Origin of the sequence: Holzapfeliella floricola DSM 23037 = JCM 16512 (genome assembly GCF_001436605.1) — a bacterium.
GTDB lineage: Bacteria > Bacillota > Bacilli > Lactobacillales > Lactobacillaceae > Holzapfeliella > Holzapfeliella floricola.
In genome coordinates this window covers 1-57,671 of record NZ_AYZL01000020.1, presented here as the reverse complement: position 1 = coordinate 57,671, position 57,671 = coordinate 1, and the positions used below count along the sequence as shown (strand labels likewise).

Sequence of the window (57,671 nt, the reverse complement as noted above, 5' to 3'; positions counted from 1 at the left end):
ATAGTTCAGACGTTCACCTAATAAAAAAGCAATATCTTCTGGATAGCTCCCAGATTCTATTACTTGAGGAGTTATCGAGTCAATTGCTTCTTTGATTGTCGGATTAGTCATTTTGTAACTGCTCCAATTTTTCTGTTTGGTCATAAACGATTAAAGCATCAATAATTTCGCCTAAATCACCGTTCATAATGCGGTCAAGTTTGTTTAAAGATAATCCGATACGATGGTCAGTCACGCGATTTTGAGGGAAGTTATACGTTCTGATACGTTCTGAACGATCCCCTGTCCCAACAGCTGATTTTCTTTCAGCGTCGTATGCTTCTTGGTTTTGACTTTCATAATAGTCATAGATACGTGCTTTTAATATTTTCATTGCTTTTTCTCTATTTTGTTGTTGTGAACGCTGATCTTGCATAGCTACAACAATTCCCGTAGGCAAGTGAGTCAAACGAACAGCAGATGAAGTTTTGTTAATATGTTGTCCACCAGCACCACTGGCACGATAAACATCGGTACGAATATCTTTTGCTTCAATATCAATTTCAACTTCATCATATTCCGGCATAACCGCTACGGTTGAAGTCGAAGTGTGAACACGACCTTGAGACTCAGTTGATGGCACACGTTGTACACGATGAGCACCGTTTTCATATTTTAATTTAGAAAAAACATTTTCTCCGTTAATCATAAACGCAACCTGTTTATAACCACCCACTTCTGTTTCAACTTCATCAATTAATTCAATTGTCCACTTTTGACTTTCAGCATATTTTTGGTACATGTGGAAGAGATTTTTAGCAAATAATGATGCTTCATCTCCCCCAGCTGCCCCTCTGATTTCCATAATAATGTTTTTATCGTCATTTGGATCTTTGGGTAACATTAATATAGTTAGTTTTTCTTCAAGTTCTTTCTTTTCATCCGAAAGTTCGCTCAATTCAGCTTTAGCTAATTCCGTAATTTCAGCATCGCTGTCATCTTTGATTAATTCTTCGTTATCAGCAATAGCTTCTGTAACCTCTTGATAGCGTTTAAACTTAGCAACGATTTCCCGAAGACTTGCTTCCTCTTTCGTAATCTCCATATAACGCTTAGTATCATTAATAACTTCGGGGTCAGACATCATTTCTTGTAGTTCTTCATAACGACTAACAAAAACCATAATCTGTTCAATTATTTTATCCATAGATAGTTCCTTTCTTAAATCGGCATTTTTTGATAGTGTACACGACATACTGGATAGTAAGATTCGTTGCCACCAATTTTAATTTGTTGACCTTCATACACTGGCTTGCCATCCTCAACTCGAACAACCATTGTCGCTTTTTTACGACAAAACCAACAAATAGTTTTCATTTCTTCAATTTTATCAGCATATAGCAATAAATAATAGCTTCCTGTAAATAACTCATTTTGAAAATCATTTTTCAAACCAAAAGCCATCACGGGAATACCTAGCTCATCTACTATTTTAGCACACTGCAAAATATGATTTTTATCCAAAAATTGTGCTTCGTCAATCAAAACGCATGCCGCGTCAGGATTCGTGTTTTTTACTTTTTCATAAATATTCATATCCTCATCTATAGCAATCGCCGAACGGCTAATTCCAATACGTGATGAGATAATTCCAACGCCCGCACGATTATCCATCGCGCTCGTTAACAAAATCACAGATTTATTTTGTTCTTCATAATTATGAGCAACTTTTAATATTTCAATCGTTTTACCACTATTCATCGACCCATATTTAAAAAATAACTGTGCCACATTATCACCCTACTTTGTAGTTTTTCACAATTTAATAGTATAACGGAATTTTAGTAAAAAATCACAAAAAATTGCAATGTCATATCCACCTAGATTAAGATTATGGTATATTTAAACTTAACGTACGTTCAAAAGGGAGACTGATTATGAGCTTAAGATCACAACTTGCAGTAACTAGCGGAAAATTAAGTTACTGGTTTTTAAACAACTTTAGAAATGGTGGCACTTCTCTTCCAGGAAAGATTGCTTATAAGCTAGACCCCACAGTTCTAAAAAGTCTAGCTAAAAACTATCAGACCATTATTGTAACAGGAACCAATGGTAAAACAATGACCACTGCTTTAATTGTCAAAACATTTCAGCAACAATTTGATAATGTCTTAACCAATCAATCTGGTTCAAATATGATTCAAGGTATTACAAGTTCATTTTTATCTTACAAATCAAAAAAATCAAAGCAAAAGCCCATTGCTATTCTAGAAGTTGATGAAGCCAACGTGGCTGAAGTCACACGTTGGACTAACCCAAAAGCATTTGTTTTAACTAATATTTTTCGAGATCAAATGGATCGTTACGGTGAGATTTATACCACCTATGACAAGATACTTGAAGGAATTCGTTTAGCACCAGAAGCGACAGTTATTGCCAATGGTGATGCTAGCATTTTTAATTCAAAACCACTACCTAATAAATTTGTTTATTATGGTGTAGACTCTGATAAACAACAAACACCTTCAAAAGCACCAGTAAATACAGATGGTGTTTTATGTCCAAAATGCCAAAGCATTTTACTTTATCATTCAATGACTTATGCTAACTTAGGAGATTATTTTTGTCCTAACTGTGACTTTAAAAAACCAGAATTAAGTTATAAAGTAACTGAAATTAGCGACTTAACGACTCAAAGTTCAGACTTCAAAATTGAACAGACATCTTTCCACCTAAACATCGGTGGCCAGTATAATATATATAATGCGCTTGCTGCTTTTGCAACAGCCCGAGAATTTGGGATTCAAGAAACAGATATAAAAAAAGCTTTCGACTTGAATAAGCGTGTTTTTGGTCGACAAGAAATGATTCATATCAATGACAAAATAGCTAATCTAATTTTGGTGAAAAATCCAGTTGGTTTAAATGAAATTATTGAATTAATTCAACGAGAAAAGGAACCCTTTACATTAGTTACTATTCTAAACGCTAATTATGCTGATGGGATCGACACCAGTTGGATTTGGGATGGCGATTATGAAAAATTTGCTGACCAAAACATTGAGCAAGTCATTGTTAGCGGACATCGTCATCAAGACATGGCTTTTAGATTACAAGTGGCTAATTTGCCACTTGACAAAACAAAGATTGTACCTGACCTTTCAAACTTACTTGAATCCATCGAAAAAGCACCTACTAAAAAAACATATATTTTATCTACCTACACGGGTGTTTTGGAATTTCGAAAATATCTTTCTGACAAGGGAATAATAAAAGCAGGACTTAATTAATAGTCCTGCTTTTTTATGTGTTTTCTTTTAAAAACGTATCAATAATCGCTTCTCTTGCTGTTAAAAAGGCCTGATTATTAGATGTTGGATGTACACGATTTGTTAAAACTACTAATCCCGTCTGTTTTCGCCGATCAATTATCATAAAAGTTCCTGTAAATCCCGTATGGTATAACAGTGAGTAATGTTGTGTTGGGTCTTCTAATAAATCCCATCCGTAGCTTCTAGATTTTAAGTATTTCGCTGTTTTACTGTTAAACAAAAGGTTAATCGTTTGATTACTTAACAGTGGATTAGAAACTACACCTGTGAAGTATTTCATGAATTTTGTTAAATCATATAACGGTGAAAACAAACCGCTCGAGCCACATCTTTCTTGTAATATTCTCGCCTTTGGGTCGTGGACAACACCTTGAAGTAACCCTTCACCTGGAATATAGTTTGTCGGAACAGCTTTTTCTTTAGTTGGATTAAAACTAGTATAGTTCATTTTCAACGGCTCTATTACTTCAGTCATTATTACTTTTTGAACTGACTTTCGATAAATTTTTTCAATGATTAGTCCTAATAAAATAAAGTTAGTATCCGAGTACACTACTTTTTGATTGAAGTCTTCTGTCACAGGTAAATTCAAAATCGACTCAACTAACTCTTGTTTTGATAGTTGATTTCGATTTGGGATATAGCCTTTTATTCCTGAGGTGTGTGTCAGCAAATGAGAAATTCTAACAGGTGTCTCCTTAAACTCTTCTAGATAGTCACCAACAGGCTCTGTGAAATTGAGTCGACCTTCTTGATATAACCTCAAAAAAACAGTTGTTGTTCCGACAACCTTAGTTAAAGAAGCAATATCGTATTGCATTAAGGGGGTTAGCTGTCTTTTTTTTGGAATCCACTGCGAATATCCAAGAGTTCCCGCAGTGACTTTTTTTTGGTGTATAATTGCAAAGTTCAAACCAGGCACAAGCTTGTCGTGGTATAACTTTTCAATTTGAACCTGTGTATTATGAAACTTTTCCATTAATCTATTTTCAACTCTTTAGCATCAGCAATATTGACACTTTTAACTGACCAATTTCCATCTTGATAATCTAAAATAGAAACAGAACCATTCTTCAAAAAACCCTTAGGCAAAGCCGTGGCATCTACTAGGTAAATCAACATACTAAGAACTAGTGCATGAGCTAAAATTAAAACATTACCCTCATGATCAGCCATCTCTAAAATGATTTTTTTCATTTGTTCTGTTACTCGTTGTTTCAACAATTCAAAATCTTCAGCTTGTCTAGTTTGATCTAAGTTATATAGATTATTCAGCAAAGTAACTAAAAAATCCGGTTCTTGATGCATCCGATAAGTTTGGCGAAGGCCATGCTGTTTAATCACAGTCCAGTAGGCCTTTAGTGCTGAAGATCCTTCTAAGTTACCAAAATAAAATTCACGCAAGCCTGATCGATAAGTAACATCAAATTTCTGTCGATTATACTTCCTGATAATTTCGCCTGTTTGCTTTACTCGACCACTGTCACTACTATAAGCTTTTAAAAACTTAACATTCGCTATTAGTTGGCCTGCCTTAGCTGCTTGCCTTTTTCCTTTCTCGGTCAAGGCAGAATCCATCACACCTTGTAGTTTCCGTTCAGCATTTAATTGCGTTTGACCGTGTCTAATTAAATAAAAAGTCAAATGCGTCATTTATTTCACCGCTCTTTCACGTCACTTTCTTATACATTCAAGCCTAAACATACTATATCTAAAATGCAATCATTATTTTAAATATTAATTGTCTTTTATAATAAATAGAACCATTCACTTGATTTTATGAAACTATAGGAATACAATAAGCATTGTTGAAGAAGCTATTGCCCGTTGGTCAAATGGTTAAGACGCCACTTTCTCAAAGTGGAATTATGGGTTCAATTCCCATACGGGTGATTATTGGGATATAGCCAAATTGGTAAGGCACTGGACTCTGAATCCATAATCTGAAGGTTCGAACCCTTCTATCCCAATCAAAAAAAGACATCGATATCATTATCGATGTCTTTTTTATTTGATTAATCGTCTTTTGACTAATTCTTCGGCGATTTGAACCGTATTCCACGCTGCACCTTTAAGTAAATTATCTGACACAATCCACATATTAAAAGCACCAGGATTTTCTTTGTCGGGTCTAATACGACCAACAAAAGTTTCACGTTTGCCCTCTGCAGTTAAAGGTTGAGGATAAAGTTGTTCTGCTGGGTTATCTTCAACAATAACACCCGGACTGTGACTAAGTAGTTCTTTAATATCATCTGCTGTAACATCTTGGTTGTCCATTTCAAAGTAAACAGATTCACCATGTCCAATTACTACTGGTACACGAACACAAGTGGCGGTTACTTTTAACTCAGTGTCATTCATATCATTTTTCATAATTTTTTTAGTCTCATGAATCATTTTCCATTCTTCATGTGAATAGCCATCTTCTTCAAATACATCGATTTGTGGTAGTAAGTTAAAAGCTAAGGGGAAGTGTTTTTTGTCAGACTTAACTGGCATAATATCTGCTGACATTTCCTCACCTTTAACATAGGTTTTAACTTGTTCAATCAATTCATCAATTGCAGCTTGTCCTGATCCTGAAGCAGCTTGATAGGTTGATGTGATAATTTGTTTGAGTCCGTATTTTCTTCTAATTGGTTCTAAAGCAACCATCATTTGAATAGTTGAACAGTTAGGATTAGCGATAATGCCGTGATGATTTTTGAGTTGATCAGCATTCACTTCTGGCACCACTAATGGGACATTTTCGTCCATTCTAAAAGCACTCGTGTTATCAACACAAACTGCGCCACGTTTAACGGCTTCTGGTAATAATTCTTTAGAAACTGCACCGCCCGCAGAAGCCAATACAATATCGATTCCTTCAAATGATTCTGGTGTTGCTTCTTCAATTTCAACAGTTTGACCATTAAAAGTCACTGTCTTACCTGCGGAGTGTTTTGAAGCAAGTGGTTTTAATGAAGCTACATTAATGTTGCTATTTTCTAATTGTTCAATAATTCTTGTCCCAACGGCTCCTGTAGCACCTAAAATTGCGACATGATATCCTTGTTCACTCATCTTTAATTAATCCCCTTTAATTTTAAAAATTCTGCAATATTTTTAACGGCTTGTTTCAAGTCTGTTAAAGAAGCAGCATATGATAGACGAAGGTAACCTTGCCCACCTTCACCAAATACATAGCCTGGCATAGTCCCAACTTTAGCTTCATAAGCTAAGTCTAATCCAAACTGTTTATCATCATTTTGGTAGCTATCTGGTACTTTTACAAACAAGTAAAAAGCTCCTTGTGAATTAGTGACTTCAAATCCTAAATCTACTAGTGATTGATAAAGAAAATCTCGTCTTTCTTGATAGGCTTGCTTCATTTTTTTAGGTTCTGCTAACCCATTTTCTAAAGCCTCAAGTGCTGCATATTGTGCTGGATTAGACGTTGATGTCACCATCAATCCGTGTATTTTGGTTAATAATTTCATGAATTCTTGCGGTCCCGCAACATAACCAATTCGATAACCTGTCATAGCATGCGATTTTGAAACACCATTAATCAAAACGGTTCTTTCAGGCAATAATTCTGCAATTGATAGATGTGGTGTGGTGTACGTCAATTCATTGTAAATCTCATCTGAAATAACAAATAAATCATACTTTTCAATGATTTTAACTAATGCCTGTAATTCAGCTTTATTATAAGTAACACCTGTTGGATTTCCTGGATAATTCAACAAAATAGCTTTAATGCTATCATCGGATTTGACAACGGATTCCAGTAACTCTGGTGTTAGTTTAAAACCTTGCTGTGAAGTATCAACCATTACACATTCAGCTTGAGCTAATTCAGTGACTGGAAAATATAGCGGAAAAGTAGGTGTTGGAATAACCAGTTTATCCCCTTTATTTAACATTGTCATAATTGTTGCAAATATCGCTTCAGTTGCTCCCACGGTGACTACAATTTCTGATTCTGGATTGTAAGTTAAATTGTATTGTTTTAAATAATTAGCAATAGCTTTTCTTAAAGGAAAAATACCCGGTGTAGCTGAATAATGTGATTGGTTATTTTCAATACTAGTTATAGCAGCTTGCTTAACACTTTGGGGAACATCGAAATCAGGTTCACCAATCGTTAATTTGATTAATCCTTCAATAGTTGATATTTGCTGATTAAACTGGCCGATAGCAGGAGGTGCAATTTGTTCTAAGTGATGGTTCAATTGACTAGCTAAGCTAGCACTTAATTGTGGCATTATGTTTCCCTCCTACAAAATATTTTCTAATCCAACTGTTAACTCGGTCAAATTCATGACTTCTTTAACAGCTAATCTGACACCAGTCATAAAAGATTGACGATCAAACGAATCTTGACGAATAGTCAACGCCTCACCTGGTGCTCCAAATAAAACTTGTTCATGAGCAACATATCCCGGCAATCTAACGGAATGAATTTTCATTCCTTCATAATCACCACCACGAGAACCCGGTAACGTCTCTTTTTCCTGCTCAGCTCCTTGTGTATGAGGATGACGAACTTGACTAATCATTTCTGCCGTTTTAATTGCTGTCCCTGAAGGGGCATCTTTTTTATTAGGATGATGCATTTCAATAATTTCAGCATCTGGGAAATACGCTGCAGCTTCTTTTGCAAATTTCATTAATAAGACTGCTGACATCCCAAAGTTAGGTGCAATCAATCCTCCGAGTCCTTTTGCTTGAATTAATTGATTTAGATCAGTAATTTGTTCGGCAGTTAGCCCTGTTGTCCCAACAACTGGTCGCATCCCTTGCTTGATAGCATACTTAACATTTTCATAAACAAAATCAGGTAACGTAAAATCAATCCAAACATCTGCTTCACAATCAATTGATTGTAACTCTCCATAAACACTAGTGGTTTCAGGTAAATCATAATCAGCAGCCGATTTTCCCTTTGCACTTGGGGCAAAAACACCGACTAGTTCAAAATCAGAGGTATTTTGCACCATCTTAACTGTGTTTTGACCCATTTCTCCTGTAAATCCAGCAACAACTACTTTAATCAATGACGGTCATCTCCTTTGGTAATTCTTTTGTTAAGCCATCTTTTGCAAATCCTAGTTTCAAAGCTAATGTTTCCTTTTCATCATTAGTCAATGCTACCATTGGTAAACGACAGCCTCCAACATTAAAACCTTGTTGATTCAAGATTGCTTTTACAGGTGTTGGTGATGGATACATAAAACAGGCTTGCATTCTAGGTAACAACCGACGTTGAATTGTCCCAGCTAATTCTACATCACCAGCCTCTAAAGCATGATACATCGCAGACATGTCACTACCATAGATATGAGAAGTAACAGATATCACACCTTGAGCACCTAAAACTTTAGCAGATAGCGCTTGATTGTCTTCTCCCGTATACACTAAAAACTGTGGCAAAGTCTCAACTAACTCTGCTAAATCTTCTAGTGGTCCGCATTGTTTAATCCCAATAATATTAGGATGTTGAGCTAATGCAATAACTGCTTCATTTTCTAAATAAACGCCAGTGCGACCAGGAATATTATAGATAATAATTGGAAGTGTGGTTTGATCAGCTATTGTTTCAAAGTGTGCTTTAATACCTCTTTGACTTGGTTTGGTGTAGTAAGGAACAACAACTAGTGCTCCGTCAATCCCATCAATTTTTTCGACTTCTTGAGTAAACGCTAACGTTTCCCGGGTATTATTACTACCAGTTCCTGCAATAATAGGAACACGACCAGCTACAATCTCAGAAAATTTTTGATAAAGTTCAATTTTTTCATCGTGTGTCAAAGTCGCTGTTTCGCCTGTTGTTCCACCTATTACAAACCCTTCTGAACCATTTTTTAATAAATGTTCAGTCAATTCAGCTAAAGCAACAAAGTCGATCGCTTCGTTTTGATCAAAAGGTGTCACAATAGCAGTCAAAATTGTAGCATCTGTTAACATTATTCTTTTCCTCCTCTTATTATCTAGACATTCGCCAGTTTAAAAACGCAACAATTGCTTCTGGAGCTGTCTTTAATGCTTCTTCACTAGGTGAAAAATACTGTGAATGTAACGGGTGAGTATCTTCAACCCCTAGCCAAAACATCGTACCTGGAATTTTTGATAGTAAGTAACCAAAGTCTTCGCCAGTCATTGCCGGTGTCGTTTCAACAAAATTAACATCTTGATGAGTCGACATGAATTCGATAAACTGTGCCGTTAATTTGTCATCATTTTCAACTGGTAGATAGCCACCTTGATTCAAGTTTACCTGAACATCTGCATTGAAGCTTTTGGCGGTAAATTCACAAATCGTTTTAATTCGTTCATTGATAGCTTCAATCATTGTTTGTGTCAGTCCACGAACTGTCCCTTGAATCACAGCTCTATCCGCAATAACATTACGAATGGTTCCAGATTGAATTTTACCTAGTGTTAAAACGCCGCTTTCAAGTGGGTTAATATTTCGTGAAACAATCGTTTGTAATTGTGTAATCAAATAAGCACTTGCCACAACCATATCATTAGCTGTATGAGGAAAAGCCGCATGTCCGCCTTTTCCTTTAAGTTCGATATCTACTTCAGTTGTCCCTGCAAACAGTGTCCCTTGACAACAACCAATTGCACCGGATTCTAAGTCTGGATTATCATGCAACCCATAAAATTCGTCTGGTCGCCATTGACCCTCAAAAGCTCCTAACTCATAGGCGATTTTGCCACCATTTTCACTTTCTTCTGCTGGTTGAAAAAAGAAAATCAAGCTATCTATGGGTTGATTATCAGCATAATAACTTAAAATACTTAAGGCAACTGTTAAATGAATATCATGACCACAGGCATGCATTTTCCCTGCATTTTTAGAAGCAAATTCAAAACCTGTTTGTTCCACTACTGGAAGGGCATCCATATCTGCTCGGTAACCAATCGTTCGCTTAGGATTTGATCCTTCAACACGAACAAGCAGTGCTGTTGGTAACGCATCTAACTGTTTGAAACTTAAAAATTTTTGGTTAAATGTAGCAATGATTTTTTGAATACGTTGCTTCGTTTCAACTTCTTCCAAAGCAAGTTCTGGATGCTGATGAAATTCTCTTCTAATGGCAACTCTTTGTGGTTGTGATAACATTTAACTTCCTCCTCAAGTTTCTTACATTTTTCTTAGGACTTCTTCTAATCCTGTTTTTGATTTTGTTTGGTCATCGATTTTTTTCAAGACTCTAGCAGGTACGCCACCTACCACGGTATAAGGTTCAACATCTTTTGTAACAATTGCACCAGCCGCTACGACTGCGCCTTTTCCAACACGAACGCCTTCAATCACAACAGCGTTAGCTCCAATTACGACATCATCTTCTACAATCACAGGTGTTGCAGAAGCTGGTTCAATTACCCCAGCCAAAACTGTTCCTGCACCAATATGTGCATTTTTTCCAACAGTTGCTCGACCACCTAAAATAACGCCCATATCAATCATTGTACCTTCGCCAATTTCAGCTCCAATATTAATTAAAGCGCCCATCATGATAACGGCGTTATCACCGATGTACACTTGATCACGAATGATTGCACCGGGCTCAATACGGGCATTAACTGTTTTCATATCCAGTAGAGGAACCGCTGAATTTCTCATGTGGTTTTCTAACTCATATTCCGTAATAACATCTTGATTATCAGTTAATACTGGCTCAATATCCGCCCAATTACCAAATAATGTCCCTGTTTTTGTTTCTACGAACGCTTTAATAGTTTTTGGGAAGTCGATTTGATCAAGTTGACCTTTGATATAAACCTTCACCGGCGTTTGTTTTTCAGCGTTTCCAATAAAGTTGATAATTTCTTGTGCACTATTTCTTTCCATTATATAGTCTCCTCTTTTACATTTTTAATATAGTTGATTTTCTAATTGGATTAAATCTTGATAAGTTTGTCTTTTGATAGCCAACTTATCTTGCCCATTTTCAACAAAAACGACAGCTGGTTTTAAATTACGATTATAATTTGATGCCATTGAATACCCGTAAGCTCCGGTATTAAGCATTGCTACAACGTCGCCTGGTTGTGTTTTAGGAAGTGCTGCTTGTTGGATTAAAATATCACCTGACTCGCAATATTTACCTGCAACACGAACTGTTTCAACGGTTTCTTGATTCATTTTGTTAGCAACAACCGCCTCATATTCTGCTTGATAAAGAGCAGGTCTAATATTATCTCCCATCCCGCCGTCAACACTGACATAGGCATCTTTTCCTGGCACTTCTTTTCTTGAGCCTACTGTATAGAGGTTGTATCCCGCAGGTCCTACAATCGAACGACCAGGTTCAATCCAGATAGCAGGCATTTGCAATCCATATTCAGTGGTCTTTTCTTTTATTTTTTTAATAATAGCATCTACAAAAACTTCGGGTGCCAATGGTTTATCTTCATTTGTATAAGCAATTCCAAATCCACCACCAACGTTGATAACTTCTGGTTGATAATCGTATTTTCGGTACCAATCATGAGCTAAATCAACCAATTTTTCAGCAGCCATTTCAAACCCGTTAACTTCAAATATTTGTGATCCAATATGTGAATGGAACCCTTTCATTATCAAATCAGGATTAGCTAAAATAATTTTTAGCGCTTTTTCTGCTTGACCAGAATTTAAATCAAATCCAAATTTGCTATCTTCTTGACCCGTTTGAATATAATTATGTGTATGTGCTGATATTCCAGGTGTAATTCTCATCAATACATTAGCTTGTTGATGTGTATCGGCCAGATAATTTGACAATAAGTCGATTTCATCAAAATTATCTAAAACAATGATACCAACACCGGCTTCAACAGCGGTTTCAATTTCAGCTAAGGATTTATTATTACCGTGAAAACTCACTTTTGATAAATCAAATCCTGCTTGTTGTGCTGTAAATAATTCACCACCTGAGACTACATCAAGATGTAAGTTCTCTTTTTGCATTAACTGATATATTCCCAGACAAGAAAAGGCTTTACTAGCATAACTGATTTCATAATCAACATCGTTTTGTTCAAAAACTGTTTTAAATCCGGCAATCTGTTGTTTGATTTTAGAAACATCATAAACAACTAATGGTGTCTGATATTTCTGCACTAATTCAACAGTATCTAATCCACCAATTTCTAAATGATGTTGATCATTAGTCACTAAATTAAAATTATGTTCCATAACGAAAATTCCTCCAAAGACTATATAAAAAGGGTTCTTTTGCTATCTAAGTAACAAAAGAACCCTTTGAAAGTTTCACATTCATCATGATTGTTCGTTTGTCGATAGCTCTCCGCAATTATTGCGACAGTCCATGACTTGTTCAATCATGTCCCAGCCAACACTTAGCTGTTTAAGTGCCCACTTCGGCAACTTCCCCTTTCAAAATAACTTCATCGTCTTAACAGCAGACTAGTTATTTTTATTGATGTCAGTTGCGACCTCTTCGATGTGATTAAAATATTATAATAAAAACCAACAAAAGTCAAACCTTTAGCTTAATTATTTTTTCAAAATTTTTTTATTTTTATTTATTTCCATATATTGACTGTTAAAACGACACTTACCAATCGGTTTTAGGTGTTGAATTTTAAAATAATCATGTTAAATTTAATTTACTTATCATTTTAAAACAAATTTAAAGGGGAATGAATTTTATGAAAGTTGTTAAATTTGGTGGAAGTTCACTTGCTTCAGGCCAACAATTTGAAAAAGTAATTAATATTTTAAGACAAGACCAAAACCGAAAAGTTATTGTCACTTCAGCTCCGGGAAAAAGAGAAGAAACAGATACTAAAGTAACTGACTTACTCATCAATTATGCTACTCTGACAATTGAAACCAAACCAACAAATATAGTGACAGAACAACTGTTTAACCGTTATCTTGAAATCGCAAACCATTTTGGTTTAGAGGAAGATAAGTTGCAAACCATTAAAGAAAAAATCGAAAACCTTCAATATGAAAAATTCGAAAACAATGACTATCTGATGGCCAGTTTTAAAGCTCATGGCGAACGATTAAATGCTAAATTAATGGCTCTTATTTTAAATCATTTAGGAATCAGAGCAAGATTTTTGGACCCTGAAAAATTCGGATTTTACGTGAGCGATTCAGCTAATAATGCTCAAGTTTTAGATGAAACTTATGCAAATATTGAAGCCCTCAATTTAACAGATGAATTACTAATCGTTCCTGGATTTTTCGGGATTACTAAAGACCATAAAATTGCCACTTTTTCTCGTGGCGGTTCCGACATTACAGGGGCAATTTTATCAAAAGGATTTCATGCTAGTTGCTACGAAAACTTCACTGACGTTGATGCAATCTATGCAGCTAACCCTAATACGGTCAAAAATCCCTATGCTATTACTAAAATGACCTATCGTGAACTACGAGAATTATCATATGCCGGGTTTTCAGTTTTTCATGATGAAGCGATTATCCCAGCTATTGAAGCCAATATCACAATCAATGTCAAAAACACTAACCATTCTGAACTGCCCGGAACTTTAATCGTTCCTGAAGCCAATTTCGAACCTGAAAACTTAGTTACTGGTGTTGCTAGTTCAGACCGATTCGCTGCACTTTACTTGCACCGCTATCTTTTGAACAAAGAAGTTGGCTTTACATTAAAACTACTCGAAATTCTTTATCGCTATAATGTATCCTATGAACATATGCCTTCAGGTATTGATGATTTGACAATCATCTTTGATAAAAGCCAACTAACTAATTTTAAAATCAAACAGCTTTGTCAAGATATCAAAGCCACACTGCAACCTGATGAAATGCAATGGATTAATGATTATGCTATCATCATGGTTGTTGGCGAGGGTATGCGTGATAATATCGGCGTTTTGGACCGTGTCATTTCACCTCTTGCTCAAAACAATATCGGTATCCATATGATTAACCAAGGTGCTTCTCGAATTTCTGTTATGCTGGGCACAAGACAAGCTGATGCTAATTTAGCTATTGAACATATTTATCATAATTTTTTTAGTTAGGAGTTCAAATAATGATTACATTACAAAAAGTGCACGGCTCTTCAAACCAGTTTTTCATCTTAGACTTAGATCAACTTTCCTTTACACCTTTAGATGAGCAAATTGTTGCTTTAACACAACAAATAACATCCTCGTTTTTAACAGGTGCTGATGGCTTACTTGTTGTCTCAAAATCTAATTATGCAGACTGTTTAGGTAAGATGCGTGTTATCAATGCTGATGGAAGTGAAGCCTCAATGTGTGGTAATGGGCTACGCACAGTTGCCCGTTACTTATCTGAAAAATTTCGACAGTCAGAGTTCAAAGTTGAAACTCTCAATGCTAATTTAACTGTTAGAAAACAATCTGATTTGACTCAAAATGTTACTGCTTTTGGTGTCGAAATTTCACCGATACATTTTAACAATAAATATTTTCCTTTCAATAATTTAAATACAACGAAACTAATCAAGTCCCCCATCAAAGCATTTAGTGACAACCTCAATTTTTACGCTATTGCTGTACCAAACCCACATTTAATCAGCTTTGTAGAAAAAGATGACGACTTAAATGAAACACTGGAAACATTAGGAACTAAACTTAATCAACCTAATGATTACTTCCCAGATGGTGTTAATGTTAACTTTGCTAAAATTTTAGGAGAAAACGAATTATTCGTTCGAACATTTGAACGTGGTGTCGGCTTTACTAATGCCTGTGGAACTGGTATGTCAGCTACTTCTTTAGCATATATGCTACACCAAAACCGTAATGCTTTCCCTTCAGATGAAATTACCGTTTATAATCCAGGTGGCGTTGTGAAAACGATTGTTCATGAAGATTGGATCGAACTAATCGGAAACGCTACACATACGCATACGATTACCATTTCAGAAAACCAGCTATTCAACCATCAGTTCACCGAAGCAACAGTTAATCAAACTAATGAACAACAAAGTTACGAACACTTTATTGCCAATTTAAAAAAGCAAGCTGATTAATTAGCTTGCTTTTTTTGTGGGTATATTTTTGAGAATAAGATAGGGTCGACAATCGTTGTAATAACCGCTGCTAAAATAAAAGCGCCACCTTGTTTAGCATCAATAATATTAGCACTTTGCCCTAATGTCACATTAGGTACAATTAAAGTAATCGTCGTTGTTGTTAACATCATCCCTGCTAATGCTTGTCTAAATGAATAACGTTGCATCAAAATTGGGACAACTAATAAACGCGTTAACATAAAGCCAAAGAAGAAAATCGGAATTAAAATTAACGTATTAGGATCACTAACTAAACTCTTTAAATCTAGCTTTAGTCCTGTTGAAATGAAAAAGATTGGAATAAAAAATCCATAACCAATAGAGGTTAATTTTTCTTTTGTTTCATCACTTGGATTAAGCGATTTCATTACTAATCCTGCTAAAAAACATCCTAAAATATTTTCAACACCTGTCTTTTCAGCAATTGTTACTAGAACAATAATCAAAAAGAAAGCTAGTCGAATATCAAGTTGTGTCGTTGATTTATCAATTTTTTCAAAGAATTGATGAATCTTTTTCACATTTAGCAATAATAATGCCACGATAAACACTAATGGAAATAGCCAAAGAATTGCGCCTCTAGCTCCTTTAAATGTCATATAAAACGTAATCTCAATTAATGGAACCACAACACCTAAAATTGCAATTAAAAGAATTGTCTGCCCATACTTTGTATATTCAATCTTCTTATCTTTCAAAGCGACTAACATCATACCAATAGTCATTGTACTGAATAAGATAGTTGCAAATAAGACTTCAGAAAAAATATTGAAGTAACTTAAAATTACACTATAACCAAAAGCAAGTAAGCTGATTGAAACAATTACCATCAATGCCATCCCAAGTGGCATCTTAAAAAATGATTCTTCTTTTTTTTCAACTTTTGTACGTCTTTTAAAAATGGATAAATCAACTTCCATTCCACTCAAGAACAGCAGTATCATTAAGCCTAAAGAAGACAGCTGATTCAAAGTGGGAGTCATTTGAACAATATTTAATACTCCTTTACCAAGAACAATCCCTATCAATATTTCAGCAACAGGAACGGGAACATTATCGATTTTGAATCTCCCCATAAGAATGGGGACAATAAGCGCCATCGATAAAACAATTAGTAATTCTAAATTAGTATGCATATTTATTTCCTAACTATAAAAATTCTCGATAAAGTTTACCACAATTTTTAATCTAAAAAAACAATAAATTTAAAATTAGTTAAATTTAATAGATTGTTTTATCTTGATCGGCCGCAAATTCTTCAAAACTTTTAATGGTTAAGTCTCTGTCGTGCTGTTGTAAATCCATTACACTTTTATCAGTTGTTCCGCCTTCAATAAACTTGTAGATATAATCGTCACGGAATCCAATATTAGCTGCATCTACTGCTGTATTACCGTAGTAAACCGTTTTGATATTAGCCCAAATAATCGCACTTAGACACATTGGACATGGCTCACTAGATGTATACAACTCACAACCACTTAAGTCAAAAGTGCCTAGTTCTTGTCCTGCGTTACGAATAGCAGTTACTTCACCATGAGCTGTTGGATCATTATTAACTAAAACTTTATTGTGTCCTGTTGCTACAATTTTATCATCTTTGACAATGACACATCCAAAGGGGCCACCTTCATTTGTTTGATTATTTGAATGGGCTTCTTTTGCTGCTATTTCCATATATTTTTTGTTGTAAGACATTTAACATTCTCCTTTTGGTCTTTTGTAACTTAATCATACACTAAAAAAACAATATAAAAAAGGATTTCACGAACTTTACGCAAAATCCTTTTTAGATTGTTCTATTTAATTATAGACGATCGTTTAATTCTTGTGTTAATTCTTCAAAACCAGGTTTACCTAGTAAAGCAAACATGTTTTTCTTGTATGCTTCTACACCTGGTTGGTTAAATGGGTTAATACCATTTAAGTATCCTGAGATACCAACAGCGATTTCGAAGAAGTAAATCATGTAACCTAATGTGTATTCTGTTTGATCTGCAATAGAAACAGTCATAACTGGGACACCACCGTCAGTATGAGCTAAAACAACACCTTCGTATGCTTTTTCATTAGCATGGTTCATTGTTTTACCTTCTAAGAATGAAAGACCATCTAGGTTTTGTTCGTCACTTGGAACAGCAACGTCAAAACGAGGTTTTTCAACTTTAATAACAGTTTCCATTAAGTCACGACGACCTTCTTGGATGTATTGTCCAAGTGAGTGCAAGTCTGTTGAGAAGTTGGCTGATGAAGGGTAAATACCTTTTTGATCTTTACCTTCTGATTCACCCATTAATTGTTTCCACCATTCACCAAAGTATTGTAAAGTTGGTTCGTAGTTTTCAAGCAATTCAACAGTATAACCTTTACGGTATAAAATATTTCTTAATGCAGCATATTGGTAAGCTTCATTTTTGTTAAGGTCTGTTTCTGTATATTCTGAGCGAGCGTCTGCTGCACCTTTCATCAATTGATCGATGTCAGCACCAGCAACAGCAATTGGTAATAACCCAACAGCAGATAATACTGAGAAACGTCCACCAATATCATCAGGAACAACAAATGTTTGATAACCTTCTGCATCAGCTTCTGACTTCAAAGCACCTTTTTCACGATCAGTTGTTGCATAAATACGTTTAGCAGCTTCTTCTTTACCATATTTTTGAACTAATTTGTCTTTCAATACACGGAAAGCAATAGATGGTTCCATTGTTGTTCCTGATTTTGAAATAACGTTTAGACTAAAGTCACGGTCACCGATTTGTTCAATTAAATCGTGTAAGTAACTACCACTGATTGAATTACCTGCAAAGTAAATTTCAGGAACTTTACGATCAGGTGCGTAGTTATAAAAAGCATTATTTAAGAAATCGATAGCAGCACGAGCACCTAAATAAGAACCACCAATTCCGATAGCTACGAAAACTTCTGAATCTGATTGTACTTTTTTAGCCACGTCTTTAATGCGTGAAAATTCATCTTTATCATAGTCAACAGGTAGGTCAATGAAACCTCTGAAATCGCTTCCAGCCCCTGTTCCTTTTCTTAATTGTTCATCTGCAGCATTCACCATTGCTTGCATTTCGTTTAACTCATTTTCTTGAACAAATGGAGTTAATTTTGAAGCATCAAACTTAACTTGTGCCATTGTTTGCCTCCTATATTTCTATTTATCTACCCTATTTACTTTAAGCGCATTTGGCTAAAAAAGCAAGGTTTAAAACGTGATAATTCTTATTTTGATATTAAAAAAAGCCACGGCCAAATGGCGTGACTTTTTTGTAAAAAGGTATAAATTAGTTGTTACCTTTTTGTGAAGCAAACCAGTCGATACGTTCTTCAACTGTATCTTGGATAGCTTGTGTACCTGGTGCAAGAACTTTACGAGGATCGAATCCTTTTTCTGCTTCATCTTTATCAGCAGCGTAGTAAGCTTTAACAGCTTTTGACCAAGAAATTTGTTGTTCTGTGTTAACGTTGATTTTGGCAACACCTAAATCAATAGCTTTTTGGATTTGGTCTTTAGGAATACCTGAACCACCGTGAAGTACTAATGGCACTTCAACAGCTTCAGCAATTTCTGAAAGACGGTCAAAGTTTAGACCTTCCCAGTTTTCAGGGTAAACACCGTGAATATTACCAATACCAGCAGCTAAGAAGTCGATACCTGTTGCAGCTAATTCTTTAGCTTCTTCAACTGATGCAAGTTCACCTGCACCGATGATTCCGTCTTCTTCACCACCGATTGAACCAACTTCAGCTTCAACTGAAATACCTTTTGGATGTGCTAAAGCAACGATTTCTTTAGTTTTAGCAACGTTTTCTTCGAAAGGCAAGTCATGACCATCGAACATAACTGATGAGTAACCAGCTTCGATAGCTTCTTTAGCAGCTTCAAAGTTACCGTGGTCTAAGTGCATTACAACTGGAACTGTGATGTTCATTGATTCAACTAATCCTTCAACTAGTTGACGAACTACTTTGTATCCACCCATGTATTTAGCTGCACCCATTGAACTTTGAACAACAGCTGGAACACCTTTAGCTTGGGCAGCAGCTAAGATAGCTTTTGTCCATTCCAAGTTGTTTGTGTTGTAAGCTCCGTGTGCGTATCCGCCTTTACGAGCAGCTTGCATAATTTCTGTACCGTGAATAAATGATGACATAAGTCATTCCTCCTAAAATTTCTTTTAAAAAATTCAACAATGTGATTTTAACATATTTTTGTGTATTAGTCAGACCTTTTAGTAAAATTATTAAATATTTGTTGAAACATCAGCGCTAAAGAACTACCTAAAAACCCGCCAATAGTATTGAAAATAACATCATCCACATCAGCAACACCTGTCCACAAGACAAACTGCATCCCTTCAATGCTTAGTGACAGTAAAAGTGATATTAAAACAATTCTAATCATTGAAAATCGCTTTTTGAATAGCAACTTCATTAAGAACCCTAACGGCATAAACCACAAAATATTACCAAATGAATTATAAAAGAAATCTAATTGTGATTTAGCAAAAGATAATTTCACTGTCTCGTCTAAAACTTGTAGATTAATTTGTTCTAAAGGTCTGTAGAAATAAAATTTAATATCCCAAGGAAAGTAAATACCTCTAAACACAGTTAAAGATAGCAAAAGCATTAAATAAAATACCATTATCAAAATAATCACGATATGCGTTTTTGTCTGCTTTTTCCTTTGGATTTTTAAATATAAAGTATAACCAACAACAAAAATCAAAAAATAAAAAATTGTTTTATCTAAACTATAAAAAATCAGTTCCACCAAAGGAAAATGATTAATTTTGGTGGCAAAATGTTCAACTATAAATTGATATATTGGATTTAAAAATATCATTTTAATTACTCACTATCTACTTCTTTTTTTGATTTCAAGTCAAAGAAAGTTAATGTAAACGTTGTCCCTTTATTGGCTTGACTATCAACTTCAATTTGACCATGATGTTGGTTAACTAAAGAATATACAATTGCTAAGCCTAGGCCCGATTCTCCAGTACCAACATTATTGCGCGAGGGATCTGCTTTGTAAAAACGTTCAAAGATGAAACGTTTCTGTTCATTGCTCATTCCGATTCCTGTATCTTTTATCTTAACACGGGTTGCCTTATCCACACGATAGATTGTTAACTCAACATTACCATTTTCAGTAAATTGAATAGCATTTTGAGTAATATTGAAAATAATTTGTGTAAACCGATCATGATCAGCATAAATAAATACAGGTTCTGTCGACAATAATTTCAAAGTATTGTTTTTCTTTTTAGCATTTCCTGACAGTTGTTCTACTATATTTTCTAGCACAAGAGTACCATCAAACTTAGTTTTAAATAATTTAATTTGGTTATTTCTGATTTTTTCATAGTCTAAATTTTCATTGACTAGTCTAATCAGTCGATTTGTTTCACTTTGCATCAATTGAATACTTTTATCTTTTGAATCGACTGGTATTGCATCATATCGTAGTCCCTCTAAAATACCATTAATTGTTGTCAAAGGAGTTCTCATTTCATGAGCAACATCAGCCATAAATTGATTTCGTCTAGTCTCTTGTCGTTTAATTTCCTCATCTGATAATTTTAATGACTCAACCATTTTATTGAAATCAGAAGCCAAATCATCAATTTCATCATTATCTTTGTGATCAATCCTTACAGAAAAGTCTCCTTCACCAACTTTTTTAGTTGCCTTAGATAGCTTTTTAATTCTCGATAAATTGAACCAAACAATGACTAAACTAATTATCATTCCAGCCGAGACACTAGCTAAAAGTGCCACAATAGAATTTTGTTGAGCTTGCTTAATGGTAGTTTCAGTAGATGAAACCTTAGCACCTAACCAAACGACCGCCTTAAGCTGTGAACCATCAAACCAAGGGACCATAATCGATGAATAGGGTTCTTTGGTCGAAAGTTTAGGTTGATTATTAAGATAATCATTTTGAATTCTAAAACTTTTGCCTGACTTTAATTCTTGCCAGACATCTTCTCTTAAAGAGTAAGGTGTTAAAGATGATTCCGGATAAATCTGCTCATTATCTTCATTAAATACCCTGATTGTCACATTTTGGACCTGCATAACTTGCTGAAATTCGTCCAAGAAAGAAGGCTTTATTTGTTGATACCGTCCGGTTAAAGGGTCTTTTTTCAAAGCAATATGCCCCATAGAATCAGCATAACCCTCCAATTGAGAAAAAGTATTGTCATAAGCTTGTCTTGTTATAAAATTCATCATTGAAAATCCAATTATTGAGAGCGTAATTACAATAACCAGAAAAAAAGACAGTACTTGCTGATAAAACAATTTCATTATTTATCCACATCCGAATCATCAAATTTATAGCCTACGCCCCAGACAGTTTGAATAAGCTGAGGCGCGATTTTTTCGATTTTTTGTCGCAGTTTTTTGATATGTGCATCAACAGTTCGTTCTTCGCCAAAGTACTCATAGCCCCAAATTACCTCTAACAACTTTTCTCTTGAAAAAACTTGTTTGGGATTTTTGGCCATTGTTACCAACAAATCAAATTCTTTAGGTGTAAGCCCTTTAACTTTTTGATCATCCACGTAAACTTCTCGTGTTTTTTCATTAATTTTAAGATGAGGTGTTTCAACTAAATCCTCGGTATCTGCTGGTTTAGCTGTTTGATTCATTAGGGTTCTACGATGCAGTGCTTTAATTCTAGCTATCAAAGTTAATGGACTGAACGGTTTTGTTACATAATCATCTGCCCCAAGCTCTAAGCCCAGTACTTGATCAGATTCTGAATCTCGAGCAGTCAACATAATAATGGGTACATCAGAAATCGTTCTAATCTCTCGAGCAACTTCCATACCGTCTTTACCCGGTAAATTCAAATCAAGCGTGACAATATCATAATATTCCTGGTTTTTCTTGAATTTATCCACCGCTTCATTTCCATCGACTGCTAAATCCATTACCCATTGTTCTTTTTCAAAAAACATTTCCATCATTTGTGCAACAGAAACATTATCTTCTACCATTAATAATCTCATCAAAAATCCTCCTATAAGTCTTTAAATCCTTTGACTCTATTTTTAGTAGCATGAGTCTTTTCATATTTGCTTATATCTTGTTTTGAGATAATACCATTCTTAACTAAATTTTTTCTTAAATAAGTTTCAGTCAAAGCATATACTAAGATTATTGAGAAATAAAAAGTTAGCAACCAAATTAAAAAAAATCGATCCCAGCTTAAAAACCTAATTAATAATCCTAAACCAATTTGCACAATGCCGATTATTAAACATAGCGTTCGATAAACAATCTGTGTCTTTTTTTCAAGTTCATCACTTTTCTTTAAAAAGTAAGATTGATAGCCAAAAAGAAAGTTCGGCTTGTGATGCCTCATAATAAAACTTACTAAACTCATCATTACCAATAAACAACCCATATATATGTATATCATTATAGCTATAGCTCTCCTAACCTTTTTTCTAAGTTTAACACGAATTATTTTATCTCCATAAAAAAAGTAAATTTTGATTTTTAAAATAAAAAGAAAGCGTTTTCATTTTTTTGTTGCTTTTTTTGTTTCGAGTTGTTATATTATGAATGTAAACGTTTTCTTTTTAAAAAGAAGACCTCAAATTGTTAAATAACTTAAATATAGATTACTATTATCACGAAAGGTGGATATAAAATGAATAATTTAATTATCGCAATATTACCAGCTATACTATGGGGCTGTATGCCAATCTTCACATCGAAAATTGGTGGACGTACGGTTAACCAAATTTTAGGAACAACTTTTGGTGCTTTATTAACTGCTATTGTCTTCTTTGTTGCTTTGAGACCTAACATTACATCTGAAATTTTCCTATTTAGTTTCTTGAGTGGATTATCATGGTCACTTGGACAAGTTTTACAATATGAATCCTTCAAAGCACTTGGTGTTTCAAAAGCAATGCCAATTTCAACAGGACTTCAAATTGTTGGAACTTCATTTGGTGGTGTACTTTTATTTAGTGAATGGGCTTCAACGTCAGCAAAAATTGCTGGTTTTGTGGCTATCATTATTATTATCGGCGGCATTTACTTAACAACTATTAGTGAAAAAACTCCTGAAAATGCTTCAAATGCCCCCAAAATAAAAACATCAAGTATCTTTTGGATTTTCTTCTTTTCAACAATTGGTTATGTTGGATTTTCAATTTTCCCAAGATATGCTGCAGTCCAAGGATTTGATGGTTTCTTACCTCAAACAATTGGTATGGTATTAGGTGCTTTAATTTGTATGTTCTTACCTCAAAATAAAGATGTTCGCCCATTAAAAGAAACAGTAACTTACAAGAATATGCTTGTTGGTGTGATTTTTGCAGGTGGTTCATTAAGCTACCTCATCTCAGCTGGGTTAAACGGTGTTGCAACAGGATTTACAATTTCACAAATGAATGTTGTCTTTTCAACATTAGGTGGCGTTTACATTCTTAAAGAAGCAAAAACCAAAAAAGAACTTACTTATACTCTAATTGGGTTACTACTAGTTATTGCTGGTGGGATTATGATTAGCTTCATGACAGCTTCATAACATAAACAAAAAAATAACCGGATAACTTAAAAAGTTATCCGGTTATTTTTTATGGAGGTGAGGGGATTTGAACCCCTGTCCATACACGTTTCATCATAAACTTCTACAATCATAGTTATACTATTTAACTATACTCTTTCAAGAACGCCATATAACAGGGCTAGCCTTAAAAGAGTTACCTGATTATCTCTTTTTAATTATTCAGGTGGCGTAATTAAACGTAACCCGTTAGAGTTGAGACCTAATAGAAATCCGGGTCAATTTAAATTAGATCACGAGAGCTGTTTTTTAGGCAGCTACTGCGTAAGAATTTTCGTTGTTTGCAGTTATTTTAAACTGTACGTTTTTACGTAGACGTGACCTACGGATTGCCATTTACATAAATCCATGCATGTCGAATTCCAGAACACCCCCGACATCCCCATAATTTTAACACATAATGACATTTAAATAAAATACTTGTTTAAAAATTGTGTCACTTCATCAACAGAACCCTGTACCTTTATAACCATTCGTACTTGATTGTTGGCATAAAACTTAACTTTGGTACCGTTAGCTACAGTTTTTTCCGCCTCAAATTTTGTAAATTCACGATAAGACCGTATACGGTAATTTTTAAAAATAATGGATCCTAAACCTGACCTAAAAAAAATCAAAACAACACAAAAAACTTCAATCAGTAGTAATACGGACCAATTAATTACATTTGACTGCGTTGCAGCTGTTATTAACATTATTAAAAATCCAATAATGGCCAATAATTTCACGACTGTTCCTTGTTTTTTATCTAAAAATTTAACATTTAATCTCTGCCAAATCAAAAAATAGCAAAGCAAGGCAGAAATCACAAAATATAAAATATCAATCATCTAAAATAACTCACCTTTCTAAAAAAGCATCCCTTATCATAAAGATAAAGGATGTTTTTAATTTTACGCTAAAGATTAGCAATTTCAACCAAATCGCGAATAATCATGATTTCTTCGTTAGTTGGGACTAACATTAATTTGATTCTTGAATCTTCAGCACTAAAAATAGTTTCTTGACGTGTGATTTCAACTTTTTCAGGATCAACTTTTGCACCTAAGTAAGCAAACTTGTTAGAGATACGGTCCAATAACCAAGGATTATTTTCACCAATCCCAGCTGTAAAGACGATACCATCTACTCCACCCATTTCCGTAATGTATTGTGAAATATATTTCACAATACGATTAACAAAAATATCAACAGTTAATTTAACTTGAGGATTTTCAATGTTATCTTCTAAATCACGCATATCTGATGATAAGCCTGAAAGTCCTAATAACCCTGATTTTCCATTCAAAATGCTAATCATTTCTTGTGGATTTTCAATTTCAAGTTTTTCCATCAAATAAGCCATCAATGAAGCATCAATATCACCTGAACGTGTACTCATAGTTACACCCGCAAGTGGTGAGAACCCCATAGAAGTATCGATTGATTGGCCATTTTCAACAGCGGTCAATGAAATACCATTACCCATATGCACCGTGATCAAGCGTAAATCTTTGATATCTTGGCCTAATATATCAGCCGCTCTTTGTGAAACATATCGATGACTAGTTCCATGAGCACCATATTTTCTAGCACCATACTTCTCATAGTATTCCATTGGAATAGAATACAAATAATTTTCTTTTGGCATAGTTTTATGGAAAGAAGTGTCAAAGACAGCAACTTGTGGAATATCTGGCAACACTTTTTCAAATGCTTCGATACAACGTGCTTCAACAGGATTGTGTAATGGGGCAAATTCAGAAAGGTCATAAATCTTGTTTAAGACGTCTGCTGTAATTAAAGTACTTTGAGCAAAATGCTCTCCTCCAGCCACAATACGATGTCCAATTCCTTCGATTTCATCGTATGAAGCAACAATACCTAATTCAATCATCGCTTTCAAAATAATAGATACTGCTTGTTCTTGATTTTTAATTTCAATCGTTTCTTCTATTTTCTTGCCATCATATTTAATTTGGTAATTAGAACCTTTGATACCGATTCTTTCTGCAGCACCTTCTGCTATAACCTGTTCATTTTGTGCGTTAAACATTTTCCATTTAACGGAAGAACTTCCGGCGTTAATTGCTAAAACTTTAGTCATAGTTGTCTATCCTTTACTTTAAATTTTTAATATACCAATCTTTTAAATTATAATTAAAAGTTTCAAGTACACTTCTATCATTTAAGCTTGGGAGCTGTCCCAACAAAATATTATTAGCTTGTTTAGTTTTGGTACCACGATTTTGAACGACCAAAATTGCTTTTTGATATTTTTCGTCATTAAATGAATCTTCAGGTAATGTCAGAAAAGCTTGAATATGTGCCTTCTTGGCTAACCATTTTGTCAATTCTGAAGCATTAGCATCTTGTAGCATCATTGCAGGAACAATAAAAATACCTAATCCACCTTCAGACAAGTGTGAAATGGCTTGTTCTAGCATCAAATAATGAGAAAATGAATGCCCAGATTTGGCTCTCAATTCATAATTTTCAGCTCGGGAATCAATTGGATAATACCCTACTGGCAGTTCTGAAACAATCATATCTAAATCATTAATCAACCAGGCATCTAGTGAATCTTGATGAAATAATTCAGCTTGAATACCTAAAGATTCAGCATATAGACTAGATAATGCTAGTGAAACTTCGTTATTATCCATTCCGTAAACTTCAAAATTTATTTGATCAGTTTGCTTAAGCTGATCTACAGTATTAAGTAGTAAACTCCCAAATCCATTACTCAAGTCGAGCACCTTAACAGAATGTTTATCTTGCAATAATTGATGCGCAATCATCGCTACCACAACAGAAATTGACTTTGGTGTCATTTGTAAATTGGTATCTAGTTTATCTTCTTTGATACCAGCTAAAATTAATAAATAAATCAGTTCACTTTTTACTTTAGATGATTGATTAACAAAGTCCACTTGATCAGAAATTTCAGTTAAACGCCCAACTACTTCTGAACTAGGAGCTCCATTTTCTACTTTAACTTGTTGATCAATTAAGTTTTCAATAGTTTCTATCAAAGCATCCAAGTAAGACGTTTTAAGTTCTTTTTTTAGACGCTGAACCGCTTCATCAATTAAAGCATAACGTTCTTGTATTGATAATTTCAATGAAAAATTCTCCTTAAAACAGCTAAAACACTCTTAATTATATCGTTACTTATTTATACAGTACTTGCAAGCAATTATGGTGAATTTAAAAATTCTTTTAGATTTGATAGAACTTGTTCTTTTTGTGATATCTCTATTTGGAAGATTTCAAATTTAAAGTAAAGGGTTGCTAGCGAGATACCTACTAAAAAGATAACACTTACCAAAATACTTGCCTTAATTTTTAAGTGTGAATAATAACTGTGATTTTCTTTTTTTGGAATCTTCCACATTCAAACTGAACCCCTTTTCATTATTATAACAAAAATCACCATTGTATACCTCCGTTAAAACCGGTATGTATCCTTGATCATTAATTTGTAAAACAACAACCGACTCTTTTAGCACTAATGATAAGTAACTGATTTGATTTTCTTTTTTAGCTATGAAATGAACTTGTTTATTTTGACTTTTGGTCCTATCAATCTCTACTTGTTCATATTGATTTAATAAATCACTGATTCGCAAATAAAAATATGATTTATTAATTTTTTCAATAGTTCCATAATTAGTAACTCGCTGGTTTAAGTTGACTAGCTGAAATGTCAATTGTAGAGTTAATAAAATAATAACTAACGAAATAACAGCCTCTATCAAAGTGAATCCCTTAAATTTCATAACTTAAGTTCTGCGTCACATTTAAAATTTTGTATTCTTCGGGTAATGTATACCAATCATTATCTATCTGACATGTAGATTGTTGGGACTTTTTCAGTATAGCTGCTGCCAAATAGGCACTTATTTTTAAATCTTGTTTAGACTCAATTTGATTGAACCATCGAACAGTCCCAGCAAAAGTTATGATTATTGCTAGCATTAATAAAAACGCGACCATATTTTCTAAAAGGATAAATCCTGGTTGCTTAGTTTTCATAAATTTCTCCCCATGCCATTTGAATTCTAAATCTATGTCTAAACCCGTTTGGGCCTCTCAATATAATTGTTTTAGGTGCTACATAACCAGTTTTATTAATAATGACTTCGTTTCCCGGCATCTCTAAATCATAGCCCACAGGAAATTTAAGATAGCTTTTTCGGCCAGTTCCAGATTTCAATGTTAATAATTGTTGCTTTTTACTATACTGGATAAAAACAGCTCTTTTAGACAAAAAGGCTGACCTAATGCCCCACTGCAAATTTGTTTTGACTTTCATTATTAATTGATTTTGTTCAATTTTTGATGTAGAACTATGAGCAGTAAATAGCCTCATAGAAGTAATTAAAGCACAAACGATTAACAAGCATAATATTGTTTCAAGTAATACGAAGCCTCTAATTCTGACCTTTAACACGTTTTCTTACCATACCTTCAAATACTTCATAATCTTTAGCTTTTTCTTTTTGCGTCGGCGACAACTCTAACTCCGATAAATTAATTATTGATTTATTTTGTAGTTCTAATTGTGTCTGTAAAGTCGTCTGAAATGCTTCTTCTATTTTTTGTTCAGCTTTTTGTTTTTGCTGTGTAATGTTAGGTACGATTAATAAAATTAAAATTGCAATAATAGCAATAACTAAGCACATTTCAATTAGCGTAAACCCTTTAGTTTTCTTTTTCATTATAGATTCCTTAATGTGCCATACAGTGGCATCAATATTTTTAAGTATAATCCTAAAACAAATAACCCAATTAATATAAAACAAATAGGCTGTATCTTTAGTGTTAGTCGCTTTAGTTGCCACAATAATTCATTGTAAATAATTTGATTTAAAATTTTAATTTGCTGACTTTTTACTTGACGATTTTTGCCGGATTCAATAATAGGAATCAGTCGGTCTGGTAAAAAAGCCTCTCTAGCAACAAATGATTTAAGTGGCAACCCTTTTACCAAATGGTTGTTTAGTCTTGTAGCTAATATCGACTGAACAGAATCTTCTTGACTATTTATAAAAAAAGAACAAATTTCACTAATTTGATAGTCATTCGCGACTAAATAAGTTAGGTTAAATGTCACAGTATAATGGATATATAATTGCATGATTTTTCCAACTACTGGCCATTTCATTAAAAATTTTAGTTGTTTAATATTTTGATGATGTTTTACATAAATTAAATAAACAGTAACAACTACAAAAAATAGCACGGCCATTAATATAAAATAACCTACAAAAACTTCAACAAGTGATGTTTGGCTTTCCAAAAAACCTGAATTTAGTGTTTGTTGAATGAAAAAGAACCCTATAAAAGTCAAAACAAATAAAACAAATGGATACGATAACTGCCCCTTGATTTTTTGGATTTGTTTATTCTGTAGTTCAGTTAACGTAATTAATTGCTCTAAGCAAGCAACTAGTGTGCCTTGTTGTAGTGCTAGTTGAATTTGAAAACTAATTATTTTGTTAAATTTAGCTTTTAACAATGACTCATGGATGTTTTTACCTGATTTCAAATCTAAAGTAACTGAAGTAAACCACTTCAAGCTTTGTTTTGGCCAAAGTAAACCTATAAAAGAAATAGCTTCACTGAAAGAAAAATGACTTTCTAAATACATTTTCAAGTATTTCATAAATAGTAATTGTTGAGAGTCACCCTTCTTGGTATGTGATAAAAGTTTTTTCATCTATATACCCCAGATCATAAATATTTTGAAGATGATTTTGCCATAAGTAATAATTTTGATATTGAGATTTTTGGTAGTCATACTTTTTTTGTGGAACTAAAATATCGATTAAACAAGCTAGTTGATACTTAATATTCGGTAATAATCTTTGATAGCATATACAATTTAAGGTATTTTGTAATTGACTAGTCTCAACTCCTAATTGTTTAAACCTTTCAATAATACCGTACGTACTTTTAGCATGAATTGTTGCCAGTACTAGGTGCCCACTTAGTGCTGCTTCTATTGCAACTTGTGCCGTCTTACTATCTCTTATTTCACCCACAATTAAGACATCTGGTCGATGCCTTAATGCTGCTTTTAATAAATCTTCATAAGACATTTGAACTTGTTCATTGACTTGAACTTGAAAAAAGTCAGAATTTTTAATCTCGACAGGATCTTCAATTGTCATAACCATCTTTTCAGGAATAAGAGACTTAGCAATTTCATACATAGTTGTTGTTTTACCTGAGCCAACAGGTCCAGAAAACACAATTAGACCTCTCTTAGTCGCCAGATTTTTTAACTGATTTAATTGTTCAGGAAAAAAATAACGTTGAGTATTTTCAGAATAAATTATCCGCACTACCATTGATTCTTGGCTTTCATAGTCCGATAATGTAGCTATTCGAAAACCAGTGTCTGGGTAGTCGTCCAAATTAAAACTTCCATTTTGGGGACGCCGATGCTCAGCAATATCTAACTTTGCTACGTATTTTAATTGATTAATAATTAATTGTGCATCATTTTTAGGCATTTTTCTTAAGAACTTAAATTCATTGTTGTACTTATAACAAATTCTATAATAACTTTTACTCGGCAGAAGATATAAATCTTGTGCTTTATGCTTCACTGCTTCTTTTACTAGATTGAGTGATTCGATAGATAGTGTCATAACTAATTCCTTTCGATTATTGATAGCATTAATTACGCCAATTTTCTCAAATCACATTTTAGGCAAAAAAAATAAGCCTTTCGGCTATTTTTTATTCGTCATCTTCATCTTCAGCAGCAGTGTAAACATTTTGAACATCGTCATTATCTTCTAGAGCATCAATCATACGCTCAAATTGTTCTTGTTTTTCTTCTGGAACTGCCATTTTATTTTGTGGAATCATTGTCAATTCAGAATTTGCCAATTCATATCCAGCAGATTCTAAAGCATCACGAACATCTGTAAATTCTTTTGCACCTGTATAGATTTCAAATGCGTCATCACTTGTTTGTAAGTCTTCTGCACCTGCATCCATGATTTCAAGCAACAAATCATCTTCTTCAACATCTGTTGTTGAACGATCAATTACCAGGTAACCCTTACGATCAAACATGTAAGCAACTGAGCCTGGTTCTCCTAAAGTTCCACCGTTACGTGAGAAGTTTAAACGAACAGATGTCGCTGTACGGTTTTTGTTATCTGTCAATGTTTCAACAAATACTGCAACACCACCTGGGCCGTATCCTTCGTAGGTTACTTCATCGTAACTTTCACCGTCGCCACCTTGTGCTTTTTTAATGGCACGTTGAATATTATCTTTAGGCATGTTAGCTGAACGGGCTTTATCCATTACCAGACGTAGTGCTGGATTATTTGTTGGATCTATATCACCATTACGAGCTGCCATGTAAATTTCTTTTGAAAGTTTTTGGAAAATTTTTCCACGTTTAGCATCTTGTGCATTCTTACGACCTTGAATGTTATGCCATTTTGAATGTCCTGACATGTTGTATCCCTCTTTCAGAATAATAGATTTAACCTATCCTAGGATAGCAAAAGATTAGTTTAAGAGCAAGACCATAAACAATATATTTGTCAAAAATTTAAAAATCGTGTATATTATATTAATGTTTTGAATTTTGTGGTTCGAAACCATCCCACATAAAAAAACTAGGAGTGACTATATTATGAATCAAAACGTCGTTAGTCTAACTAAGACAGCGCTTGTAACAGCAATTTACCTTGCATTGGGGTTTTTATTTCAACCAGTTTCCTTTGGTCCGCTTCAATTTAGAGTTGCGGAAATAACTAACCCTATCGCTGTTTTTAATAAAAGATACGTATGGGGAATTACCATCGGTTGCTTTTTATTCAACCTCATTTCAAGCCCTAATGCCCTTATCGATATGGGAATAGGGACAGCCAACACTTTAGTAATGACGGGTGTCAGTTATTTAATTGCTAAAAAAATCAAAAATTACTGGACTAAATTGCTAATCACTCCTTTTATCGGAGCTATCAGCATGTTCATGATTGCGGCTGAATTATATTGGTTTGCAAGCGCACCTTTTTGGATTACTTATGGTACTTTAATGGTAACACAGTTTGCTATGATGTTAATTGGTGCAGTATTATTTGGAATTATTGAAGAGAAAACACATTTTTTCAGAAATGAAAATAAAACCAATTCATAAATAACTAATACAAAAAAGCAAAGCACTCTTTCAAGAGGCTTTGCTTTTTTTATTATTCAACAGTTACTGATTTAGCTAAGTTACGAGGTTGGTCAACGTCATGTCCGCGGTTTAAACTTGTATAGTAAGCAATTAGTTGAGCGGGAATAACGCTCAATAGCGGTGTTAATAGCGTATCTACATCAGGTAAAATAATACCATCATTTTCATTTGCGACACGCTTCATAGAGATTGTAAATACCTCTGCTCCACGAGATAGCACTTCTTGAAGATTACTTCTAGTATGACCAGCACTTAACTTATCTGTGATAAATCCAATAACAGGCGTTCCTTCTTCAATCAAAGCTATTGTTCCATGCTTTAATTCACCAGCAGCGAATCCTTCAGTATGGATATATGAAATTTCTTTTAATTTCAATGCTGCTTCAAGTGCCACATTATAATCAATTCCACGACCAATATAAAAAGCATTGTCGGCATCAGTCAAAATACGGCGGCTCATATCATCTAACAACTGCTTTTCATCTACAATTTCTTGCATCCCATTAGCAACTAAAGCTAATTGTGTTTGTAAATCAAATTGTTTGCCACTTTCGTAGTTAGATTTTTCGCTTAATGCTTTAGCTAAAACAGCTTGTACAGCAATCTGCGCAGTATATGCTTTAGTAGAAGCAACTGAAATCTCAGGTCCTGCATGAAGTAACATTGTATAAGTTGCTTCACGAGATAAGGTTGAACGGTCAACGTTTGTGATTGTTAAACTTGGATGACCTTTTTTATTCACTTCAGACAATACTTGACGACTATCAGCAGTTTCACCAGATTGAGATAAGAAAATAAAGAATGGCTTTCTAGATAAAATCGGTGGATAGTAACCAAACTCACTAGCAACATGGACTTCAACTGGAATACCAGCTAATTTTTCAATAATTTTTTGTCCAACAAGTCCTGCATGATAACTTGTTCCTGCAGCAACAATATAGATTCGATCGCTATCTAAAATGCTATTGACAATATTTTCATCTACTTCTACTTCCCCTTTTGAAGAGAAATACTCTTGACTAATTCTTCTCATTACAGAAGGTTGTTCGTCAATTTCTTTTAACATAAAGTGAGGATAAGTCCCTTTTGAAGCTGCTTCTGAATCAACAGATAAGTGATACGAATCACGTTTAACTTCTTGATTATTTTCATTGAATATTTGGTAATCATCTTGGGTTAAAATCACTACTTCGCCATCGTTTAACTCAACGAAATCCTTAGTTTGATCAAGCATTGCCATAGCATCACTTGTCACCACATTAAACCCTTGAGCAAGTCCCAGTAACAATGGACTTTTTCTTTTGGCAACATATAACGTTTCTGGGTTTTGGCGGTCCACTAATAAAAAGGCATATGAACCATCAATTAAGTGAAGAACTTTTTGAAAGGCCGTAAAAGTATCTAGACCTTCATCGACAACGAAGCGATCCACTAATTGTACGACAACTTCAGTATCGGTTTGACTATGAAACTTGACATCGGCTAAGTAGTCATCTCTTAATTCTTGATAGTTATTAATTACACCATTATGAACTAAATAAAAACGATCATCATTTGATAGATGTGGATGAGCATTTTCAATAGTTGGAATACCATGTGTAGCCCAACGTGTGTGCCCAATTCCAATAGATCCCTTTACTTCAGGTGTGATTTTATTTTTTAATTCTTTAATTTTTCCAGTTGCTTTAACTAAAAAATCTTGATTATTTTGATTATTAACGTAAATACCAGCTGAATCATAGCCTCGGTATTCTAATTTAGTTAAGCCATTAACTAAAATGTCTGTGGCGTTTTCATTCCCAACGACTCCCACGATTCCACACATACTATTGAACTCCTCTATGAATTGGTATATATCGATTATACCAGTTATTTTTGTTTTTTATACTTGTTAAAAGTACGTTACAATGACAATTGTAGTTATTGTGTAATTAAAAGTCAACAAATTATTTCATAATTGGTATAGATTAAATAAAATTTAAATAAAAAAGAACTAGCATTTCGCTAGTTCTTTTTATAGTCCAATTTGGTCTTCGACAACATCTACAATTCGATCTACATAACTATGTACTAATTCTTCTGTTGGCGCTTCTGCCATTACACGAAGTAAAGACTCTGTCCCGCTAGGACGAACAAGAACACGCCCGTTTGAACCCATTTCTGATTCAACTTCGGCAATAATTGCTTGAATTTTATCATTACCTTTCCAAGCGTTTTTATCTGTAACTTTCACATTAACTAGTTTTTGTGGGTAAATTTTCACTGGTGCAGCTAATTCACTTAAACTCTTTCCCGTTGCTTTCATTACATAAAGTAATTGTAAACCAGTTAACATTCCATCACCTGTATTATGGTAATCAAATAAGACAACATGACCTGATTGTTCACCACCAATGTTATAACCATGTTCTCTAATTTCTTCAACAACATGACGATCACCAACAGCGGTTTTTACATAATCAATATCTAATTCATCAAAAGCTTTGTATAAGCCAATGTTACTCATTACTGTTGTGACAACAGTATCTTTTTTAAGACGACCACGCTCTTTCATAAATGCAGCAATAATGTACATGATTTTGTCTCCATCGACCAAATCACCATTTTCATCAACTGCAATACAGCGATCGCCATCACCATCAAAAGCTAGCCCAGCTTGCGCTTTGTTTTCTAAAACAGATTCTTTTAATAATTCTGGATGAGTTGATCCGGCATTCTTATTAATGTTAATTCCGTCTGGACTGGCGTTGATTGCGATAAAGTCAGCATCAACGTCAGCAAATAAACGATTGACCAAAGCACTTGTTGAACCATTAGCACCATCAACAACAACTTTTAACCCATCCAAATCTTCTGGAATAGTTTGTTCAATAAATTGTAAGTATTTTGCTGCACCTTCAGGATAATCTTCTAAATGACCCAATTTTTCTGCTGAGGGTCTTGGTAAGTCATCTACAGGGTTTTCTAAGTACTCTTCGATTTCAGCTTCTGTATCGTCTGACAACTTATACCCATCACCGCCAAAGAACTTGATTCCATTATCTTGAGCTGGATTATGAGAAGCCGAAATCATGATTCCGGCATCTGCTCCTTGAACTTTAACAAGATAAGCAACAGCTGGTGTTGTAACAACACCTAATTCTAAAACTTCAATCCCGACAGATAAAAGACCCGAAATTAATGCGTACTGAAGCATCTCCCCTGATATTCTAGTATCACGACCTACTAAAACTTTTGGACGTTCTGTTCCCTCGGCTTTATGTTTTGTTAAAACATAACCTCCGGCTCTTCCTAATTTAAAGGCTAGTTCAGGTGTTAGTTCTTTATTAGCAACACCTCGTACACCATCTGTTCCAAAATATTTAGTCATTGATTTAACAACCTTTCTTTTTTATGCCTTGGCATTCAATTATGATTCTTTATTTGTTGGATTTATTTTAATGTGAGTAGTATCTGGAGTTACTCCCATGATACCTGTCGGTAATTCAATTTTCAAATCCTGCTCTGTAACATCTTTAACATTCGCAACATCTACTGAAACATTAACCTCATCTAATCCATCTAATACTGCTTGAGGTGCAAATACTTTAACTTTTGAATTGTTTGAAGTCACCTCATAATTGAGTTTATCAGATGGATTCTTCAAGTTAAATTTTAAATTTACTTCTTTGCTTGGTAAATTAATGGGTAATTGAACATGCGTAGTTTCCGGATTTAACACCACATTGACTTGATTGCCATTAGCATCAAGAGCTTGTAACATAACTTGTTGTTCAACTGTCTCTTTGACATTTGGTGGCAAATTCAAGTGTGCTTCAATTCGTGAAATCTTAGCAATTTCAGATTGAGGTCCCGTCACGCTTACAGTATCTGGAGAAAGCTGGGGAATCCCAATATTGTAACCTGATGCAATGCTTGCTTTATTAAAAGATGGTTGAATTGGCAATGTCACCGCACCTCTTGGCTGAATGTTCACTGTAATCGTCTCGGGTGATATTTTTGTTGTGATTTGATTATTGATGCCTGATTGTTGTAACTTCACTTGATGTGTTCCTACACCTAATGAACTTAAATCTGCAAATACTTTAAAATTGTTGTTATTTAGTAACACAGTCACAACAGCAGCAGGACCATCTAAATTTATATTAACTTTTTCCGGATAACCTGTTACAAAATATTTATCAGAGTCAAATTCAAGTTCCAATGGCACACTTGCTGAGCGCATTGTATTAGCAACCTGCGAATTTTCAGCGATATTTTTTGAAATCCCCAGATTATTATCATGAACGTAAAAGTAAAGGCCCACAGCAAATAACAATGCTAATATCTTGTAAATAATTGGTCTATTTAAAAACTTGCGCATTATTTATTTGACCCCCATTTCCAAAAACGATCAATTACACGGTCCCACCAAGATGTTTTAATATCTGTTTCTGGAACAAACTGTGCTCTTAAATACTTTAAATAATCTTCGCGAGTCAAATCAACCATCAATTGGCTATTTCTAGTAATTGTTACGCCACCAGTCTCTTCAGAAACGACAATGGTAATTGCATCTGTCACTTCTGATATCCCTACTGCTGCTCGATGTCTTGTCCCTAATTTTTTAGGAATAATATTACTATCTGATAGTGGTAAATAAGCAGCAGCTACAGCCAGTTTACCGTCTTTAACAATAACAGCTCCATCATGAAGTGGTGTGTTTGGAATGAAAATATTAATCAATAATTCACCTGTAATATCAGCATCTAATGGGATACCTGTCTCAATATAATCATCAAGTCCTGTATTTTGCTGAATACTAATCAACGCACCAATACGTCTTTTTGACATATATTGAATCGATTTGTCTAATTCTTTCACAAATTTTTCGCCCGTTTTTTGAGCCATTTGAGAACGAGAGCCTAAAATAGGTGTTCGACCAATGTGCTCTAATCCACGTCTGATTTCAGGTTGGAAAATAATAATAATCCCGATAACTCCCCAAACCATTATTTGGTTGACAACGTAATTAACCGTGTCCAATTTAAAAATCGAACTTGCAATTTGCACAACTACAATTACGGCCAATCCTTTAACTAATTGAACAGCTTTTGTACCTTTAACCAGTGTAATTAATCGATACAAAACATACCAAACGATAAAAATATCGACTACACTTAAAAAATTGTGCCAGGTAATGATATTACCCCAATCTAAACTCACAAAAATCCCTCCATTACTATGTTTTATTATATCACGCTTTTATTTACTTTTTAATTACGGTACATTTTAAACTCTAAAAACAAATCATTGTAAGTTTGCACAGCATCTTGGCCTAAATCTTCAAATACTTCCAAGTGCTTCATCTGGTCAGCTGTTGGATAAAAAGCCAATACTGGATCTTGCGTTTTTTCTAATTCTTGTTTAGCCAACACATTAGGTGTTGAATAACCCAAGTAAACCGAATTTTTAGCAGCGTTTTCAGGTCTCATCATGAAATTCATGAAGGCATACGCAGCATCTGAATGTTGCGCTGATTTTGGAATCACAAAATTATCAACCCAAAGATTACTACCTTCTTTTGGAATCACATAATGCAAATGCTCATTATTCTTCAACATTTCTGCTGCTTCACCAGACCAAGTCACACCAATAGCTGCTTCATTTTGAATCATGTACATCTTCATTTCATCGGCCACGATTGCTTTGACATTGGGTGCTAGTTTATCCAACTTTTCTTTAGCTTGTTTTAAAAGACTATTGTCAGTTGTATTTAAGCTGTGCCCATCAGAAATTAAAGACAGCCCTATCACGTCACGGGCACTATCAACCAGCATCATGCTATGACGATAATCTACCCGCCACAAATCGGTAAATGACTGTAACTTGGCACCATCAACGTACTGATCATTATAGACGATACCTAACGTGCCATAAAAATAAGGAATCGAATAATTATTTTGACTGTCATAAGATAATCCCATGATACTTGAATCCATCTCATTTAAAAAATTAAGCTTACTTTTATCAATTGGCTGCACAAGACCATCATTTTTCATCTTTTCAACCATGTAATCAGATGGAATTGTTAGATCGTAATGATTAGACCCTTGTTTTAGCTTGGTATACATCGATTCATTACTATCAAATGTCTCATATACGACGTGATAGCCTGTTTCACTCTCAAATTCAGATATCAGCGAGGGATCAATATAGTCTCCCCAGTTATATAAGTTTAATACTTTTCCTGACTCCTTTGGTGTTTCATTCAAAGCACTGGATCCTAGCCCAAGAAGTAAACAAAAAAATAAAATAACGCCACTTAGTAGTGCTAATTTTTTCATTTTGTCACCTTCTTCTTTTGATTATTAATCTTGCGATTTTGATTATAACGGCTAAGGAAATAATAACCAATCACTAGCAATAGTGAAAATAGAAACATTAATGTACTTAGCGCATTAATTTCTAAACTAATACCACGGCGAGCTCTTGAGAAAATTTCAACAGATAAAGTCGTAAATCCTTGTCCTGTTAAAAAAAATGTTACAGCAAAATCATCTAACGAATAAGTTAACGCCATAAAAAATCCCGAAAGAATTCCTGGTGTAATTAAAGGCAAGATGATAGCTGAAAGCACCTTATACTTGCTAGCGCCCAAATCGTAAGCCGCATCAATTAATGTCGGATTAATCTCTTTTAATTTAGGTAATATCATCAAAACGACAATCGGCACACAAAAAGCGATGTGACTCAATAATACTGAGTAAAATCCTAAACTAAACCCAGCAAATGTAAATAAAATCAAGAAACTAGCCCCTATAATAACATCCGGTGAGACTAATAAAATATTGTTTAGTGACAACAAGCTATTTCTCACTGATTTTTTTTTGACTTGATGGATATAAAGCGCACCTAAAGTGCCAATCATTGTCGCAAACAGACTGGCTAAAAGCGCTAGTAATATGGTATCTAACACGATTCGGATTAATCTTGGATCATTCAAGAGTGCTTGATAGTGATCAAACGTAAAACTTTCAAAATAACTCATCGAATCACCACTTGAAAAAGAGAAATAAATCAAATAAAAAATGGGAAAGTACAAAACAATCATGACTAATGTTAAATAAATAAGTTCAAATTTCGATTTTTTCTTCATGCGTCTACCTCTCTTACTTCGATCCATTCGTTAATTTCATTGATGCAATCATAATGATCATTAATATTACACCAATAGTTGATCCCATACCCCAGTTCATTGTGGTTAAGAAATGTTGTTCAATAGCCGTTCCTAAAGTGATTACTCGATTGCCACCAATTAATCGTGTAATCATGAACAATGATAAAGTTGGAATAAAGATAGATTGGATACCTGATTTAACACCATCTAAGCTCAGTGGCCAAATCACTTTAGTGAAAGTTTGGAATCGTGTTGCACCTAAGTCATTAGCAGCATGTATGTATTCACCATTAATAGTTTTAAGAGAGTTAAAAATAGGTAAAATCATAAATGGAATCTCAATGTAAGAAGCTACGAAGATAAACGCAAAATCTGTAAAAAGCAATTGTGTTGGCCCAATACCAAAAATTCCCAAAAATTGATTAATCCAACCACTTTGACTAAACAAACCAATAAAGGCATACGCTTTCAGTAAAACATTAATCCAAGTTGGCAAAATAATTAGTAGTAAAAAGAACTGAGAATGCTTCAATTTAGTTAAAATATACGCCACAGGATAACTAATTACTAGTGTGATAACAGTTACAATTAACGCATAAATAAAAGAATTAACTGTCATTGATAAATAAGTTCCACTTGTGAAAAAACTGACAAAGTTAGCTAATGTGAGTTGACCGTCTGTTCCAATTAAAGACTGAACAACAATTAAAATTAACGGCAGAATGACAAATAAGAGTAACCAAAATAAGTATGGTAGCATAAAAAGATTTTTCCTTAATTTCATCACTACTCTCCGTATTCTTCAATTCGGTTATGAAAGTCAACTTGCGATTCCCCAATTCTCATAACATGGATATCTTCTGGATCAAAATAAACACCCACTTTTTGCCCAACCGAAACTGAATTAGTCGCATGGATAAGCCACTGATTACCATCTTCATCGACAGCATTAACTTCAAAATGATTGCCTAAAAACATTTGTGACACAATCGTTACCGTCAGCTTGCCTTCATCAACTAAAGTAATATCTAAATCTTCTGGGCGTAAAACAACGTGAACGGGTTCATTTTGCTGCATCCCTGCATCCGCGCACTCAAATGTCTTGCCAACAAATTCAACCGAATAATCAACTTTCATCACACCATCAACAATATTAGATTCCCCAATAAATTCAGCGACAAAACGGTTAACGGGTTCATCATAAATATCTGTGGCCGTTCCATTTTGAATGATTTTACCTTCATTCATAATAAAAATTTCGTCGCTCAAAGCTAAAGCTTCTTCTTGATCATGTGTTACAAAAACAAAGGTAATCCCTAAGTCTTTTTGTAAACGGCGTAATTGATATTGCATATCTTTTCGTAATTTTTTATCTAATGCTGATAGCGATTCATCTAGCAATAAGACTTTAGGCTCATTAACAATCGCACGTGCAATCGCAATACGTTGTTTTTGTCCCCCACTTAGTTCTGATATTTCACGGTCTGAATGTTGAGGTAACCTTACTTTTTCTAAGGCATTAGCAACTTTTTCTTTGATTTCTTCTTTTGGTCGCTTTTTAAGCTTTAACCCAAAAGCAATATTGTCAAAAACATTTAAATGAGGAAACAACGCATAGTCTTGAAATACAGTATTTACTTTTCGCTGGTTAGCTGGCATATCGGTAATATTTTGATTATCAAAATACAAAGCACCACTCGTAATATCACTAAATCCCGCAATAATTCTCAGTACTGTTGTTTTACCTGAACCCGAAGGACCTAAAATTGAATAGAACTTACCGCTTTCAATCTTTAAATTAAGATTCGTTAGTGCTTCAAATCCATCATCGTATCGTTTTGAAACATTTTTCATTTCTATAATAGTTGCCATCGCTATCTCCTCACTTGGCTTCATCGCCAATAATTCTAACTTCTGGCACTAGCTTAATTTGATTCTTTTTCCAAATGGTCTTTTGAACCAACTCAATTAACTCAAGATAGTCGGTTGCTGTTGCATGGTTAATATTGACGATAAAGCCGGCATGTTTCGTTGAAATTTGTGCACCGCCAATAATTTTACCTTGTAGGCCCGCCTCAATAATTAATGGACCTGTAAAGTGTCCTTCTGGCCTTTTAAAGACACTACCACAAGATGGATATTCTAGCGGTTGTTTACTTGCACGACGCTCATTGAAATCGTCCATCATTGCTCTAATGTTTGTCGCCACATCTCTTTGAAGTTCAAAGGTGGCCTCTAACACAATGTCATCGTTATCTTGTAGTAAACTGTGACGATATGAAAAATGAAGATCTGTGTTTTGGTAAGTTTTTAATTCGCCCTGGCGGGTCAAAACAGTGACCGTTTTCAAAACATCCTTGATTTCACCACCATAAGCCCCTGCATTCATAAAAACAGCGCCACCAACGCTTCCTGGAATACCTGCTGCAAATTCTAATCCACCGAGACTATGTTTATATGCTGTTTCAGAAGTCTCAATGATTTTTGCGCCGGCTTGGGCAGTAATTCGATTTCCTTTGACTTCAATTTCTTTCATTTCAGTCAAAATAAGAACTAGCCCTTTGATACCACCTTCACGAATTATAAGGTTGCTGGCATTACCAATAATTGTGATTGGTAATTTTTTATCGCTCGCAATCTGTAATAACTGTTCAATCTGTGTTATATTTTTGGGAAATGCTAAAAATTCAGCTGGACCACCTGTTTTAGTGTATGTAAATTGATTCAGCAAAATATTTTGATCAATTCGAAAACCTTGTTCTTTCAATTCTTTAATATTCATACTTCTCACACCTCTTTGCTATTCTTAATCATTTTACCAAAAAAACAACTAGACTAAAATTAAACGTTATTTATATTTATAAAATAAAGGAGTTTTATATGAATTTTATTGCTTTAGACTTTGAAACTGCTAATCAAAAACGGAACAGTGCTTGTTCAATTGCAATTGTAATGGTCAGAAATAATCAAATTGTTGATTCATTTTATTCATTACTTAATCCCAATGACAAGTTTCATTATCGCAATGTACAAGTTCACCACATTACTGAGGACCAAGTTCAAGATGCACCAACATTTGCTGAAATTTGGCCTTACATCAAACCTCTTTTTACAGATAGTCTGTTGACGGTAGCGCATAATGCACCTTTTGATAATAGTGTTTTGAAAGCTTGTCTCAAAAAATATAATTTCCCTGTACCTAACTTTTTATCACTAGATACTGTCAAAACCAGTCGAACTTTCTATCCTGATTTACCAAATCATAAGCTTAACACTGTTTCTGATTACCTTGAAATTGACCTTAAAAATCACCATAATGCTTTAGCTGACAGTCTGGCATGCGCCAATATTTTAATTAATCAATACCAGCAATTTGGCAGCACGCCATTAAAAAAACTAGTTAAACAGGTTTAACCTGAAAAACTAGTTTTTTTCAATTCTTCAATTAGTTCGTTATTTTTTTCGCCAATTGCTTCTAATATGAAGTGGCGTTTTGTAGAATCAATTTCATTATCTAATCGTTCAATTTTAATACGTAAGTAGTCTTCGGGTAGTTGATCTAAAACATTTACTGACCACTCCATCACAATAACTGGACCCTGATCAAAATAGGATTGCAAATCAATACTACTCATATCGCCATCTTCTAGGCGATACATATCCATATGAAATAATGGTAGTCTACCCTTCAAATATTCACGCACAATTGTAAAGGTTGGGCTTTTAATTGGACGTTTAACTCCTAATGCAGTAGCAATGCCTTTAGTTAAAGTTGTTTTTCCTGCACCTAAATCACCATCTAATAAAATAAGTGTCTTAGGTGTGACAAGCTGCCCTAGTTGTTGGCCAAAAGCCATTGTTTGTGATTCATCTTGTGTAACAAATTGCATTTCATTCACCTCTTTAAAGCGATTGTGCAGCAGTTAAAATTGCAGTTTTGTAAACATCTTCTTCATTAGCACCACGAGATAAATCAGAAATTGGTTGGTTAAGTCCTTGTAAGATTGGGCCTACAGCTTCATAGCCACCCATACGCTGTGCAATTTTATATCCAATATTTCCGGATTGTAATTCTGGGAAAACAAAGACATTCACATGACCAGCCACTTTTGACCCTTTTGCTTTTGATTCTCCAACAGAAGGCACAAAAGCAGCATCAAATTGGAATTCACCATCGATATCTAAGTCCGGTGCCATTTCTTGTGCGATTTTAGTTGCACGTTGTACTTTTTGAACTTCTTCACTATTGGCTGATCCCTTAGTTGAAAAACTTAGCATCCCTACTTTAGGTTCTAATCCAGCCATTTTAGCTGTTTCAGCAGATAAAACAGCCACTTCAGCTAACTCTTTATCAGTTGGATTAATACTAATAGCACTATCTGCAAAAATGTATCTTTCATCGCCTTTTTGCATAATAAAGGCGCCGCTAATACGGCTAATACCTGGTCGAGTTTTAACTATTTGTAAAGCACTACGAACGGTTTCAGCAGTAGAATGAACGGCACCTGATACCATGATATCTACTTTGTTCATATACACTAGCATTGTTCCAAAATAACTCACTGTTTTGAGCATTTCTTCTGCTTGTTCACGTGTTTCTTTACCTTTACGACGTTCTAGAAAAGCTTCAACCATTGAATCAAATTCATCATAATTTTGAGGGTCTAAAATTGAAAGTCCTTCAAGAGACAATGATAGTTCAGTTGCTTTATTTTCAATTTCTGCTTGGTTGCCAAGTAAAACTGGATTTAACAGATTGTCTGCTTTCAAACGAACAGCAGCTCTTAAAATTCGTTCATCATTTCCTTCAGGGAAAACAACACTAATATTTTTTCCAGTAATTTGTTCTTTAAATAACTTAAATAAATCCATAATCAATTCTCCTTGATAGTTTTAAGGGGTTTCGGGAAGTTGCCAGTTGATAGGAGCTTCTCCGAATTGTTCCAAGGCCACATTGATCTGTGAGAATGGTTTTGAACCAAAAAATCCTCGATACGCAGACAACGGACTTGGATGGGGTGATTTAATCATGACATTTTTTGTTGAATCAATCAACTTACTTTTTTTCTGAGCATAAGCTCCCCACAGGATAAAAACAACATCTCCACGGTTACTTAATGCTTTAATAGCGGCATCTGTTAATTGCTCCCAACCCTTTCCAGCATGGGAATTAGGCTGATGATATTGAACCGTTAAAACCGTATTTAACATCAAGACTCCTTGGTCTGCCCACGACTTCAAATAACCATGGTTAACGGGTTCAATTCCTAAATCTTCTTTTAATTCTTTATAAATATTTTTTAAAGATGGTGGTAATTTTGACCCAGGTAAAACACTAAAACTTAATCCATGTGCTTGGTTAGGATTATGATAAGGATCTTGCCCTAAAATTACGACTTTTGTTTTGTTGAATGGTGTTAATTTAAATGCTTCGTAAATATGATGCATCTCAGGATAAATTACTTGTTGACTGTATTCCGATTTCAAAAATCCTCTTAATTCTTGATAAGATTCAGATTCAAAGCTTGATTTTAAAACTTGATCCCAATCATTTCCAATAAGTTGTTTCATTATTAAACCTACTTTACTAATTAATATTATTTTATGTTAAAATTTAAGTATAACTTTAGGAGGTGGCTCTTTTGATTAAATTAATTGCGTCCGATATGGACGGCACATTATTGAATGACAAACTTGAATTATCACAAACAAATGCACAAACAATTAAAAAAGCACAAGAAAAAGGTGTTGAATTCATCGTAGCTACAGGACGTAGCTTAACTGAAGCTCGTCCATTAGTTGAAGGTGCTGGCTTAAAAGCAAGCTACATCACATTAAATGGTGCGATGGTTTTTGACCCTGACGGTAATGTTGCGGTTGAAATCCCACTTGAAAAAGAACGTACTCAAGACTTAATGACATTACTAAATCAACACGGTTTCTATTTTGAACTGGTTACTAACAAAGGTCTTGTTTCAGATAGCCGTGTTGGTCGTATCAAAAATGTTGCAGACTTGATTGTTTCATTAAACCCTGGTACTGATTTCAAAACAGGAATCGCACTAGCTTCTGCGCGTGCTGAACTAATGGATATCCTTTATGTTGATGATTATAACAAAATTTTAAATGATGATTCTTTCAAAGTCATGAAAATGGTTGTTTTTGATGAAAACGGTCCGGATGTTTTCAAAGATTTACGTCATACTTTAGAACAAAAAGATGACTTAATTATCACTTCTTCATCCCCTAACAATGTTGAAATCAATCATAAAGACGCCCAAAAAGGAATTGCTTTAGCACGCTATGCTGAAGAAAAAAACATTGGTATTGCAGATGTTATGGCAATTGGTGATAACTATAACGACGAGTCAATGATTCGTACTGCCGGATTACCCGTTGCTATGGAAAATGCTGTTCCTGAAATCAAGGAGCTATCAAAATACATTACAGATACTAACAAAAATAATGGTGTGGCTAAAGCGATTGAACATTTTATTGATTTAAATTAGTATAAAAAAACCTTACCTTTTAAAAGGTAGGGTTTTTTTATACTAATTTTTCTAAAATACGCAACGAAAAAATTAGATCATAAATCACATTCTCATGGTTATCATTAAAATCTAAACTCATCCACTGAATAATTCTAGACGCATTTGAACGAGAAACTAATTCATACATCCGATTGCTTTTTAAAACGGGATAATCATTTTTTGTCAAAAAATGAACCATTAATCGGTTAAGGGTTTCTAATTGTAAATCAACGGCAATTTTGGTTTTTAACTGAGCGAACAATAATTTTTCAGTTTGTAATAACAGTACTAGATTTTTAAACTTTAAATCCAGTGACTGCGACCGCCTATTAAAAATCATTCTGACTTCTTCTGTAAAAATATAGAGATAAGCCTGTTCTAACCCTTGATGAAAATAGCGATAAAAAGTTGATCGATGAACGTTTGCAAGTTTACATATTGAAGTTACGGTGATTTTAGGAGATTCTTTTATTAATTCACTTTTGATATGATTACAAATTGTCAGCAAATGATTAGCCATAGTTTTACCATCCTTAGATTTTGTCTTATTATTTAATTATATACGTTAACGATTAAAAAAGACATTTATTTTTCACCAAAAACTTATCTTGAATATAAAAAAAGCTAATTGTTAATTTACAATTAGCTATCTTATTTTTAATAAACGCTGCATATCTCTTTCTTGATCACGGCGACGAATTGTCTCACGCTTATCATAATTTTTCTTACCACGACCAACACCAATTAAAACTTTGGCAAAACCACGTTTTAAATATATTTTCAAAGGAACAATAGTTAACCCTTTTTCCTGTTGAATACCCAACAAATGTGCAATTTGCTTTTTATGCAGCAATAGTTTTCGATTCCGAGTCGGTTCTTGATTAAATTGGTTACCTTCTTTATATTCACTGATATGAACATTTTCCAACCAGGCTTCGCCTCTTCGAACACGAACATATCCATCCTTAATATTGACACGACGGTTGCGTATCGATTTAATCTCAGTTCCAGTCAAAACTAGCCCCGCCTCAACTGTTTCATCAATAAAGTAATTATGGTTAGCTTTTCTATTTTGTGCAATTAAATTATCAGTGCTTTTTTGTTTTTTCACGGCTTATCACCCCATGATTATCTAGATTTTTTAGCTTTCTTAAAATCTTGACGGTTATTTGGTCCTCGCTTGTCTGAAGATTGACGATTATCAGGTTGATCATTGCGACGACATTTGAATGGACGTTTTTTACGACGGCTATTGTTTCTATCATCTTGTCCACTTTTTGGCATTATAACCTCAGCTTTACCATCGGTACGCTTAACTTGACGCTTTTCCTGTTCAACTTTTTCATCGTAAATTTCAAAGTCAATTTGACGTTGTTCAAGATCTGCTCGAATTAGCGTTACTTTAATTGCTTGTCCAATTTTAAATTGACGATTTGTCTTCTTACCCACTAATGTTAATTGCTTTTCATCGAATGAGTAAAAATCATCTTTCAAGTTAGTAATATGAATTAGACCTTCTACTGTGTTTTCTAACGCTACAAACATTCCAAAACTTGTAACTGAACTAATCACAGCATCAAAACTCTCTCCGACTTTATCAATCATATATTCAGTTTTCTTCAAGTCGTTAACTGCACGTTCTGCATCAATCGACTTTCTTTCTTGTTGTGAAGAATGTTCAGCGATAACAGGTAATTCTGATTCGAAATGTTGTTTAGCTTTTTCAGTAGCACCTTTTTCAAGGTACTGGTGAATTAGTCGATGAACAATTAAATCAGGGTAACGACGAATTGGCGATGTAAAGTGTGTGTAGTAAGACGCTGCTAGTCCAAAATGACCTAATTGATCTTCACTATAACGAGCTTGTTTCAAACTTCTCAGCATCATTGTTTGAACAACCGGTTCTTCTGGTGTTCCCTGAGTTTTAGCTAAGATTTTTTGTAATGTTTTTGGTTCTAAATCATTTGGATCCGCTTTAATATTTAATCCAAATGCTGAAATAAATTCAAAGAAGTTTGTCACACGTTCACCTTCTGGTGTTTCGTGAACACGATATAAAAATGGCACGTGCTTCTTATTGAAATGCTCAGCAACTGTTTCGTTAGCCATCAGCATAAAGGATTCAATCAACTTTTCAGCTGTTCCACGTTGTCTTAATTCAATATCTACTGCGTGACCGTCTTGATCTACAACGATTTTAGCTTCATTTTCTTCAAAGTCAATTGCGCCTCGCTGATGACGTTTATTAAATAAGGCATGGTGCAAATCTGACATTTGATGTAACATCTCTTCAGATTGATGATATTTATCTTCTAATCCTGACATATCATTATCTAAAACAGAATTCACATTATTATAAGTCAAACGACCATGTGATCGAATAACACTAGCATAAATATCATAATCTACACGCTCACCTTCTGGTGTTATTTCCATATCACAAGATAAAGCCAATCGATCTTCATCTGGATTTAGTGAACAAATACCATTTGATAAACGGAATGGCAACATAGGAATAACACGATCAACTAAGTAAGTACTGTTACCACGTTCAAAAGCTTCTTTATCAAGTGGTGAGTTTTCTGTTACATAGTGACTAACATCAGCAATGTGAACTCCTAGGTGATAATTTCCATTATCTTTTTTCCAAACAACCACTGCATCGTCAAAATCTTTTGAGTCATCACCATCAATTGTCACCATGTTTTGATTGCGAATATCACGACGATTAATCATATCTTCTTGTTCAATGTGATCAGGTACACTATTCGATTGTTCTAATGACTCTTCTTCAAAGTCCGTTTTGATATCATTATCATAAACTAGTGACATGATATCAACACCTGGATCATTCTTGTTCCCTATTGTAAGTAACGCGTTCCCTAACATACGAGTTGGAAACTCTGATGAAGGATAGTCAGTAATTTCTACTTTAACCATATCTCCCATCTGAGGGTGAATTCCTGTTTTAGAAATGTATGCTGAATAAGCACTTAACTTGCGGTTTTTACTTTTAACATAACCGTAAAATCCCGTTTTATTAACCATGACATCACTGTATGGCATGAATTCACCGACCATTGTTTTCAATCCGCGATCAAGAATTTGGCTAACTTGACCCTCTGGGCCCTTGTTGTTCCAAGGATTTTCGCCTTTGATAATTTTAACTTCAACAGTATCACCGTCTAATGCAAAATTTGTATTTGGTTTTGCGATAAAAATATCGTCTTCATCTTCATCATCTACTCGAACAAATCCAAATCCTTTATCATTTGCACGAAAAAGGCCTTCAACTAGTCGGTCTTCTTGCACTAATTGGAATTGCCCTAACTCATTAGAAAAAATTTTATTTTCATTTTCTAAAAAAGTTAACGTTTTTACCAAATCACTGAACTCGACTGTATCGCGGCCTCGTCTTTTTCTACTAATTTGATCGACAGTATATTTAAAAGTTGGTTTTTGTCTGAATATTTCAAGAATATCAGCAATCATTTGCTCATTTTGAGCCATTAAAACACCTCATTATTGTTATTAAACTAAATAAAACCTCCCAATATTATAGGAGGCTTTGATTATTTTGTAAGCATAGCTAAGACAATCGCAAGAATAAAGAATAATGCGAGAAGAACAGATGTTAGTCGTTCCATAAACGCTTCAAATCCACGCTTTTTAGTTTGTCCACTAAAAAGCTCTCCTGCTCCTCCTGAAAGTGCATTCAATGCATCCTGCTGTTTAGATGGTTGCACCATAACGGCAATAATTGCTAGTACCGAAACAATCACCAATAAAACTAAAACAATATTATACAAGATTTTCCCTCCATAACTTAGAGACTTTACACTATTTACTACTATAACTTTAACATATATCAAGTTTTATTGCTACAAAAAAGCAGGCTCGATAAATCAAGCCTGCTTTTTATTAAACTAATAAATTAATTATTTGTTTAGGTTGTAGAAACTGTTGATACCTTTGTATTTTGAAGTATCGCCAAGTTGTTCTTCAATTCTCATCAATTGGTTGTATTTAGCAATACGATCTGTACGGCTTAATGAACCTGTCTTGATTTGACCAGCATTTGTAGCAACAACTAGGTCAGCGATTGTTGTATCTTCTGTTTCACCTGAACGGTGAGATACGATAGCTGTGTAACCAGCTTCTTTAGCCATTTCGATAGCATCAAATGTTTCTGTCAAAGTACCGATTTGGTTAACTTTGATAAGGATTGAGTTTGCAACACCCATTTCGATACCTTTTTCTAGGTATGAAGTGTTTGTTACGAATAGGTCATCCCCAACGATTTGAACTTTCTTAGCTAAACGATCTGTAAGGATTTTCCAGTCATCCCATTCGTTTTCATCCAATGGATCTTCGATTGAGATAAGTGGGTATTTTTCAACAAGTGATTCAAGCAATGAAGTAAATTCTTCAGCTGTGTATTCTTTGTTGTCAGCAACTGTAACGTATTTACGTTTTTCTGCATCGTAGAATTCTGAAGCAGCAACGTCACATGCGATAGCAATTTGTTCACCTGGTTTGTAGCCAGCACGTTGGATAGCTTCAACAAGGATTTCAAATGGAGCTTCGTTGTTTTCTAGGTTAGGAGCAAATCCACCTTCATCACCAACAGCTGTACTGTCGCCACGTTCTTTCAAGATAGCTTGTAATGAATGGAATGTTTCTGCACCCATACGAACAGCTTCATGAATGTTTTTAGCACCAACAGGCATAATCATGAATTCTTGGAAGTCAACGTTGTTGTCAGCGTGTTCCCCACCGTTAATAACGTTCATCATAGGTGTTGGCATAACGTATGAGTTTGGTCCACCTAAGTATTCGTAAAGAGGTAACCCAAGTTCATCAGCAGCAGCGTGAGCAGCAGCTAGTGAAACACCTAAAATAGCATTAGCACCTAATTTACCTTTTGTTTCTGTACCATCTAGTTCGATCATTGTTTTATCGATTCCACGTTGGTCAGTAACATCTAAACCAATAACTGCTTTAGCAAGTTGTGTATTTACGTTTTCTACAGCTTTCAATACACCTTTACCACCAAAACGTGATTTATCACCATCACGTAATTCTACAGCTTCGTGTTCACCTGTAGAAGCACCTGATGGAACGATTGCGCGACCGAAGCCACCCATTTCTGTGTAAACTTCAACTTCAACAGTTGGGTTTCCACGTGAATCTAAAACTTCGCGACCTAAAATATCAGTAATTACAGACATTTCATTATCTCCTTTAATCTTTATTATACAAGTATATTTTATACTATTTCGATAATTAATTAAACCTTTTGTTTAATTAATCTTGGTAGTTTACTAATGCTAAGAATGATTCTGGATCCAAACTAGCACCACCAACAAGACCACCATCAATATCTGGTTGAGCCATTAATTCTTTGATGCTATCTGGTTTTACAGAACCACCGTATTGTAAACGAACTTTGTCGGCAGCTTCGTCACCGAATTCTGCACGAATAGTTTCACGGATTGCGTGAACTGTTTCTTGAGCTTGTTCGCTTGTAGCAGTTTTACCTGTACCGATTGCCCAGATTGGTTCGTAAGCAACAACTAAACTAGCAACTTGATCAGCTGATAGTCCTTTAAGAGCTGCTTTAACTTGGCCACCAACAAATGCATCTGTTTCACCAGCTTCACGTTGTTCTAAAGTTTCACCAACAGCAATGATAGGTGTCATGTTGTTGTTGAAAATAGCGTGAGCTTTTTTGTTTACATCTTCATCTGTTTCGTGGAAGTATTCACGACGTTCTGAGTGTCCGATAACAACGTATGAAATTCCCATTTCTGAAAGAACTTTAGGACTTGTTTCACCTGTGAAAGCACCTGCATCTTCAAAGTATGCATTTTCTGCTGCTGCTTTAAGGTTTGAACCTTTTGCTGCTGCAAGTAATGCTGAAAGGTCTACTGCTGGTGCAGCAATAACTGATTCAACTTTATCTGAAGCAGGTAGTTGATCTTTAACAGCTTCAACAAATTTTGTTGTTTCTTCTGGGTTGTTATTTAATTTCCAGTTTCCTGCGATAATTGGTGTACGCATATCTTAAAAACCTCCGAATTGATATTATTTATCAGAAATTGAAGCAATTCCTGGTAATTCTTGTCCTTCTAAGTATTCTAGAGAAGCACCACCACCAGTAGAAATGTGAGTGATTTGGTCAGCAATACCTAATTGAATAGCTGCTGCTGCTGAATCACCACCACCGATGATTGTAGTTGCATCTTTCAATGCACCTAAAGCACGACCTACTTCTAGAGTACCTTCAGCAAAGTTACTCATTTCAAATGCACCCATTGGTCCATTCCAAACAACTGTTTTAGCATTTGCTAATTTTTCTTTGAAAAGTGCAATTGATTTAGGACCGATGTCAAGACCCATTTGGCCATCAGGAATATCTTCCCCAACAACTTCGTGAGCTGCATCATTTGAGAATTCTGCTGCGGCAATGTTATCAACTGGTAATACTAATTTGTCGCCAGCTTTTTCAATTAATTCTTTTGCAAGATCTAATTTGTCTTCTTCAAATAATGAGTTTCCAATGTTATGACCTTTAGCAGCTAAGAATGTGTAAGCCATTCCACCACCGATTAAAATGTGATCTGATTTTGGAATTAAGTTTTCAATAACACCGATTTTATCTGAAACTTTCGCACCACCTAAAATAGTTACGAATGGGTGAACTGGGTTATCAACAGCTTCACCTAAGAATTTGATTTCTTTTTCCATTAAGAAACCAGCAGCAACTGGTTTACCAGCAACTTTCATAGCTTCAGATATACCAACGTTAGATGCGTGAGCACGGTGAGCTGTACCGAAAGCGTCGTTTACGAATACATCACCTAATGATGCCCAGTATTCACCTAATTTGGGATCGTTTTTACTTTCACGTTTACCAAAATCGTTATCGATATCTTGGAAACGTGTGTTTTCCATTAATAGAACTTGGCCGTCACCTAAGTTGTTAACAGCATCTTCTAGTTCTTTACCTTCATTTGAAGGAACAAATGTAACATCTTGTTCAAGTAATTCACTTAAACGTTCTGCAACAGGTTTTAATGTTAAAGCTTTTTTATCATCATCTGATTTAATACGTCCTAAGTGAGAAAGCAAAATAACTTTTCCACCGTTTTCTAAAACGTATTTAATTGTTGGAAGTGCTGCAACGATACGGTTATCGTTTCCAATAACACCATCTTTAATAGGAACATTAAAGTCAGCACGAATAAGAACTTTTTTGTCTTTTACATTAACATCTGAAATAGTTAATTTAGCCATGATTTACCTCCAAAATTTCTTTAAAAAAGGCGGAAGGAGTAATCTCCCTCCGCCTCTAACTCTAAACTAGTTATTAAAAGTTGGAATATCTAATTAAAGAGCTGCGAATTTCAATAGAGTACGAACCATTTGACATGTAAATCCGTATTCATTGTCGTACCAAGCAACTGTTTTAACTAGTTGTTTGTCACCAGCAGTTGTAACTTCTGTTTGAGTTGGGTCAAAGATTGAACCGTAAGTAGTTCCGATAACGTCACTAGATACGATTGAGTCTTCGTTCCAACCATAACTTGGGTTGTTTTCTGTATGTTTTTTCATTGCTTCATTAATTTCATCAGCAGTAACTTTCTTGTCTAAGATAGATACTAATTCTGTTAATGAACCATCAACAACACCAACACGTTGTGCGTGTCCTTGTAATTTACCATTCATACTTGGAACAACTAAGCCGATAGCTTTAGCAGCACCAGTTGAGTGAGGGATTGTGTTTGCAGCAGCTGCACGTGCACCACGTGGGTCACCACCGCGAACAGGACCATCTAATAACATTTGTGTAGATGTGTAAGCATGAACTGTTGTCATTGTACCTACTTGAAGACCGAAGTCTTTATCTAGTGCATCTACCATAGGTGCTAGACAGTTTGTTGTACATGAACCAGCTGATACGATTGTATCTTCTGATGTCAATGTGTCATCGTTAACGTTGTAAACGATTGTTTTCAAGTCGCTTCCAGCTGGAGCTGAAATTAATACACGTTTAACACCTGCATCCAAGTGAGCTTGTGATTTTGCTTTTGATGTGTAGAAACCTGTACATTCTAGTACAAAGTCAACACCATCGTTTTTAACCCAAGCAATGTTTTGTGCTTGAGGTTCTGCATATACGTGATATTCTTTACCGTCAACCACGATTGCATTTTCTGTAGCACTAACTTCATGGTTTAATGTACCATGAGTTGAGTCATATTTTAATAAGTGAGCTAATAATGATGGACTTGTTAAGTCATTAATTGCAACAACTTCGATATCGCTTGAGTTTAATTCAAGAATACGACGAAATGCTAAACGACCAATACGTCCAAATCCGTTAATACCAATTTTTACTGTCATAACAGTTCCTCCTTAGGAATTATGTAAAATTATTTTAAAGGGGCATCATTTCCCTTTTAAAATCGAGTTAGCAGCACCTTCATCAGTAATTAACCAAGACTGACTCGGTGCGTGTTTCATGTATGCCTCTATAGCCAGGGCTTTACTTTGACCCGAAGCTACGGCAAAAACACGAGGTATTCGATTAAGATCCTCCAATTGTAGACCAATTCTTGGTATCTTGTAAATCATTTGACTTTGCTGATTGAAGAAATACCCAAAGCACTCAGCAACAGCTTTCTTCTCCGTTAACATTGACCGCGTATCAAGACTTAGTCCACGGCGCTTCGCCATTATTTGTGCGTCCCCGATACTATGAATCACAGCATCGCTGTTTGAAATAAAATCCAACACATCCCCAATATTTTCATCTTTGATTAAAGACTTCATTGCCTCTGAACTTACATTTTCAGGTAAGTACAAAGTACGATAATGTGAATGTGTACTGTTTGCCATCATTTGACAAACGGTATTACTTTGAATTTCAACTGATTCACCTAAGCCCCCTCTTCCGGGAACAAAAAGTAAATCACGATGTCGATTCAATGTTGGGGAAAGTTGAGAGGCTACACTCGACATAGTGACACCACCAAAAACCGTAATAATATTGTGACCGAGTGGCAACAATAGTTTCAACGCGTCATTAAGTGCCTCACCTAAAGACTTAGAAAGATGCGGCTGAACATCGGTATTACCCGGAACAATTACTGCACGGGCTATTTGTAAGTGCGCAGCCAATTCAGACTCAGTCTGACTGACATTGTACACTTTTGCAATAACAGGTGCCAACTGCTCTAATGTTTGCTCGCCTTTTTCAGTCAATGTCATTCCACGACGTCCAATATCAATTAATCCAACTTGTTTTAGATATTCTGTTTCTGTACGCATACTTCTTTCAGAAATCCCAAGTTTAACAGCTAATGAACGCCTCCCAACTGGAGAAAGCCATGAAATTTGTTGTAAAATTTCATATCGCTGTCGAATGACTTTTAAGAAATCCGGAGCGATATTCTCAATCCACGATAAATTATTTAACATGAATGACACTCCCTTTTGGGTCTCAAAACGTCCCTTTAATGTCGCTAGGTGACCCATTAATTTCAAAAAATTAAGAAGCAGCGTTTTGCTATCTCCTTCATTCGACAAATAGAGTATACCAACTATAAAAATTCTTTTCAAGTGAAAAGTTTATTTTTTAATTTGTTGGCTATTTATAATTTTATTGTTATAATTTTCTTGTGTTGCACCTCTAGTGTAATGGATCGCACGCAAGATTCCGGTTCTTGAAATCTGGGTTCGACTCCCAGGGGGGGCATTATTTTTTGACCGCAAAGCATACTTAATCAAGTGCTTTGCGGTTTTTTATTGACTTAAAAATGTTACGATATAAATAATTACATATAGTCAATAAGAAAGCAGGTTTAATTATGAAAATCGCAATTGTAGGCGCTGGCCCTCGAGGAATTTCGACACTTGATCAAATTAATTTAAGCAGCGACCAACTGACTCGTGAATCATTAGATATCATTGTCTTTGATTCTTTTGATATTGGGGGCAGTGTTTGGATAGCTGACCAAAATCATCTCTTAATTATGAATACTCCCTGTGGTCAAGCAACTTTATTTAGTCAAAACACATCTAAAACGCCTAGTTTTTTTGACTGGATCAAATCCCCCAACAGTTCTTTAGCCGTTAAAATCACAAAACTTACACCTAATCAAAAAGAAGCACTTCTAACAGAAATTGAAAACTTATCTGCTACTGATTATGCTTCAAGAAGTTTATTCGGCGTCTATGCTAAGTGGGCTTTTACAGAACTAGTAAGCATGCTTACACAAAAAGAAATTTCTATTAATTTTATTAATCAAGAAGTCACAAGCATCACTGTCACTTTTCCTAATCAATTTGAAGTTCAAACTTCTAGCTTCACAGATTCTTTTTCAGCAGTATTTATGGCAACTGGATTTCCGCTGAACACGCTCACAAAATCCGAAAATAACTTGATCGATTTTGCCGCAGAACATAAACTCACTTATATTCCAGCTAAAAATCCCAGTTTAACTAACCTTGAAACAATCAGGCCACAAGAGACGGTGATCTTACGTGGACTAGGATTAACTTTTTACGATTATGTTACACTTTTAACTCAAGGACGGGGCGGCCACTTTTCAATAGACGATAAAGGTCGATACCACTATCATAAAAGTGGTCAAGAACCAGTTATTTATGGTTTTTCAAGACGAGGATATCCTTCTCATGCTAAAGGAAGCTATGAAAAAGATTTAGCTGAGACAATGACACCTCAATTTTTAACGATTTCTTACCTAAAAAAGCTTAGCCCTTCTAGCTTGTCCTATCAAACTTTTCTTAAATTGATGATAAAAGATTTAGCCTATGTTTACTACACAAAAAGTCTCCCAGATTTAAGCAAAGAGGAGCTTGTTAGTCAATTATCTAATGGACATCTTGATGATAATATTAAAAAGCAGCTCTTACCTCATCGTATTTTTGATTTTGATAAACTAATTCGACCAGAATCAACAGTTAAGCCAAGTGATTTGGATGACTTCTCTTCCACTATTGGAGACTTCTTGCTCGACGATGCAACAGAGGCCTTGCAAGGTAATCAAACAAGTCCAATGGCTACAACATTCGAAATGATTCGTGACCTCAGAAAAAGCATTCGTTTCATCATCGAAAATGATTTATTTGATCCATCAGATTACGTTAATCAATTCTTAGGAAGCTTCAAGTCGCTTAATAACTTTTTAGCTGCGGGTCCTGCCGTTAATCGTTTACTAGAGCTAGAGGCACTTGTTAGATCAAATATTGTTCATTTCATTGCGCCACCTGTTGAATTTAAAACTTCAAAGAATAAATTTATCGTCAAAAATCACTGGCACTCTATAGAGGCAACCACCTTGATTGAAAGTCGTTTGCCAAAAGAATCTGTCATAGCCGCTAATGATAACGTATATAAAAAACTATTGAATACAACTATCAAGCCACACACACTTGACAATGCCAATAACCTACAAACAGGTGCAATTGCTGTAGAGCGAAAAACGAATCAAGTCATTAACTATGAAAATAAAATAGTCAAAAATCTATTCATTTGGGGACTACCAACAGAAGGACTTCATTTTCAAACAACAACTGTTGCTCAGACTACTCCCGATAATTTCTTTATCAAAGAAAGTCAGGAAATGTTTAAAGCATTTATACAAAATATTAATAGCTAAACAAAAAGGATATCGCAATATTGCGATATCCTTTTTGTTTATAGCACTTTTGATAAAAAGTCTTGTGTACGTTTATGTTGTGGATGATCAAAGATTTGTTCAGGTGTGCCCTGTTCAATAATGTGTCCTTGATCAAAGAAT

Annotated in this window: 59 protein-coding genes, 3 tRNA genes, 1 other RNA gene, 1 pseudogene and 2 riboswitches (1 of these 66 running past the window's edge); of the genes and pseudogenes, 11 read left to right on the top strand and 53 right to left on the bottom strand. The window is 34.7% G+C overall.

Going from position 1 to position 57,671, the window contains the following annotated elements; all coding sequences use genetic code 11:
• The 3 genes in view from prmC to FC86_RS04475 are tightly spaced (at most 14 nt apart) and all read right to left on the bottom strand, a layout consistent with a single transcriptional unit that may run on beyond the window.
• Positions 1-111 carry the start of a peptide chain release factor N(5)-glutamine methyltransferase gene (prmC, locus tag FC86_RS04485; protein WP_156403346.1) on the bottom strand. The gene continues 735 nt to the left of window position 1, outside the view, so only the first 111 of its 846 coding nucleotides appear in the window; it begins with the start codon at positions 109-111; its stop codon lies beyond the left edge, outside the window.
• The gene (gene prfA, locus FC86_RS04480; RefSeq protein ID WP_056974878.1) at positions 104-1,186 is read right to left on the bottom strand and encodes a peptide chain release factor 1; all 1,083 of its coding nucleotides are present in this window, start codon (positions 1,184-1,186) and stop codon (positions 104-106) included. The genes prmC and prfA overlap by 8 nt, the downstream gene beginning before the upstream one ends.
• 14 nt (positions 1,187-1,200) lie before the next feature.
• Positions 1,201-1,770, bottom strand: coding sequence for a thymidine kinase (locus tag FC86_RS04475; RefSeq protein WP_056974877.1), 570 nt, complete (start codon positions 1,768-1,770; stop codon positions 1,201-1,203).
• Between the two features lie 146 nt (positions 1,771-1,916).
• On the opposite strand from FC86_RS04475, the gene FC86_RS04470 reads away from it, so the two are divergent.
• Positions 1,917-3,269 carry a Mur ligase family protein gene (locus FC86_RS04470; protein WP_056974876.1) on the top strand — a complete coding sequence of 451 codons (1,353 nt, stop codon included), beginning with the start codon at positions 1,917-1,919 and terminating at the stop codon, positions 3,267-3,269.
• Between the two features lie 13 nt (positions 3,270-3,282).
• On the opposite strand, the gene FC86_RS04465 is transcribed toward FC86_RS04470, so the two are convergent.
• Positions 3,283-4,290: a serine hydrolase domain-containing protein gene (locus FC86_RS04465; protein WP_056974875.1), complete on the bottom strand. Its 1,008-nt coding sequence runs from the start codon at positions 4,288-4,290 to the stop codon at positions 3,283-3,285.
• Entirely contained in the window at positions 4,290-4,964 is a 675-nt protein-coding gene (locus FC86_RS04460; protein ID WP_056974874.1) for a histidine phosphatase family protein, read from the bottom strand. Before FC86_RS04460 ends, FC86_RS04465 begins: the two co-directional genes overlap by 1 nt.
• Positions 4,965-5,132: 168 nt before the next feature.
• On the opposite strand from FC86_RS04460, the gene FC86_RS04455 reads away from it, so the two are divergent.
• A tRNA-Glu gene (locus FC86_RS04455) sits at positions 5,133-5,204 on the top strand.
• Positions 5,205-5,208: 4 nt separating this feature from the next.
• Positions 5,209-5,281 (top strand) — tRNA-Gln (locus tag FC86_RS04450).
• A 37-nt stretch (positions 5,282-5,318) separates the two neighbouring features.
• On the opposite strand, the gene FC86_RS04445 is transcribed toward FC86_RS04450, so the two are convergent.
• From FC86_RS04445 to lysA, 7 genes are read right to left on the bottom strand one after another with little or no spacing between them, the layout of a single operon-like run.
• Entirely contained in the window at positions 5,319-6,377 is a 1,059-nt protein-coding gene (locus FC86_RS04445; RefSeq protein WP_056974873.1) for an aspartate-semialdehyde dehydrogenase, read from the bottom strand.
• 2 nt (positions 6,378-6,379) lie between these two features.
• Positions 6,380-7,564 (bottom strand): aminotransferase class I/II-fold pyridoxal phosphate-dependent enzyme, encoded by a 1,185-nt coding sequence (locus FC86_RS04440; RefSeq protein WP_056974872.1) that lies wholly within the window; start codon positions 7,562-7,564, stop codon positions 6,380-6,382.
• A 12-nt stretch (positions 7,565-7,576) separates the two neighbouring features.
• Entirely contained in the window at positions 7,577-8,356 is a 780-nt protein-coding gene (gene dapB / locus FC86_RS04435) for a 4-hydroxy-tetrahydrodipicolinate reductase (protein WP_056974871.1), read from the bottom strand.
• On the bottom strand, positions 8,349-9,266 hold the full coding sequence (dapA, locus tag FC86_RS04430) for a 4-hydroxy-tetrahydrodipicolinate synthase (protein WP_156403345.1): 918 nt from the start codon (positions 9,264-9,266) through the stop codon (positions 8,349-8,351). The genes dapB and dapA overlap by 8 nt, the downstream gene beginning before the upstream one ends.
• 19 nt (positions 9,267-9,285) lie before the next feature.
• Positions 9,286-10,431, bottom strand: a complete 1,146-nt coding sequence (locus FC86_RS04425) for an N-acetyldiaminopimelate deacetylase (protein WP_056974869.1) — start codon at positions 10,429-10,431, stop codon at positions 9,286-9,288.
• Positions 10,432-10,452: 21 nt separating this feature from the next.
• Positions 10,453-11,163: a 2,3,4,5-tetrahydropyridine-2,6-dicarboxylate N-acetyltransferase gene (dapD, locus tag FC86_RS04420; RefSeq protein WP_056974868.1), complete on the bottom strand. Its 711-nt coding sequence runs from the start codon at positions 11,161-11,163 to the stop codon at positions 10,453-10,455.
• Between the two features lie 24 nt (positions 11,164-11,187).
• Positions 11,188-12,492 (bottom strand): diaminopimelate decarboxylase, encoded by a 1,305-nt coding sequence (gene lysA / locus FC86_RS04415; protein WP_056974867.1) that lies wholly within the window; start codon positions 12,490-12,492, stop codon positions 11,188-11,190.
• A gap of 97 nt (positions 12,493-12,589) precedes the next feature.
• A riboswitch (Lysine riboswitch) is annotated at positions 12,590-12,765 on the bottom strand.
• A gap of 203 nt (positions 12,766-12,968) precedes the next feature.
• Between lysA and FC86_RS04410 the strand changes: the two genes are divergently transcribed.
• Both FC86_RS04410 and dapF read left to right on the top strand, forming a co-directional pair.
• Positions 12,969-14,321, top strand: a complete 1,353-nt coding sequence (locus FC86_RS04410) for an aspartate kinase (RefSeq protein WP_056974866.1) — start codon at positions 12,969-12,971, stop codon at positions 14,319-14,321.
• 11 nt (positions 14,322-14,332) lie between these two features.
• Entirely contained in the window at positions 14,333-15,301 is a 969-nt protein-coding gene (gene dapF, locus FC86_RS04405; RefSeq protein ID WP_056974865.1) for a diaminopimelate epimerase, read from the top strand.
• Here the strand turns inward: dapF and FC86_RS04400 are convergent.
• From FC86_RS04400 to FC86_RS04365, 8 genes are all read right to left on the bottom strand, one after another.
• Positions 15,298-16,479, bottom strand: a complete 1,182-nt coding sequence (locus FC86_RS04400; RefSeq protein WP_056974864.1) for a cation:proton antiporter — start codon at positions 16,477-16,479, stop codon at positions 15,298-15,300. The two genes, dapF and FC86_RS04400, sit on opposite strands and share 4 nt — an antisense overlap.
• An 85-nt stretch (positions 16,480-16,564) precedes the next feature.
• Positions 16,565-17,041 (bottom strand): nucleoside deaminase, encoded by a 477-nt coding sequence (locus FC86_RS04395; protein ID WP_056974863.1) that lies wholly within the window; start codon positions 17,039-17,041, stop codon positions 16,565-16,567.
• 109 nt (positions 17,042-17,150) lie between these two features.
• Positions 17,151-18,491: a glucose-6-phosphate isomerase gene (locus FC86_RS04390; protein WP_056974862.1), complete on the bottom strand. Its 1,341-nt coding sequence runs from the start codon at positions 18,489-18,491 to the stop codon at positions 17,151-17,153.
• A gap of 148 nt (positions 18,492-18,639) precedes the next feature.
• Entirely contained in the window at positions 18,640-19,509 is an 870-nt protein-coding gene (fba, locus tag FC86_RS04385) for a class II fructose-1,6-bisphosphate aldolase (protein WP_056974861.1), read from the bottom strand.
• Between the two features lie 65 nt (positions 19,510-19,574).
• Positions 19,575-20,018, bottom strand: a complete 444-nt coding sequence (locus tag FC86_RS04380) for a VanZ family protein (RefSeq protein ID WP_236692293.1) — start codon at positions 20,016-20,018, stop codon at positions 19,575-19,577.
• Between the two features lie 191 nt (positions 20,019-20,209).
• Positions 20,210-21,673, bottom strand: coding sequence for a sensor histidine kinase (locus FC86_RS04375; protein ID WP_056974859.1), 1,464 nt, complete (start codon positions 21,671-21,673; stop codon positions 20,210-20,212).
• On the bottom strand, positions 21,673-22,380 hold the full coding sequence (locus tag FC86_RS04370) for a response regulator transcription factor (protein ID WP_056974858.1): 708 nt from the start codon (positions 22,378-22,380) through the stop codon (positions 21,673-21,675). The genes FC86_RS04375 and FC86_RS04370 overlap by 1 nt, the downstream gene beginning before the upstream one ends.
• 11 nt (positions 22,381-22,391) lie before the next feature.
• Positions 22,392-22,778 (bottom strand): SdpI family protein, encoded by a 387-nt coding sequence (locus FC86_RS04365; protein WP_236692292.1) that lies wholly within the window; start codon positions 22,776-22,778, stop codon positions 22,392-22,394.
• Positions 22,779-23,027: 249 nt separating this feature from the next.
• Between FC86_RS04365 and FC86_RS04360 the strand changes: the two genes are divergently transcribed.
• Complete coding sequence (locus FC86_RS04360; RefSeq protein ID WP_056974856.1) at positions 23,028-23,915, top strand: GRP family sugar transporter; 888 nt, start codon at positions 23,028-23,030, stop codon at positions 23,913-23,915.
• A gap of 49 nt (positions 23,916-23,964) precedes the next feature.
• On the opposite strand, the gene ssrA is transcribed toward FC86_RS04360, so the two are convergent.
• The 11 genes from ssrA to FC86_RS04310 all read right to left on the bottom strand — a co-directional run bounded on the left by ssrA (position 23,965) and on the right by FC86_RS04310 (position 31,421).
• Positions 23,965-24,329, bottom strand: a transfer-messenger RNA (tmRNA) gene (gene ssrA / locus FC86_RS06480).
• 32 nt (positions 24,330-24,361) lie between these two features.
• Complete coding sequence (locus tag FC86_RS04355) at positions 24,362-24,784, bottom strand: hypothetical protein (protein WP_056974855.1); 423 nt, start codon at positions 24,782-24,784, stop codon at positions 24,362-24,364.
• Between the two features lie 68 nt (positions 24,785-24,852).
• Positions 24,853-26,040 (bottom strand): acetate/propionate family kinase, encoded by a 1,188-nt coding sequence (locus FC86_RS04350; RefSeq protein ID WP_056974854.1) that lies wholly within the window; start codon positions 26,038-26,040, stop codon positions 24,853-24,855.
• A gap of 13 nt (positions 26,041-26,053) precedes the next feature.
• Positions 26,054-27,058 carry a class I SAM-dependent methyltransferase gene (locus FC86_RS04345; RefSeq protein WP_056974853.1) on the bottom strand — a complete coding sequence of 335 codons (1,005 nt, stop codon included), beginning with the start codon at positions 27,056-27,058 and terminating at the stop codon, positions 26,054-26,056.
• Between the two features lie 216 nt (positions 27,059-27,274).
• Complete coding sequence (locus tag FC86_RS04340; protein WP_056974852.1) at positions 27,275-27,715, bottom strand: prepilin-type N-terminal cleavage/methylation domain-containing protein; 441 nt, start codon at positions 27,713-27,715, stop codon at positions 27,275-27,277.
• On the bottom strand, positions 27,705-27,971 hold the full coding sequence (locus FC86_RS04335; RefSeq protein WP_056974851.1) for a type II secretion system protein: 267 nt from the start codon (positions 27,969-27,971) through the stop codon (positions 27,705-27,707). Before FC86_RS04335 ends, FC86_RS04340 begins: the two co-directional genes overlap by 11 nt.
• Positions 27,961-28,251: a hypothetical protein gene (locus FC86_RS04330; protein WP_156403343.1), complete on the bottom strand. Its 291-nt coding sequence runs from the start codon at positions 28,249-28,251 to the stop codon at positions 27,961-27,963. The genes FC86_RS04335 and FC86_RS04330 overlap by 11 nt, the downstream gene beginning before the upstream one ends.
• A 118-nt stretch (positions 28,252-28,369) precedes the next feature.
• The gene (locus FC86_RS04325) at positions 28,370-28,657 is read right to left on the bottom strand and encodes a prepilin-type N-terminal cleavage/methylation domain-containing protein (protein ID WP_056974849.1); all 288 of its coding nucleotides are present in this window, start codon (positions 28,655-28,657) and stop codon (positions 28,370-28,372) included.
• On the bottom strand, positions 28,657-29,658 hold the full coding sequence (locus FC86_RS04320; protein WP_056974848.1) for a type II secretion system F family protein: 1,002 nt from the start codon (positions 29,656-29,658) through the stop codon (positions 28,657-28,659). Before FC86_RS04320 ends, FC86_RS04325 begins: the two co-directional genes overlap by 1 nt.
• Positions 29,624-30,595 (bottom strand): competence type IV pilus ATPase ComGA, encoded by a 972-nt coding sequence (gene comGA / locus FC86_RS04315; protein WP_056974847.1) that lies wholly within the window; start codon positions 30,593-30,595, stop codon positions 29,624-29,626. Before comGA ends, FC86_RS04320 begins: the two co-directional genes overlap by 35 nt.
• A gap of 91 nt (positions 30,596-30,686) precedes the next feature.
• A complete protein-coding gene (locus FC86_RS04310) occupies positions 30,687-31,421 on the bottom strand; it encodes a YebC/PmpR family DNA-binding transcriptional regulator (RefSeq protein ID WP_056974846.1) in 735 nt (244 codons plus the stop codon).
• Between the two features lie 129 nt (positions 31,422-31,550).
• Positions 31,551-31,595: riboswitch (PreQ1 riboswitch) on the top strand.
• 7 nt (positions 31,596-31,602) lie between these two features.
• Here FC86_RS04310 and FC86_RS04305 point away from each other — a divergent pair.
• Positions 31,603-32,109: a QueT transporter family protein gene (locus FC86_RS04305; RefSeq protein ID WP_056974845.1), complete on the top strand. Its 507-nt coding sequence runs from the start codon at positions 31,603-31,605 to the stop codon at positions 32,107-32,109.
• A gap of 52 nt (positions 32,110-32,161) precedes the next feature.
• Here the strand turns inward: FC86_RS04305 and glmS are convergent, their stop codons facing one another.
• From glmS to murB, 9 genes are all read right to left on the bottom strand, one after another.
• The gene (glmS, locus tag FC86_RS04300) at positions 32,162-33,976 is read right to left on the bottom strand and encodes a glutamine--fructose-6-phosphate transaminase (isomerizing) (protein WP_056974844.1); all 1,815 of its coding nucleotides are present in this window, start codon (positions 33,974-33,976) and stop codon (positions 32,162-32,164) included.
• Positions 33,977-34,165: 189 nt separating this feature from the next.
• Positions 34,166-35,521, bottom strand: coding sequence for a phosphoglucosamine mutase (gene glmM / locus FC86_RS04295; RefSeq protein WP_056974843.1), 1,356 nt, complete (start codon positions 35,519-35,521; stop codon positions 34,166-34,168).
• A gap of 39 nt (positions 35,522-35,560) precedes the next feature.
• Positions 35,561-36,514 (bottom strand): CdaR family protein, encoded by a 954-nt coding sequence (locus FC86_RS04290; RefSeq protein ID WP_056974842.1) that lies wholly within the window; start codon positions 36,512-36,514, stop codon positions 35,561-35,563.
• Positions 36,514-37,356, bottom strand: coding sequence for a diadenylate cyclase CdaA (cdaA, locus tag FC86_RS04285; protein WP_056974841.1), 843 nt, complete (start codon positions 37,354-37,356; stop codon positions 36,514-36,516). Before cdaA ends, FC86_RS04290 begins: the two co-directional genes overlap by 1 nt.
• 50 nt (positions 37,357-37,406) lie before the next feature.
• Complete coding sequence (locus FC86_RS04280) at positions 37,407-38,477, bottom strand: ABC transporter substrate-binding protein (RefSeq protein ID WP_056974840.1); 1,071 nt, start codon at positions 38,475-38,477, stop codon at positions 37,407-37,409.
• Positions 38,474-39,289: an ABC transporter permease gene (locus FC86_RS04275; RefSeq protein WP_056974839.1), complete on the bottom strand. Its 816-nt coding sequence runs from the start codon at positions 39,287-39,289 to the stop codon at positions 38,474-38,476. Before FC86_RS04275 ends, FC86_RS04280 begins: the two co-directional genes overlap by 4 nt.
• Before the next feature lie 13 nt (positions 39,290-39,302).
• A complete protein-coding gene (locus tag FC86_RS04270) occupies positions 39,303-40,094 on the bottom strand; it encodes an ABC transporter permease (RefSeq protein WP_056974838.1) in 792 nt (263 codons plus the stop codon).
• A gap of 2 nt (positions 40,095-40,096) precedes the next feature.
• On the bottom strand, positions 40,097-41,182 hold the full coding sequence (locus FC86_RS04265; RefSeq protein WP_056974837.1) for an ABC transporter ATP-binding protein: 1,086 nt from the start codon (positions 41,180-41,182) through the stop codon (positions 40,097-40,099).
• Between the two features lie 10 nt (positions 41,183-41,192).
• Positions 41,193-42,092, bottom strand: a complete 900-nt coding sequence (gene murB / locus FC86_RS04260; protein ID WP_056974836.1) for a UDP-N-acetylmuramate dehydrogenase — start codon at positions 42,090-42,092, stop codon at positions 41,193-41,195.
• 98 nt (positions 42,093-42,190) lie between these two features.
• Between murB and FC86_RS04255 the strand changes: the two genes are divergently transcribed.
• Positions 42,191-42,724 carry a 3'-5' exonuclease gene (locus FC86_RS04255; protein ID WP_056974835.1) on the top strand — a complete coding sequence of 178 codons (534 nt, stop codon included), beginning with the start codon at positions 42,191-42,193 and terminating at the stop codon, positions 42,722-42,724.
• Here FC86_RS04255 and tsaE read toward each other — a convergent pair.
• Genes tsaE through FC86_RS04240 form a run of 3 tightly spaced genes read right to left on the bottom strand, consistent with a single transcriptional unit; the run spans position 42,721 to position 44,881 of the window.
• The gene (gene tsaE / locus FC86_RS04250; RefSeq protein WP_056974834.1) at positions 42,721-43,200 is read right to left on the bottom strand and encodes a tRNA (adenosine(37)-N6)-threonylcarbamoyltransferase complex ATPase subunit type 1 TsaE; all 480 of its coding nucleotides are present in this window, start codon (positions 43,198-43,200) and stop codon (positions 42,721-42,723) included. The two genes, FC86_RS04255 and tsaE, sit on opposite strands and share 4 nt — an antisense overlap.
• A 13-nt stretch (positions 43,201-43,213) precedes the next feature.
• Entirely contained in the window at positions 43,214-44,182 is a 969-nt protein-coding gene (gene pta, locus FC86_RS04245; protein WP_056974833.1) for a phosphate acetyltransferase, read from the bottom strand.
• 21 nt (positions 44,183-44,203) lie between these two features.
• Positions 44,204-44,881 (bottom strand): uracil-DNA glycosylase, encoded by a 678-nt coding sequence (locus tag FC86_RS04240; RefSeq protein ID WP_156403342.1) that lies wholly within the window; start codon positions 44,879-44,881, stop codon positions 44,204-44,206.
• Positions 44,882-44,952: 71 nt separating this feature from the next.
• Between FC86_RS04240 and FC86_RS04235 the strand changes: the two genes are divergently transcribed.
• Positions 44,953-45,819 (top strand): Cof-type HAD-IIB family hydrolase, encoded by an 867-nt coding sequence (locus FC86_RS04235; protein ID WP_056974831.1) that lies wholly within the window; start codon positions 44,953-44,955, stop codon positions 45,817-45,819.
• Positions 45,820-45,856: 37 nt separating this feature from the next.
• Here the strand turns inward: FC86_RS04235 and FC86_RS04230 are convergent, their stop codons facing one another.
• From FC86_RS04230 to FC86_RS04190, 9 genes are all read right to left on the bottom strand, one after another.
• Positions 45,857-46,360, bottom strand: coding sequence for a hypothetical protein (locus tag FC86_RS04230; RefSeq protein WP_056974830.1), 504 nt, complete (start codon positions 46,358-46,360; stop codon positions 45,857-45,859).
• Positions 46,361-46,486: 126 nt separating this feature from the next.
• Positions 46,487-46,951, bottom strand: a complete 465-nt coding sequence (smpB, locus tag FC86_RS04225) for an SsrA-binding protein SmpB (protein WP_056974829.1) — start codon at positions 46,949-46,951, stop codon at positions 46,487-46,489.
• Positions 46,952-46,968: 17 nt separating this feature from the next.
• Complete coding sequence (rnr, locus tag FC86_RS04220) at positions 46,969-49,350, bottom strand: ribonuclease R (protein ID WP_056974828.1); 2,382 nt, start codon at positions 49,348-49,350, stop codon at positions 46,969-46,971.
• Positions 49,351-49,412: 62 nt separating this feature from the next.
• Complete coding sequence (secG, locus tag FC86_RS04215; RefSeq protein ID WP_056974827.1) at positions 49,413-49,649, bottom strand: preprotein translocase subunit SecG; 237 nt, start codon at positions 49,647-49,649, stop codon at positions 49,413-49,415.
• Between the two features lie 129 nt (positions 49,650-49,778).
• Positions 49,779-51,071, bottom strand: a complete 1,293-nt coding sequence (eno, locus tag FC86_RS04210; RefSeq protein WP_056974826.1) for a phosphopyruvate hydratase — start codon at positions 51,069-51,071, stop codon at positions 49,779-49,781.
• 76 nt (positions 51,072-51,147) lie between these two features.
• Entirely contained in the window at positions 51,148-51,903 is a 756-nt protein-coding gene (tpiA, locus tag FC86_RS04205; RefSeq protein WP_056974825.1) for a triose-phosphate isomerase, read from the bottom strand.
• Between the two features lie 24 nt (positions 51,904-51,927).
• Positions 51,928-53,139 (bottom strand): phosphoglycerate kinase, encoded by a 1,212-nt coding sequence (locus FC86_RS04200; protein ID WP_056974824.1) that lies wholly within the window; start codon positions 53,137-53,139, stop codon positions 51,928-51,930.
• A gap of 93 nt (positions 53,140-53,232) precedes the next feature.
• Entirely contained in the window at positions 53,233-54,249 is a 1,017-nt protein-coding gene (gene gap, locus FC86_RS04195; RefSeq protein ID WP_056974823.1) for a type I glyceraldehyde-3-phosphate dehydrogenase, read from the bottom strand.
• Positions 54,250-54,294: 45 nt separating this feature from the next.
• On the bottom strand, positions 54,295-55,326 hold the full coding sequence (locus FC86_RS04190) for a sugar-binding transcriptional regulator (protein WP_056974822.1): 1,032 nt from the start codon (positions 55,324-55,326) through the stop codon (positions 54,295-54,297).
• A gap of 205 nt (positions 55,327-55,531) precedes the next feature.
• On the opposite strand from FC86_RS04190, the gene FC86_RS04185 reads away from it, so the two are divergent.
• Positions 55,532-55,603: transfer RNA gene (locus FC86_RS04185), tRNA-Arg, on the top strand.
• Positions 55,604-55,715: 112 nt separating this feature from the next.
• Positions 55,716-57,530, top strand: coding sequence for an FAD/NAD(P)-binding protein (locus tag FC86_RS04180; RefSeq protein ID WP_056974821.1), 1,815 nt, complete (start codon positions 55,716-55,718; stop codon positions 57,528-57,530).
• 38 nt (positions 57,531-57,568) lie between these two features.
• On the opposite strand, the pseudogene glnQ reads toward FC86_RS04180, so the two are convergent.
• Positions 57,569-57,671 (bottom strand): annotated as a pseudogene (gene glnQ, locus FC86_RS06555) (glutamine ABC transporter ATP-binding protein GlnQ); the annotation flags it as partial.

Bases quoted from the DNA above. Each gene is read 5' to 3' on its own strand.
- rnr (WP_056974828.1), bottom strand. From the start codon at position 49,350: ATGGCTCAAAATGAGCAAATGATTGCTGATATTCTTGAAATATTCAGA.
- tsaE (WP_056974834.1), bottom strand. From the start codon at position 43,200: ATGCAATTTGTTACACAAGATGAATCACAAACAATGGCTTTTGGCCAA.
- FC86_RS04355 (WP_056974855.1), bottom strand. From the start codon at position 24,784: ATGATTGATATTTTATATTTTGTGATTTCTGCCTTGCTTTGCTATTTT.
- eno (WP_056974826.1), bottom strand. From the start codon at position 51,071: ATGTCTGTAATTACTGATATTTTAGGTCGCGAAGTTTTAGATTCACGT.
- FC86_RS04310 (WP_056974846.1), bottom strand. From the start codon at position 31,421: ATGTCAGGACATTCAAAATGGCATAACATTCAAGGTCGTAAGAATGCA.
- FC86_RS04395 (WP_056974863.1), bottom strand. From the start codon at position 17,041: ATGTCTTACAACAAAAAATATATGGAAATAGCAGCAAAAGAAGCCCAT.
- FC86_RS04360 (WP_056974856.1), top strand. From the start codon at position 23,028: ATGAATAATTTAATTATCGCAATATTACCAGCTATACTATGGGGCTGT.
- glmS (WP_056974844.1), bottom strand. From the start codon at position 33,976: ATGTGTGGAATCGTGGGAGTCGTTGGGAATGAAAACGCCACAGACATT.
- FC86_RS04200 (WP_056974824.1), bottom strand. From the start codon at position 53,139: ATGGCTAAATTAACTATTTCAGATGTTAATGTAAAAGACAAAAAAGTT.
- FC86_RS04370 (WP_056974858.1), bottom strand. From the start codon at position 22,380: ATGAGATTATTAATGGTAGAAGATAATGTTTCTGTTGCACAAATGATG.
- fba (WP_056974861.1), bottom strand. From the start codon at position 19,509: ATGTCATCATTTATTCACGGTACAGAAATTATGCAAGCTGCTCGTAAA.
- FC86_RS04270 (WP_056974838.1), bottom strand. From the start codon at position 40,094: ATGAAATTAAGGAAAAATCTTTTTATGCTACCATACTTATTTTGGTTA.
- glmM (WP_056974843.1), bottom strand. From the start codon at position 35,521: ATGACTAAATATTTTGGAACAGATGGTGTACGAGGTGTTGCTAATAAA.
- FC86_RS04350 (WP_056974854.1), bottom strand. From the start codon at position 26,040: ATGACTAAAGTTTTAGCAATTAACGCCGGAAGTTCTTCCGTTAAATGG.
- FC86_RS04400 (WP_056974864.1), bottom strand. From the start codon at position 16,479: ATGCATACTAATTTAGAATTACTAATTGTTTTATCGATGGCGCTTATT.
- FC86_RS04440 (WP_056974872.1), bottom strand. From the start codon at position 7,564: ATGCCACAATTAAGTGCTAGCTTAGCTAGTCAATTGAACCATCACTTA.
- lysA (WP_056974867.1), bottom strand. From the start codon at position 12,492: ATGGAACATAATTTTAATTTAGTGACTAATGATCAACATCATTTAGAA.
- FC86_RS04240 (WP_156403342.1), bottom strand. From the start codon at position 44,881: ATGAAACAACTTATTGGAAATGATTGGGATCAAGTTTTAAAATCAAGC.
- FC86_RS04390 (WP_056974862.1), bottom strand. From the start codon at position 18,491: ATGGCACAAGTTAAGTTTGATGCTTCAAAATTAACTCCATTTGTTCAA.
- FC86_RS04470 (WP_056974876.1), top strand. From the start codon at position 1,917: ATGAGCTTAAGATCACAACTTGCAGTAACTAGCGGAAAATTAAGTTAC.
- gap (WP_056974823.1), bottom strand. From the start codon at position 54,249: ATGACAGTAAAAATTGGTATTAACGGATTTGGACGTATTGGTCGTTTA.
- dapA (WP_156403345.1), bottom strand. From the start codon at position 9,266: ATGTTAACAGATGCTACAATTTTGACTGCTATTGTGACACCTTTTGAT.
- FC86_RS04335 (WP_056974851.1), bottom strand. From the start codon at position 27,971: ATGAAAACTAAGCAACCAGGATTTATCCTTTTAGAAAATATGGTCGCG.
- FC86_RS04325 (WP_056974849.1), bottom strand. From the start codon at position 28,657: ATGAAAAAGAAAACTAAAGGGTTTACGCTAATTGAAATGTGCTTAGTT.
- dapD (WP_056974868.1), bottom strand. From the start codon at position 11,163: ATGGAAAGAAATAGTGCACAAGAAATTATCAACTTTATTGGAAACGCT.
- FC86_RS04305 (WP_056974845.1), top strand. From the start codon at position 31,603: ATGAATCAAAACGTCGTTAGTCTAACTAAGACAGCGCTTGTAACAGCA.
- FC86_RS04275 (WP_056974839.1), bottom strand. From the start codon at position 39,289: ATGAAGAAAAAATCGAAATTTGAACTTATTTATTTAACATTAGTCATG.
- comGA (WP_056974847.1), bottom strand. From the start codon at position 30,595: ATGACACTATCTATCGAATCACTCAATCTAGTAAAAGAAGCAGTGAAG.
- FC86_RS04180 (WP_056974821.1), top strand. From the start codon at position 55,716: ATGAAAATCGCAATTGTAGGCGCTGGCCCTCGAGGAATTTCGACACTT.
- FC86_RS04365 (WP_236692292.1), bottom strand. From the start codon at position 22,778: ATGGGTTGTTTATTGGTAATGATGAGTTTAGTAAGTTTTATTATGAGG.
- FC86_RS04255 (WP_056974835.1), top strand. From the start codon at position 42,191: ATGAATTTTATTGCTTTAGACTTTGAAACTGCTAATCAAAAACGGAAC.
- pta (WP_056974833.1), bottom strand. From the start codon at position 44,182: ATGGATTTATTTAAGTTATTTAAAGAACAAATTACTGGAAAAAATATT.
- dapF (WP_056974865.1), top strand. From the start codon at position 14,333: ATGATTACATTACAAAAAGTGCACGGCTCTTCAAACCAGTTTTTCATC.
- FC86_RS04340 (WP_056974852.1), bottom strand. From the start codon at position 27,715: ATGAAATTTAAGGGATTCACTTTGATAGAGGCTGTTATTTCGTTAGTT.
- murB (WP_056974836.1), bottom strand. From the start codon at position 42,092: ATGAATATTAAAGAATTGAAAGAACAAGGTTTTCGAATTGATCAAAAT.
- FC86_RS04425 (WP_056974869.1), bottom strand. From the start codon at position 10,431: ATGTTATCACAACCACAAAGAGTTGCCATTAGAAGAGAATTTCATCAG.
- FC86_RS04445 (WP_056974873.1), bottom strand. From the start codon at position 6,377: ATGAGTGAACAAGGATATCATGTCGCAATTTTAGGTGCTACAGGAGCC.
- FC86_RS04375 (WP_056974859.1), bottom strand. From the start codon at position 21,673: ATGAAATTGTTTTATCAGCAAGTACTGTCTTTTTTTCTGGTTATTGTA.
- FC86_RS04320 (WP_056974848.1), bottom strand. From the start codon at position 29,658: ATGAAAAAACTTTTATCACATACCAAGAAGGGTGACTCTCAACAATTA.
- FC86_RS04330 (WP_156403343.1), bottom strand. From the start codon at position 28,251: ATGAAAGTCAAAACAAATTTGCAGTGGGGCATTAGGTCAGCCTTTTTG.
- FC86_RS04290 (WP_056974842.1), bottom strand. From the start codon at position 36,514: ATGCGCAAGTTTTTAAATAGACCAATTATTTACAAGATATTAGCATTG.
- prfA (WP_056974878.1), bottom strand. From the start codon at position 1,186: ATGGATAAAATAATTGAACAGATTATGGTTTTTGTTAGTCGTTATGAA.
- FC86_RS04460 (WP_056974874.1), bottom strand. From the start codon at position 4,964: ATGACGCATTTGACTTTTTATTTAATTAGACACGGTCAAACGCAATTA.
- FC86_RS04265 (WP_056974837.1), bottom strand. From the start codon at position 41,182: ATGGCAACTATTATAGAAATGAAAAATGTTTCAAAACGATACGATGAT.
- FC86_RS04410 (WP_056974866.1), top strand. From the start codon at position 12,969: ATGAAAGTTGTTAAATTTGGTGGAAGTTCACTTGCTTCAGGCCAACAA.
- FC86_RS04280 (WP_056974840.1), bottom strand. From the start codon at position 38,477: ATGAAAAAATTAGCACTACTAAGTGGCGTTATTTTATTTTTTTGTTTA.
- tpiA (WP_056974825.1), bottom strand. From the start codon at position 51,903: ATGCGTACACCAATTATCGCAGGAAACTGGAAATTAAATAACAACCCA.
- FC86_RS04190 (WP_056974822.1), bottom strand. From the start codon at position 55,326: ATGTTAAATAATTTATCGTGGATTGAGAATATCGCTCCGGATTTCTTA.
- FC86_RS04230 (WP_056974830.1), bottom strand. From the start codon at position 46,360: ATGGCTAATCATTTGCTGACAATTTGTAATCATATCAAAAGTGAATTA.
- FC86_RS04465 (WP_056974875.1), bottom strand. From the start codon at position 4,290: ATGGAAAAGTTTCATAATACACAGGTTCAAATTGAAAAGTTATACCAC.